The following is a 57,671-nucleotide window of genomic DNA, read 5'->3' on the forward strand; positions in this document are numbered from 1 at the left end:
CATTTTATCTATTTTTATTAGTATATATTGCGTGGTAATATCATTTTTCATTTTTATCAAAATAATAAATTTATAAGTAGTTGCTACAAATACGATAAAATGGTCTTTTACTAAATGATTTTAGCTATCAAATCTCACTATATAACCTAAAATAAATCTTTATGTTTCTTTTAAGTAAATTTTATGTAAAGTTTCATTATTAATTTTTTTATTAATATAGTTGTTTTAAAAAATATTAAGAAATGAACTGGCGGTGCGTTTTTTGACGCTAATAAACTTATTAAAATAGGAAGTTATCAATGAGTGAAAAATTTACCAGAAGAGAATTTCTACAAAGCGCCTGTATCAGCGTAGGTGCGCTAGCTACAACAGCTGGTGCGACCAATGTTTTTGCTGGCGAGTTGCCAAAAGGCAATGAAAATGGCTTGCCATCTGTTGATGTGTTAATAATCGGCTCTGGCGGTGCTGGACTTCGTGCAGCAACAGCCGTTCGCAAGCAATATCCAAACTCAACCGTCGTTGTCGCTACAAAGATGATGCCATCACGTAACGCGACCTGTATGGCAGAGGGTGGTATAAACGGCGTTACTGACTTTAGTAACGGCGACAGCTTCAAGCTTCACGCTTATGACACCGTAAAAGGTGCAGCATATCTTGCTGATCAAGATGCAGTTGTGAAATTTTGCGAGGCAGCAGGCGCAGTCATCCACGAGCTAGACTACAACGGCATGCTCTTTTCTCGTAAAGATAATGGCGACGTGGCATTTCGTTTCATGGGTGGCGCTAGCAAAAAACGCTGTAACTACGCAGCTGATAAAACCGGCCACGTTTTGATGCACGCCTGTCTTGACGACGCTATCACAGCTGGCGTTAAATTTCTAATGGATCACGAGCTACTTGAGATCGGTCTTGAGGACGGCAAAGTTGAAGGCGTTGTTCTTCGTAACATCCAAGATGGTCAAATTTACCCAGTTCTTTGCAAATCTCTAGTCATAGCAACTGGCGGATACACTAGAATTTTCTATAACCGTACATCAGTTCCATTTATAGCAACAGGCGATGGCATCGCTGCTGCGCTTAAAGTAGGTCTTGGTTTTGAAGACCCTGAGATGCTTCAGTTTCACCCAACTGGCGTTCAAAATGGCGGCACGCTAATCACAGAAGCAGCTCGTGGCGAGGGTGGATACTTGCTAAACAACAAGGGCGAGCGCTTTATGAAAAACTATCACGAAAAGATGGAGCTAGCTCCTCGTGATGTCGTCGCTCGTGCTATCGAGACAGAAATTCGCGAGGGTAGAGGCTTTGGCGAGGGTATGAGCGCTTATGTGCTTTGCGATGTTCGTCACCTTGGCAAAGATACTATCATGAAAAAGCTTCCTAAAATTCGCCACACTGCTATGCTTTTCCAAGACATCGACCTTATCGAGCAACCAGTGCCTATCCGCCCAACAGCTCACTACTCAATGGGTGGTATAGAGGTAGCTAAATTTGATGATATGAGCACAAAAATCCCTGGAATTTATGTAGGTGGCGAGGCTTCATGTGTATCTATCCACGGTGCAAACCGCCTTGGTGGTAACAGCCTAACTGACGCAGTTGTAACTGGTGATCTAGCTGGCAAAGGTGCTGGTGCTTACGCTCAAAATGCAAAATTTGCAAGCGGTAAGAAAACTTCTGAGCTAGCAAAAATGTGGCAAGATAAATTTAAAGCCATAGCAACAGGCGAGGGTGGCGTAAATGATATGTACGCACTTCGCGAAGAGCTTGGTAAAAACAACTGGGATCTAATGGGTATCTTTAGAACTGGTGCAAAACTAGATCAGCTCTCTAAAAATTTAGAAGCTATCCAAGCAAAATATGACACCCTTAAAGTGCCAAATCAAAATCCAGTCATGAACACAGCATTTACTGACTATGTCGAGCTTGGCAACCTTATACTTCTTTCTCGTGCAGCATGTCTTGCAGCGCAAAATCGTCTTGAGAGCCGTGGTGCTCACACAAGAGAGGACTATCCAAAAAGAGATGATGCAAATTTCTTAAAACACAGCATAGTCACACTAAAAGACGGCAAGCTTGAACTTAGCTACAAAGACGTTGTGACAGGCATATTTTCACTTGACGGCAAGAAGCCAGAGTAAGGAGCTAGGATGAAAATTATTATCGACCGTTTTGACGGAACTAAAAAATATGAATCAACTTATGAGCTAACAAATGAAGAGGTCAAAGGCAAAACTCTTTTAACAGTGCTTTTTGATATCAAACAAAAAAAAGATGCGACGCTAAATTTCACGGCATCTTGCCGCTCAGCGATATGCGGTGCGTGCGCTGTTAGAGTAAATGGTCACTCATATCTAGCTTGCGATACAAAGATGAACGAGCTTTTGGCTGAGTATGGCAACCCAGATACTATTAGAATTTCACCACTTGGAAATTTTAAGGTTATCTCAGACCTTATGGTGGATTGGGAGCCAAGTATAGAAAATTTACGCAAGATTAGGCCTAGCATCACTGCTAAGCCAGAATTTAGCGCTGCAAAAGGCTGTAAGCAAAGCCAAAAAGAGTATGACAAAGTAGCGCTTGAGTGGGACTGCATACTTTGTGGTGCGTGTGCTAGCGAGTGTAATAAGCTTGAAGCAGATGCGAGTGACTATATGCAACCGTTTGTATTTGTTCATGCTTATAGAGCCGCTTTTGACTCACGTAGCAAAGATCCTATGCCACACCTAAAACCAGCTATCGATAACGGCCTTTGGATGTGTGTAAAGTGCCAAGAGTGTGCTGACCGCTGTCCAAAAGGCATAAGTGCATGCAGCGACATAACTGATCTTCGTATCATGGCTATACAAAAAGGCTTTAATGAGGGCATGGGGCCAGATCACGCTGAGGCGTTTTTAACTGATCTAGTTGATGGCTCAGGCAGACTAAATGAGGTTAGACTTGCACTTCGTTCAGAAGGCGTTATCAAAAATATTGGCAAAATGGATATCGCAGCAAATTTAATGCTCGCAGGCAAGATGAATCCGCTTCATATTTTTGGTGAAGAGGATATTGAAGGACATGATGATCTAGTAAAAATGATAAATGCGGCTCGCAAAGCTGCTAGTAAGGAGTAACTATGCAAAATGAATTCGCTTTTTTCCCAGGATGCGTACTCTCTCAGGCAGCTAAAGAGGCTAAGATGTCGCTTGAAGCTATCGCTCCAGTACTTGGCTGGAAGCTTCACGAGATAAAGGGCTGGAGCTGCTGTGGTGCTCAACAAGCACAAGACGTAGATCCTATGGCAGCACTTGTGGCAAATGCTAGAAATATAGCGCTTGCAGAGCAGATGAATATGCCGATGCTTACGACATGCTCAACTTGTATGCTAACTCTAACAAGAGCTAAAAGCACACTTGATAAGGGCGCAAAAGATCGTATCAATACATTTTTAGCTGAAGGCAATATGAAATATAATGGTACATCAGAGGTAACAAGCCTTCTATGGGAGCTTTACCAAAATGTCGATACGCTAAGAGCAAAGGTTGTTAAGCCACTTAGCGGTCTAAAAGTAGCGCTATTTTACGGCTGCCACAGCCTAAGACCTGAAAAAGATCTACACAACAGAGAAAGTTCAGTAAATCCAAAGAGCTTTGAAACCGTTGTAAGCGCACTTGGTGCTACTATCGTGCCATTTGAGAAAAGACTTGACTGCTGCGGCTTCCACGCTAGCTATCCAGCTGGAAAATCAGTAAGAAAAATGTCAAGCCAGATCGTAAATAACGCTGATCAAAATGGTGCAGACGTAGTTGTCACTCCATGCCCACTTTGCCAAATGCAACTTGATATCTATCAAGAGAGATATCAAGATGAGAACCACTCAGATGTTAGAAAACCTATCATCCACCTCTCTCAGCTTGTAGGTCTTGCACTTGGTCTATCTGTCGAAGATCTAGGTCTTGATCTAAACATCATCGACGCTAGCAAGATAGCGTAAATTTTATCCCACGTCTTTTTGGCGTGGGAAATTTCAAACATAAATTTTTCAAAATAAATAAAATTTGATAACAAAATAGTTTTAAAATTTACTTTGTGACATAAAAATTTTCTTACTGCTAAAATTTATTTAAATTTGCTCTTTTATATCATTGCAAAAATAGCGCACTATCAGGTAATCACACTAAATTTTAGATATAAAAAAGAGCGACAAAATGACAATTTTTTATATAAAATCACTTTATTTATTTTGTAATACTTTTGGCTATAATCGCGTGAAAATTTAAATGGATGTTTTAGTTTTAAATTTAAAGGATGAAAGATGCAAAGCGTTGGTGTCGTCGCAAAGATAAGTGGAAAAGTTTTTGTAAAACGAAACGGAAAGTTGATCTTGCTAAAGCAGGGCGACGAGATATTTTTGGGCGATGAGATCATCACGCAAAGCAGCAACGACACTATCGTTATAAATTTCGACCACGCTGCGCCTATCACACTACTTGAACCACAAAATATCATCATCACAAAAGAGCTATCAAATGCAAAATTTGACGCCCAAGGCAATGAAGCGCAAGTAGAAGAAGACAAGAGAAGGATTTTTGGCGAGAGCGAAGAGTCTAGTAGCAAAAGCAGCGACGAAAGCGCTCAAGACTCTAGCCACCACTCTCATGGCTCAAGTCATGGTAGCGACGCAGCAAGCATAAATGGATCAAATTTTGACACGCAAGGACACATCTCAAACGTAGTTTGGTTTGATGGTGGTACATTAGAGCTACCAGCTATCATCTCAAGCGAGCCAGCAATGCCAGCTAGTTCTATTAGCGGAGCAGCGCCAGTGGTGGCTGAACAAAAAGAGAGCGCTCCAGCTATACCAGCGCCTAGCATTGCACTTTTAAAAGACCTTGATGGTGACGGCTATATCAATATCGCAGAAGCAGGCGGTGATCCTAATCACACAAGCATGGCTGTTACTTTTAATAATGACTTCAAGCCAGGCGACAAAGTGACGCTAGAAGTTGTAAATAACGGCACAAAGACCACACTTTCTTACAAAGTAGATCCTGCAGGCACAAGCGTGATAAATGAAAACAATCCAAGCGAAATTTTGCCTATCACGCCAAATGCAACAAATCCAGATCAAAAAGAATTTATCATCCCAAGCGTTGCTATAACGCCAAATGCTCCGTTTAATGTAAGCTCTAGCATCACGCTAGCAAGTGGCGCTAGCTCGGCTCCAGCAAAGGCGGCCGCGAGCGTTGATACCGTTACGCCAGCTCTTAGCTTTACAAAGGTGGTTTTAGGCAAAGACCTAAATGGCGATGGCGTGATAGACGCTAGCGAAAATGGCTTTAATCCAGCCAGCAGTACGCCAAGCGATGATGCGAAGATCGTTTTATCACCAAATATGAAAATAGGCGACAAGATAAAGCTCGCTACCACTGATCCTGACGGCACTTTGCATGAAAAGACGCTTGTTAAAACATCTAGTGGCACGCTTGTAGATAAAGATAGTGGCGAGAGCTATCCACTCACAAGTGAGAGCGGCGGAAATGTCGGCTTTAACGTGGCAAGCGCTGTTAAAATTTCATCATCAACGCCAACAAATGTAAATATCCAAATGATAAGCAAATCAGGCAACCCAGGTGCGACAGATACGATAACCATCGCAAATAATAACGATCCGATCGCTGTTTTTACCCTTGATGAGAACAAAGACGGCATTATAAATGCAGCCGAACTAGCTAAAAGTGGCGGCACGGCGTCGCTTATCGATATCTATGTGCCAAACAACGCCGCAGTTGGCGACAAGATCCGCATAAAGGTCGATGATCCAGCTAGCACACCAACAAGCGTCACAAAGACCTATACTATCGCACCTGACGGACTTACTGCCACGCTTGATGGAGGTAGTGAGACTATCTCTATCCAAAATGGCAAGATCACAGTTACTGACCCTACAAGCTCAACTGATCCAAGCAGAAAAAAGCTAAGCACGACGATCATTGATGGCACGACTGGAGCTTTAAAAGCTTTAAGTGTGAGTGAAATTTCAAGCGATACGGTCGCACCTGTTAGGTCTCCGCATGTGCAGTTTGCAAAAGATAGCAATAAAGACGGCGTGCTAACTAGTAAAGAGAGCGGTTTTAGTCCTGATGGTGTGAAAACCTCTATAAAGATGAAAATTCCAAACGACGCAAGAGATGGCGATAAATTTGAGATAGATATCGCAGGAAGCGACGGCAAAACAGATAAGATAACCATTAAAATTTCTCAAAACGCATCTGGCGCATATAGTGCCACAAGAGATGATGGCATAGCTATTAGTGTAAATAATGGCACCATAGAGACCACGACAAAACTTTATGGCGTTACGACAAATTTCACGACCACATTTACCGACAAAGCTGGCAACAAAGCAGACCCGGTCACAGACGAGATCACTGTAGATAACAGCATAAAGGTGCAGTTTGCAAGGGATAATGACGGAGACGGGCTAATAGATAGCATCACCACGCCTTCTGGCTCACCATCAACCCAAAGCGACCTTGATATCTACGTGCCTAGCAACGCAAAACCAGGAAGCAATGTAAGCGTCACTATCTCAACTCCGACCATACCAGCTGTAACTACAACTGTCAAATACACAATAAGCGACGATGGACTAACTGCCTTGCCAAATGACGGCTCAGCGCCACTTCCTATCGTGGATGGCAAATTTAGCATACCAAATGTCCCTATCTCGGTCGATCACTCTACGCCTGTTAGAGCCACTATCACGACACCAAACGAGGTCACTACAACAGATGGCGTTCGCGGTAGGCTATTTGACTTTGGAATTTTAAGCTACATAGATGACGTCAAGCTTGCCACGCAGATAGATGGCGGAGCTATAAATATCGCTAAATACCTTAGGGTAGAGGACTACGAGAAGGTTATCCAGAAAAATAACTTCGATGATGAGACCAAAACCATAAAAGAGTACAACATCTCACTTACTAATGACGAACAACCAAATATTGTATTTGGCGTGGACCGCGACCCTGGCACCAAGCTTCGTTTGGCGCTTGAGGATGATCATGGTAATGCCAAAATTTTACCAAGCGGACAAACATATATAGATCTAACAGTCGGTGCAGATAAGCGTGTAAATATGGACTTTGAGGCCCTTGGTATAAAGCTAGATGAGAGATACTCAAACATAAGAGCGACCGTTTTAAAGAGTGATGACACAAAGGATGATGATCTAATAGTTCACGTAGATCTAGACGCCACCCCTGATGCGATCGGCACTCCAACGGCAACTTCACATGTAACTAGTGTAGATATCTCAGGTAGTGTTGGCACCGATGCTAGTGGCAATAACACGCTAAATAAAAACACCATAAACAAAGTAGATCTTTATGATCTGCTAAATTCCGTCCATAAAAGCTCAGCTCTTGATGATACGCACAGCTACTCTGAAAATTTTGCCCTGCCAGCAAACAGCACTGGAGCAAATTTCATGATAAAAAATGCCGACACCGCAGGAAATGTCTCTGTTAGCACAGTAACTTTTATCGGCAATAGCGGCCTTGATGCTGATATGTGGTTTTATAACTACGTAGATCCATCGTGGAGGGCTAGAGTTGGTGGCGATTCTGGTGTTTACTCGCAGCGAGGGGGCAAATCCATCTATAAAGACTATATCAAAATTTACTCTCCAAGCGCCTCTACTACATATGACGTTGTGCAGTTTGCCTCTGGGACGCACTATAAGACACTGTCTGATCAGGGCAATATGCATGCAGAAGATCTAGCAAGAGTGGGTAGATATGGCAGTGATGCCTTGTATAACGCATCTAATCCATACGCACCAAAGAAATTTATAAACGGCGTAGATACGACTGCTGGCACGGGAGAAAATATAAGCTTTGCAAATGGCACATTAAAAGGCAAGCCTGGCAACTACACGCTTGGAGAGTCAAACCCTGTTGGCTCTGACCTTGTTATGAAAATGGATGGTTGGATATATGTAAATGCTCCTGGGACATACTCAGTAAGAGCAGCCGACCTACACAACTATGTAGAGCTTACTATAAATGGCAATACACAAAAATTTGGAAGTGCAACAACATTTATAAATCCATCCACAGAAGTATCATATGGCAAAAATGGTCAATGGTGGAGCAGGGATTTTACATTTAATAAGGCTGGCTTTTATAAATTTGATATGGAGTATATGGACGGAACTGGTGAGATGAATTTATCTTTGTATATAATGCAAAAAAATAGTGCACCAGCTAGTGGACCATATCCATCAGATACTTTGGTGGGGTCAGAACATAGTGGTACTCGCCTCTTTAGCAACAACTACGTTGAAGCGCTCATTCAAAATGATTTTATAAAAAAGATAGGAGCTACAAATTCTTACGAGATAAACACAAGCAAATATAGCGAGGCAAATTTTGGAGACCCAATCTATCTAAAACAAGAAGGCGACGTAAAGGGAGGCAACCTAGATGATGCTTTTGTTTATAGTAAGGGCAGGGCGATAGACGGCAAAGGCGGCGTAGATACGCTTATAGTGGTTGATGATGTTGATTTTTCAAATTTAGACAATGTTAAAAAGATAAATAACTTTGAAAAAGTGCAACTTGGCAGCGCAGATCAGGCTGTATCTATAAAATTTAGCCCAAATGGCATCTTTGACATCATAGATAGTAGAAACACAAGAGATGCGAGCAATAGCGCAGCCAGCGAGAGCGTAAATACCGTGCTAAAGGTTATAGGCGATAGCAAAGACCTGGTGCAGCTTACACATGATTTTGTAAAAGCAACAAAAGCAGATATCACCACGCTAAATAATAAACATAGCGTCGTTGGCGATACGTACAACAAAGTAGATGTCACAAGCGATGGTGACGCGGTAAATCAAGTCTATAAAGCAACATTTAATCGCCAAGAAGTTATCAATGGTAACACAATAAATTCAAAGCATACCGTTTTTGTAGAGATCCAAGACGGCGTGCAAGTTGATCTGTTGTAAAACTTATTTTGATTTATGAGAGGACTAAGAATAGTCTATAAATTTAAAATTTATGTATTTTTATATATAAAATAATATGTAAAATTTTATGCAAATAAAGCTAAATTTGCTCGTTTTTGCTCTCTACTATCTTTTTTATAAGCTCCATATCGCCGTTCATTGATAAACTCATGAAGCAAATGCCGTTTGCGCCAGCTTTTATGGCCTCTTTGTAGTTCCCGCTGTCTAGTCCGCCAAGTGCGTAAATTTCTTTGTCTAAGCTTTTTAGCTCACTTATAAAATTTAGCCCTTTTGGCTCTAAGCCCGCCTTGCAAGAGGTGGCAAATATATGTGAAGCAACGAGCACGTCAGCGATAGAGGCTGAAATTTTAGCCTGTTCTAGGTCGTGAGCTGGGGCGTAAATTTTAGCTGTTTTTCTAAATTCTTCTAAAAAAATGCTGTGATTTTTAAAAAAATCAAGCTGTGCCGAAGTGAGCCAAAAATCGCTCTTTAGCTTGCAAGCTACGTCAAAAAATTGATTAATGATAAATTTCTTGCGGTAGTTTTCGCAAATTTGAGCCACAACCCTAGCAAGATCGTAAAAATTAGCCTCATTTAGCCCCTTTGCTCGAAGCAAAATTTCATCCACGCCAGCCTTGCAAAGTAGCTCTATCCTCTTTAAAAAATCATCGCCCTCATAGCTTTCAAAGTCGGCCACGCAGAGAATTTTAAACATAGACATACTCGCTCATCAAGGGCTCTAGGCCGTTTGCTTTTATCATTGCTTTTATCTCATCTACGCTTCTGCTATCACTTATCTCAAACTGCTCGTCGCCCTTTTTCTCTTCGCCGTGAGCGCCGATGCTTACTTTTACGCCAGCGCTTATCTTATTTGCAGCTATCTTTACGGCGTTGTCGCGAAATTTCGCCTTTTCTCTGGTTGAGATCGTTATGCTAGCTGTTGGCATAAAAATTCTATAAGCGCAGATCACTTGTAAAAGCTCGCGCTCGCCCACGTCGCGTGGATTGATGCGGTCGTTGTTTATGATGGGGCGAAGCCTTGGGCATGAAAATGCGATCTCGGCGTGCGGATACTTTTTTTGAACTAAACTTGCGTGAAGTGCGGTCGCAAAGGCGTCAAGCCTAAAGTCATCTATGCCAAGAAGTGCGGCAAAGCCAACCCCTCTCATGCCTCCAAGAAGCGCTCGCTCTTGCGCATTTAAACGGTATGGGAAAATTCTTTTATTGCCGCCAAGGTGGATTTTCTCGTATTTTGTGGGATTGTAGGTCTCTTGAAAGACGGTCACGTAGTCTGCGCCGCTTTTATGAAGCAGGGCGTAGCCGTCTGAGTTTAGCGGGTAAATTTCAACCCCAACGACTTTAAAAAATTTCTTTGCCAAAGCGCAGGCGTTTGCGATATAAGCGACACTTGAGTTAGTCTCACTCTCGCCAGTTAGGATCAAAATTTCTTCTAAGCCACTCTTTGAAATTTCTCTTAACTCCCTTGTGATCTCCTCGTCGCTTAGCTTTGCCCTTTTTATATTATTTTTAGCGTTAAAACCGCAATAAACGCAGAGATTATCGCAGTAGTTTGCTATGTAAAGTGGGGTAAAAAGAGTGATATTTGAGCCAAAATTTGCCCTTGTCTTAGCCTGAGCTAGCTGGGCAATCTGCTCTAAAAATGGCGCTGCAGCAGGCGAGAGTAGGGCTTTTAAATTTTCAAGCGAGCAGTGTTTTGCGTTTAGAGCTGCTTTTACGTCTGCTTCGCTGTAAATTTCTGGCTTGTAGCTAGCGCGCTCTTTTAAAATCTCATCCATAATATCGTTGCCAACATCCTGCATGTGAGGTAGCAGCTGCATGTGGTCGGTTCTTGTAAATTTCATCAGTCTAAAAATCCAGTGAGCGGAGATGAGGCGTTTGCGCTTTTGCTCTTTGTGCCAAGGCCTGCTAGATAGGCGTTGCGACCAGCGATGATGGCCTCTTTGAAGGCTCTTGCCATGAGCGGGATATTTTTAGATGAGGCGATGGCTGTGTTTGCCATGATAGCAGCCGCTCCCATCTCCATCGCTTCGCACGCTTGTGATGGCCTACCGATGCCAGCATCAACGATGATTTGCGTATCAAGCTCGTTTATCAAAATTTCAATAATATCTTTAAAAACTAGCCCTTGGTTTGAACCAATGGGCGCAGCTAGAGGCATTATGCAGCTTGCTCCTGCACTTAGCATCGCTCTTGCGGCGTTTAGGTCTGGAAACATATAGGGCATTGGCACAAAGCCGTCATTTGCCAAGGCTTCGCACGCTTTTATCGTCTCGGCGTTGTCTGGAAAGAGAAATTTAGAGTCAGTGATGATCTCTATCTTAACAAGCTCGCCACATCCAAGCTCACGTGCAAGCTGAGCGATACGAACGGCCTCTTTGGCGTTTCTAGCGCCACTTGTGTTTGGCAAAAGCGTCACCCCTTTTGGGATAAAGTCAAGTATATTTCGCTCTTTGCTCTCGTTTATGCGCCTAAGAGCAAGGGTTAAAATTTGCGCTCCAGCCTCGTTTATGGCTGAGTCGATGAGCTCGTGTGAGTACTTGCCAGAGCCAAGGATAAAGCGGCTTTGAAACTCCTTGCCGCCAAGGATCAAACTATCACTTTGCACTTACGCCTCCAAGCCCATAAGTAGTCTAATGGCTAAATTTGCCTCGTGATTTGCGCAGATCGCAACGCGTGGCGCCATGAGTCCTTGACCGATCTTCGCCTCATTTGTGAGGTCGCCACAAAGATAGACATTTTTGGCAAATTTTATGGTTTTTATGAGATTTGAGCTAAAGTGGCCTGCCATGCCAGAGGCGCCGATGATCTTTTTATCTTTTAAGCTGGCACCAGCTTCGTTTAGTATCATCGCCTTGCCAGCGACGTTGTCAAAGGCTTCGCATAAAATTTCGCACTCGCCAAAGACGCTAGCCACGTTTTTTTCGTCCAAAAATATATCGTGTGTTTCGACCTCGACAAAGGGATTGACGTCATTTATCAGCTCTTTGAGCGCCTGCGTCTTTTTTAAGCCGATGTGGCGGACGAAATACTGCTGGCGGTTTAGGTTGCTTGGCTCAACGACGTCAAAGTCGGCAAGCACTAGCTTTTTTACGCCAACCCTTGCAAGGCTTAGCGCGATATTTGAGCCAAGGCCGCCAAGTCCAGCCACGCCGATCACGGCTTTACTTAGGGCTAAATTTAGCTCAGGGCTGTTTCGTGAAGCGATCATAGCGCGTAAAACTTCACGCTCAGGCATCACACCACGCCTTATAAATACGACGTTTGAGCCATCTTTTAGCTCGCTATCTTCTTTTATAGCAAAGCCATCAACGATAAAAATGTCTGGCTCTGTCGCGTTAAATTTCTCTAAAAATTTATAAATTTCACTCTCTTTATCGCCAAGCGCAAGCTCTTTTAGCTCTCTAAGGCTTTTTACTGGCACCCTAAATTTTGCGCCATTTAGTATTATCTCTATCATTTTTTCCTCATCCACCGCCAACTAAAGTGACGATCTCATAAGCTTTGCCCTCGCTCATGAAGCGCTCACGCCAAAGCTTTTTTGGCAAAATTTCTCCGTCTCGCTCAAGGGCTATAAATTTAAGCTCATAGCCATTTTGAGCTAAAAAATCATAAACATTTATATCGTTTTCAAGCTCGAAAATTTTGCCATTTACTCTAAATTTGATCATTAAATTTTGTAGCTTTTTACAAAATTTGCGATCCTCTCGATCGCTTTTTTTATGCTCTCGATGTCTGTCGCAAAAGAAATTCTAAAATATCCCTCCATGCCAAAACCCACGCCTGGCACGGTCGCTACATTTGCCTCTTCAAGCATCTTTTTGCAAAATCTAAGTGAGTCGCTATCTACCTCTTTGCATTTTACAAATAGATAAAACGCGCCATCAGGCTTAACTACGCTTAGCCCAGCGATAGCATTTATCATTTCAACTGCCACGTCGCGTCTTCTTTCATACTCTTTTCTCATATTTTCGATGTCTTCATCAGTTTCTCCAAGAAGTGACGGGATAGCACCTATTTGCACGATCGAGCTGATGTTGCTTGTGCTTTGGCTTTGAAGCTTTTTGATGCCAGCAATTAACCAGTCCATCGAGCTTGCTATGTAGCCAAATCTCCAGCCAGGCATCGCGCCACATTTGCTTAGTCCGTTTATCGTGACCGTTCTTTTAAAAAGATCCTCGCTCACTGAGGCTACTGCGTGAAATTCTTTGCCATAGATCACTTTTTCATAAATTTCATCGCTTGTGATGATGATATCAGTGTCCTTTAAAACCTCGCCAAAAGCCACGATCTCTTCTTTTGTATATACAGCTCCAGTTGGGTTTGTCGGGTGATTTAGCGAAAAGACCTTTGTTTTTGGCGTGATCGCTTTTTTTAGCTGTTCGGCTGTGATCTTGAAATTTGTGCTCTCGTCTGCTTCGATAAAGACAGGCACGCCGCCACAAAATTTAACGATCTCAGGGTAGCTCACCCAGTATGGAGATGGGATGATGACCTCGTCGCCTGGGTTGATAAGCGCTTGAAATACATTAAAAAGTGAGTGTTTTGCGCCGATGTTTGTGACGATTTGATTTGCTTTGTAGTCAAGTCCGTTATCTCTTTTTAGCTTTGCTCTAATGGCGTCTATAACCTCAGGCAAACCTGGCACTGGCGTATATTTGCCGCTTTTGCTATCGTTATCAAGTGCGTTTTTTACAGTTTCTCTTATCTTTTTTGGAGTCATAAAGTCAGGCTCACCAGCTGAAAGCGATATCACGTCGATACCAGCAGCCTTCATCTCTTTGGCCTTTGTGCTGATCGCGATTGTGATTGATTCGCTTAATGTTTGCATTCTGTTTGCTAGTTGCATTTTCGTCCTTTTTAGTTGATTGTCTTTAAGTAGCTATTATCATTTAAAAATAGATAAAGTTCGCCCAAAATTTGCTTCTTTTGTGTTTCGTTTATCAGAGTTGATTTTTCTAAGCGCTCATTTAGAGTGTCTTGGATCTCGTAGATATCGTAGTCCATGTCCTCCATGATATCAAGGATCGACTGGCTCTCTAGTAAATTTGTGACCTTGTAGCCATCGCTTGTTATCTCCACGGTAGCTTCTGTTGGATGAGTAAAGAGATTATGCTTCATGCCGATCACCTCTTGATATGCGCCAACTAGGAAAAATCCCAAGAAATAATCCTCCTTCTCCACATCCACGTCGTGCAAAAGCAGTGGGTTTTTCTCGTCATCATAGCTGATCTCGCCGTCGCTATCGCATGTGATATCCCAGATCGAAGCTGGCAGAGTAGGGCGCTCATCGAGCCTGTCAAGTGGCATGATAGGGAAATTTTGCTTTAGCCCCCAAAAGTCTGGCAAGCTTTGAAAGATTGAGAAATTTAGCAGGTATCTCTCTTGAACCTCTTTTTGAATTTTAGTTAGATCGCTTGAGTTGCTCTTGTTGCCAAGCATCACGACAGCCTTTTTGCTAATGAGCCTTAAAAGCACCTCTGCGTTTGACCTATCTTGCAGATCGACATAGCCTAGATCAAAGAGTGTGAGGATGCTCTCAGTGTGGTGGATGGCGTCGTGCAGGTACTCTAGGGCGTTTGAAGGCTTGATTGACTTGTAAAGATCAACTAGCTCGGTTATCAAATTTGGATTGTTTTTCTTTAAATTTAGCTTCTCTTCGGTGTATTCTTGAGAAAATAGCTCAAGCACAGGAGCGACCAAAAGTGCGTGAGAAGCGGCGATGTAGCGACCTGACTCTATGAAAATATCTGGCTCGATCTCTTTTTTTTGCTCGCTTATGGTTTTAAGCATATAAACAACGTCGTTTGCGTATTCGTTTAGTGTGTAGTTTCTGCTGCTTTCTTCTTTAAACTGCGAGTACTCGATCGCTAGACCACCACCTAAATTTATTGCTTTTAAATTTGAGGCGCCCATTTTTCTAAGCTCAGCGTAGATGTTGCCAGCCTCGATGAGTGCTTTTTTGAGCGGATGGATCTCGCTTATTTGAGAGCCGATGTGAAAGTGTATCATCGTGAAGTTTTCAAGTAAATTTGCCTTTTTTAGCATCTTTACAGCTTCTATTAGCTCGGTTGATGTTAGGCCAAATTTAGAGTGTATGCCTCCACTTTTTGCCCAGAGTCCTGAGCCTGTCGAGTGCAGTCTTACCCTAAGTCCGATCTTTGGTTTTGGTTTAAAGCGCTCTTTTGCGATGGCGATTATCGCTTCAAGCTCGTTTAAGCCCTCGATCGTTAGCGTGATGTTATGCCCCATCTCAGCGGCGATAAAGCCTATGTTTATCATCTCTTTATCTTTAAAGCCATTTACCGTTATAGGCGCTTTGTCGTTGTTATAAGCCATCGTTAAGAGTAGCTCAGCCTTACTACCAGCCTCAAGGCCGTAGTTATAGGGCTTGCCAAGGCGAACTAGGTTTTTTACAAAGCCTGGATATTGATTGACCTTAAGTGGGAAAACAGCGTTAAAGCTGCCTTTGTAGGCAAACTCTTTCTTTGCCTTTGCAAAGCTCGCGTGGATCTGCTCGATCTGCTTTTGGATAAGGTGCGGAAAGCGAAGCAGTAGCGGTCCTCTGTAGCCATCATCTCTTATCTCTTTTACGATGTCGATGATCGCTGGCTTGCTAGCTTCGTTTATGCAGACTTTGCCATCTTCTATCACAAAATTTGAATTGCCCCAAATGCTAAGTCCAAAATCATTCATCCCAGCTCCTTTTCAAGCTCATCTAAATTTATCGTTTTTTCATCTTTGGTTTCTAAATTTTTATACCAAATTTTATTCTCTTTCATCTCGTTTTCGCCTACGCAAAGGAAAATTTTTGCATTTTTGTTGTCGGCATTTTGCAGATGTTTTTGAAGTTTTTTAGCTTCATAAGAAATTTCAACCTGATATTTTTTGCGAAGTTTTGAGCCAAGATTATAGATAAAATCAACATTCGTCGCATCAAGCGCGCAAAGATAAACTCCGTTTCGCTCATCATCAGCTTCACCTAAAATTTCCATTATCCTCTCAACGCCCATCGCAAAGCCAACACCGTAACTTGCTCTACCGCCAAGATATTCAACGAGCCTGTCGTATCTGCCTCCGCCTGCGACTGCGCTTTGTGAGCCGATCTCATTGCTGATAAATTCAAACGCCGTCTTGCAGTAGTAGTCTAGCCCACGAACGAGCTTGGTGTCTATCTCAAATTTAACGCCATTTGCCGTTAAAATTTCTTGCAGTTTTGCAAAATCAGCCTGCGTCTCGCAGCTTAAGCTATCAGTGATAACTGGAGCATTTTTATAAATTTCTTGGCAGCTCTCAACCTTGCAGTCAAGCACGCGGATAGGGTTTAAAAGCTTGCGTCTTTTGCAGTCTTCGCAAATTTTATCGTCATTTTCATCTAGAAATTTAACAAGCTTTTCTTTGTAAGACTTCATCGAGCTCTCGTCGCCAAGCGAGTTTATTTTTAGGGTTGTTTTTATATTTAGTCTATTAAAAATTTCACTCACCATCAAGATAATGCTCGCATCCTCATAGACGCTGCCCTCGCCAAAGCACTCACAGCCAAACTGGTGAAATTCTCTCAAACGACCTTTTTGTGGGCGCTCGTAGCGAAACATCGAGCCATGATAAAAGCAGCGTTTTGTCACATTTGCCCTGTCAAGTTTTGCCTCGATAAAGGCTCTAACTACGCCAGCTGTGCCCTCAGGACGCAAGCAAACGTCGTTACCACCCTTGTCTTCAAACTGATACATCTCTTTGCCAACGATGTCACTGCTCTCGCCGACACTTCTTTTAAAAAGCGCCGTCTCCTCGAGGTGTGGGGTCAAAATTTGCTCATATCCGTAGTTTTTTGCGACTTCCTCGCAGGTTTTGATTATCTGTGCGTAAAGTTTTGCGCGAGCTGGAAGCATATCTTTCATGCCACGAAGTGCCGTTATCATCGCATTATCCTTTTTATTTTTTTGTGATTTTACTTAAAATTTATAAAATTTTCTATCTCTTTTGAAATTAGCTCTATGCTTTTAGATGCGTCTATAAAAAGCGTTTCAAAGCCATTTTTGATAAGAATTTGCTTCATCAAACTTTGTACTTTTAAAAGATACTCTAGCCCACGAGCCTCGATCTTATCGCTTGTACCTCTTGTTTTTAATCGCGAGCTTATAAGCTCACGGCTTGCTTCAAAAAAGATGATCTTATCTGCAAATTTATCATTTAGCGCAAATTTATTAAGCTCTAAAAGCACGTTTTCATCTAAGTTTTCATCGTTTGCCAAAGCGTAGGCGATGCCTGAGATAAAGCCTCTATCGCTTAAAATGAGCCTACTTAAATTTGGAGCGATCAGCTTTTCAAAATGTTCAGCCCTGTCAGCTAAAAAGAGTAAAATTTCAGCTCTTTTGCCTATTTTTATACTTGAGCTTAGTAAAATTTCTCGTAAATTTTCACCAAGCTGCGTGCCGCCTGGCTCTTTTGTGACGATGGCATCACTAAATTTAGAAGCTAAAATTTCTATCTGCGTGCTCTTGCCAACGCCGTCAATGCCTTCAAACAAAACATACATTTTACGCCTTTAAATTTTTAAGAATTTTTGCTGGCACTAGGTTGCTCACGTCGCCGTCGTGGCGCAAGACTGAGCGGACGATAGAGCTTGAGATGAAGGCGTTATTTAAGCTTGGCATAAGATAAACCGTCTCAAATTCGTCCCAAAGTGCAGCGTTTGCGTAGCCTATTTGTAGCTCATACTCGAAGTCACTAACCGCGCGAAGTCCCCTGATGACGGTGTTTATGCCGTGCGATTTAGCAAAATCAACAAGCAAGTTATCAAAGCCAAGCACGCTTACATTTTTTAGCTCGCAAACTGCCTCTTTTGCCATCTCTATGCGCTTTTCATGTGCGAACATCGGCTGTTTGCTGTCACTTTTTGCGACTGCGACGATTACTTTGTCAAAAATTTTTGTAGCCCTTATGATAACGTCTAAATGGCCGTTTGTTATGGGGTCAAAGGTCCCTGGATAGATGCAAGATTTTTTCAAATTTGCCACCTTTTGTAAAGATTATTTTCGATTTTTAAGGCATCAAGCCACTTGCCGATGATGAAATTCTCCATATCAAGAAGGCTCTTTATGCCTGCGTAGTAGCCTAAAACTGGCGAAGCGATGGTAGCTCCAAGAGATGCAAGCAGCTGCATCTGAGAGAGCGTGATCGTAGAAAAAGGCATCTCTCTAACGCCTAAAACTAGGGTTTGCCTCTCTTTTAGCGCGACACTTGCAGCTCTTGTGATGAGCGTGTCACTTATGCCGTTTGCGACCTTTGCCAAAGTATTAGTAGAGCAGGGCGCTATGATCATTGCTTCAACGCCAAACGAGCCAGATGCTGGACCAGCACTAAGATCTTGATCATCATAAATTTTTACGCCAAGATCATTTAAATTTAGCCTCAAATTTTCTTCAGCCTCTAAAACCTTCATAGCATTTTTACTAACTATGACATGCGCCTCACAGCTATCTTTGGCAGCATTTACTAGCTTTAGAAAAAGTCCAGCCCCGCTTGCTCCAGTGGCTGCAAAAACTACCTTTTTCATCTGATAACTGCCTCGTCTTTGCCTGAAACTGTGGCCTGTAAAATTTTATTTTCTTTTGTTCTTATCTTTATCATATCGCCTAAATTTCCATCCTCAAGCGCCTTTACCTCGGCGATTATCTTAACGCCACCTTCGCTCAAAACTGCGTTTAGCATTTGACCTTTTTTGACTAAACTAATAGCGTTAAACTGACGTTTTGTTAAAATTTCTCCGCTTCTTATCTGCACTTTTGTGACAAGAGTTGAGGCGCTAAGTCCAAAGAGTGCGTCACGCGGCCATTTGCTAAACTCGATCATCGTTGGTTGGTAGTCAAGCAAGCTTAAAATGTGGTTTGTATTCATTGAATTTATAGCGATAAAAACTGGCATTTTGGCGTTAAAGCTAAATTTAAAATAAAGACTCTTTAAGCTTAGATCAACGTCCTCAAATGAGGCTCTAAAAACGCCTTTTTGGCTATTTTGATCGTTTAAAAATATATTTTTAAAAACTAAGTCTTTGAAATTTGCAGGGAGTTTGTTTTGCGGACTGATACTAAGATCGCTCACGCTGATGCCTGGGTACTCGTTGCTGATCTCTCTTAGAAATTGCATCTGAATTTCATCCATGATAGAGCAGTTTTTCACAAAAGCTACGCTACCGCCGCTTTTGTCATTATATGTTTTAAAATTTGCTGTTAGAATTTCATAGAGTTTTTTACTATCTATCTTGGCAGCTCTTTTGCCCTCTAGGTTTAAAATTTCATTGTCTTCGCCTTCAAAGCCAAAAGTGCTAAGTGAAATTTGATCATTTACGACGCAATACATCGGATAGATGCTGACTTCATTTGCTAAAAGTTTTGTGGAAAATAAAAAAATTAGTATAAAAAAGATGGAGCGGGAAACGAGATTCGAACTCGCGACCCCAACCTTGGCAAGGTTGTGCTCTACCCCTGAGCTATTCCCGCAATCAAAATGAAGTCCGCATTTTATCAGATTGTTTTTCATTTGTCAAGGATTATGGAAGTTTTATAAGTGAAATTTCACTATTTTGTAAAATTTCACCTTGATCAGGACTAGTTATCAACACAAAATCACTCTTTAATATATGATTTATCATGCCTGAGCCATATTTTCCGCCGTCAGTTGCTATAAATTTGCCATCAGTTATATTGCCAAAAACCGCATTTGCTCTACCTGATTTTACCTTTAAATTTTCGCTATTTATAGCTTTTTGCGTCACAAAACACTCACTTTTTAGAAGTGGCAAAACAAGCATCATCGTGCAAAGATAAGCAGCCATAGGGTTGCCAGGCAAGATAAAAACAAGCCTGCCATCTTTTTCATAAGCCTTGCAAGGTCTGCCAGGTCTTATGTCAAGGTGCGAGAAAATTTCGTTGTATCCAAGCTCGCTTAGGGCTATCTTCATAAAGTCAGCCTCGCCAGCGCTTGCTCCACCAGAGCAGATAACGATGTCGTAGTTTGCAGCGTTTAAAAACGCCTGTTTTACAGCATTTAGCTCATCTTTTATAATGCCAAGATATGAGCTTTTTTGACCGATTGAGCTAAGAAGTGCAGCGATGCCAAGTGCGTTTGCATTGTAAATTTCATCCTCGCTCGCTCTTTGCCAAGGCTCGATGATTTCGTTTCCGCTTGAGTAAATTCCAACACTAGGCTGCTTTTTAACTTCTATAAAGCTTATGCCCTGAGCCGCTAGCATCATCACGCTTCTTGTGTTTAAAATTTCGCCACTCTTTAGTAAAATCTCACCAACCTTTGTCTCTTCGCCTTTAAAGCGGTAAGCCTCGCCTTTTTTAAGCTTGGCTGGCGCTTTTACAAACTCTCCCTCAACGACGCAATCTTCAAATCTCATGACCGTGTCAGAGCCTTTTGGCATCTTTGCGCCTGTCATTATCTTCACGCACTCGTTTTTGCCGATAGCTAGCTGCTCTTTATCGCCTGCAAAGGCACTTGCGATTATCTTATAAGGCTCATCTTTTTCATCAAATTTAACAGCAAAACCATCAAGTGCTGAGTTATCAAAGCAGGGCAGGTCTTTGACCGCTATCACGTCATTTGCTAAGGTCTTACCGAGAGCCTCGCTAATGGGTAAAATTTCGCTCTCATTTTTTGGTTTAAATTTAGCTTTTAAAGCCTCAAGTGCGTCATTTACTAGCATTTTTACTCCTCAAGCCTAACAATTTTTGCCCCAAGGCTTTTAAATTTCTCCTCCAGCCTCTCATAACCTCTATCAAGGTGGTAAATTCTATGCACCAAGCTCTCGCCATTTGCGATAAGAGCGGCTAGTATCAGCGCTGAGCTTGCTCTAAGGTCAGTCGCCATGACATCAGCTGCATTTAAATTTGCAGGGGCATAAACACTTGCGATGTGACCATTTAGGCGGATATCAGCGCCCATTCTAGCTAGCTCACTAACGTGCATAAATCGGTTTTCAAAAAGCCTCTCGTCTATCGTACTAACGCCATTTGCTGCTAGACAAAGCGCCATAAACTGAGCCTGCATATCGGTTGGAAAGCCTGGATACTCAGTCGTTCTTATTTCGACTGGTTTGATGGCTTTAGCTGGTAATATCGTGATCTTATCGCCATCGATCTCGATGCCAAAGCCCATCTCTTCAAATTTATTTAAAATGGCTGTCATATGCGCAGCATTTGCCTTTGTGACCGAAATTTTGCTATTTGTGATAGCTCCAGCGCAAAGGTACGTGCCAGCCTCGATCCTATCAGGAATAACCTCGATATCACAAATTTCAAGCAGTTTTTGACCGCTACCAGTGATCTTTAGCTCGCTCGTGCCGATGCCTTCGATCTTAACGCCACTTCTTGCTAAAATTTCACAAATTTGCACCACTTCAGGCTCAAGTGCGACGTTAAAAAGCTCTGTCGTGCCATGCGCAAGAGCTGCTGCCATGATGATATTTTCGCTGCCAGTTACAGTGATCTTGTCAAAAACGATCTTTGCGCCTTTTAGACCATTTGGCGCGGTTGCGACGACGTAGCCTTGCTTTATCTCGATATTTGCGCCCATTTTCTCAAGTGCACTTAGGTGCAGATCTATTGGTCTTTGTCCGATCGCACAGCCTCCAGGGAGGCTCACCTCGCAGTGTCCAAAGCGCGCTAGAAGCGGACCAAGCGTCAAGATAGAAGCGCGCATCTTTCTAACGATGTCGTAGTTTGCCGTGGTCGAATTTACGCTGCTCGTGTCGATACTTAGTGAGTTTTCATCTTTAAATTCGCACTTTGCTCCAAGATTAACTAGCAACTGACAAAGTGTCTTTATGTCAGCGACATTTGGGATATTTGTTAAATTTATCTTATTTTTAGCAAGTAGGGTTAGGGCGATGATAGGTAGGGCGGCATTTTTGGCTCCACTGATCTTTACTTCGCCGCTTAATTTGGCATTGCCTTCTATTTTTAGATAGTGCATCATTATTTTTTGCCTTAAGAAAATATATTTTTTGCCGATTATATTGTTTTTAAACTTAGAGTAAAGAAAACAGGGCGCTATTTTCGCTTTATTTACATTTAAGAGTTAAAATTACGAAAATTAATTATTTTGGATAAAAATATGTTAAGTTTAATAAACAAAAGAATATTTTTTGCACTTTGTATTGCGCTTTTTACAGGTTGTTCTTTCACCTCAAATGAGCCTAAAATCCCACAAAATGACTACAATCAAACCGCCTCTACAAATGGTGACTTTAGCAGACAAACTTCAAGTGAGCTTTTAGACGAAGATGACGGCAGAGCAGATAAAGAATTTGGTTCATTTTTTAAAAAATACTTAAACACTAGAGCAGGGGGCGACTGCTCAGGCTTTGTATCTATCGTAAATGCAAAATATAAAAATATGTATTTTGATGAAAAAACCATCAATAACTACTACAGCAAGGGTGGCAGAAAGTCAAAAGCGATCTACAACTTCTATGAAAGCCAAAATTTGATCACTCATAAAAATCCAAAAAAAGGCGATCTTATCTTCTTTTCAAACACCCTTGGCAAAGGCATACAAAAAAATAAAGACAAGAAAAACGTCACTCACGTTGGCATCGTAACGGCCATACTTCCAGATGAGACGGTCAAATTTATCCACAACTCTGGCGGCAGGATAATCCACAGCTATATGAATTTAAAACAAAAAAACACACACCTAAAGGGCGACAAAGAGATAAATAGCTACGTTGTAAGATGTTCAAACGCTAGCTGCCTAGCGGCAAACAGATTTGCTGGATATGGCAAAGCTAAGTAGCCCAGCTACATTTGCGCTTATCCTTTTAAATTTAGCTGCATTTTTTGGTGTTACCTTTCTGCACTCGCGTGAGCTATGGCTCGCGCTTGGCTTAAACATCTATTTTTTAGAAAAGCTCTATATATTTCAGCCCCTCACATCTATCTTTATACACGCGGGCGCAGGTCACTTGCTCATAAATATGCTCTTTTTATATCAAGTTGGCACGATGAGCGAGCTATATCTTGGCACGAAAAAATTTATCATTTTTTATATCGTTGGCGGCGTTTTGACGCAAATTTTAAGCTTTATTTATATATATTTTGCATTTGAAAATGAGAAATTTATAAATTTAGTAGGTGCAAGCGGCGCTTTGTGTATGCTCTTTGGCATGCTGGCGACCTCGATGCTTTACTCTGATAAAAAGGCGTGGTTTGGCTACTTTGCCATCGTTGTTGCCATGAGCTTTTTGCCGCTATTTATGGGTATAAATGTCGCATGGTACGCGCACTTTATAGGCTGGGCTATCGGCTGTTTGTATGCTAAATTTTACTTAAAGAGAGCAGATGAGATTTTTTGATGAGATCTGGGACATTTTAAACGAGGGCGACGTGGGGCTTAAATTTTTAAAATTTGAGCTGTTTTATGAGAAATTTAGATCAAATTTGGGTATTTATTTTGATGAAATTTCTGCGCCAAATGAGCTAACTACCCCGTGTTACGCTAAATTTTGTGACGTCGTTAGTATGAAAGAGCTAAACAAAAAGGTAAAACCAAAAGATAAAAACCTAAATTTCATACACTCAGTCGCTCACATCGAGTTTAGCGCCATTGACATCGCGCTTGATGCTTGTTATAGATTTAGAGAGCTGCCAAGGGAGTTTTACGAGGACTGGCTGGAGGTGGCTGAGGATGAGATCAGGCACTTTTGTATGATAGAAAATTTGCTCACAAAGCAGGGCGGCAGATACGGCGAGCTAAGTGTGCATGATGGCCTATTTATCGCACTTCAAAAGACCTCAGATAGGCTTACTAGCCGCATGGCGCTACTGCCAAGATATATGGAGGCAAACGGCCTTGATGCAAACGCTCACATCATCAAAAGGCTAGAAGCTGAGGGCGGGCAAGATGAGCTCATTGAGTGCCTAAAAGTCATCTTAAAAGAGGAAGTTTCTCACGTTTATAAGGGTGATAAGTGGTTTAAATTTGCTTGCAAAAAAGAGGGCGTCGATGAGAAAAGCTACTTTGACATCATCTTAAATTTATATCCAAATTCCTTTAAAAGCATTAGAGAGATCAACGAAAAAGACCGCTTAAAGGCTGGATTTAGCGAGGAAGAGCTTAGTTGGATAAAGAATTTCTCAAAGGAGAGATCATGAGCAAAATTTACTTCATAAGGCACGCAAAAGCAGTTGATGAGAACAAAGATGGCGCAAAAGACGCTTCAAGAGAGCTTAGTCCAAAAGGCAAAGAGGACGCTAAATTTATGGCTAGCAGGCTAAAAATGTATGATGTGATGCCTGGAGCTATCTTTTCAAGTAGTGCCAAAAGATGCGAGCAAACAGCAAAAATCATCGCTAAAACTTTAAAATTTAAAGAAAAATCCATAGAGTTAAAAGACGAGCTTTATGATATAAGCTTTGAAGATCTGTTGGAGTTTGTAAGAAATTTAGACAAAAATTTAGATGAAATTTTCATCATCACGCACAATCCAAGTGTGACTGAAATTTGCGAATACCTAAGCGACTCATCGATTGACAATATCCCAACTTCAGGCATTTTTTGCATAGAATTTGAGTGTAAATTTAAAGAGCTAAAAGAGGGCAGTGCAAAAGCTTTGTTCTTTGACCACCCAAAGAAACATCAAAGGTAAGTTTTATTAAAAATCCGCAAATTTATTCATTGCAATTTGACAGACACAAAGGACATCTGTTTATTTTATTTTTCAAATGCAAGTTTTGCTTTTGAACCAAAAAATATTTTCTACTTTTAAAAATTTATCACTCTAGTTTTTTAAAATTTAACCATTTCAAGTTCAAATCACCAATTTTTAAAATTTAACCATTTCAAGTTTAAATTACCAAGCATAAAAGCAAATTTAAAATCAACCATAATTGCAATCCAAAATATGACAAAAGGTAAAATGCAAGGTATTTTATATATTTTGTATTGAAAACTATAATTTTCAAATTGATATTTTAAAATCTTTATTCTGCACTTTTACAAGTTTTAAATGGCTAGATTTGGCTATGTTTTGCATTTTATCTTTTGTGTGATCTAAATTTATCCATTAAATTTGGTGTAAAAATATTTGTAAGAAAATTAGTTAAATTTTACACTTTTCAAAAATTGTGAAATTTGCATTTATCTTATACGTAACTTAAAATTTGATCTACCCTATTTTGAAAAAGTGAGCAAGAGCTATCTTTGGAGTTTGTGGTTCTTGCTTTTAAACGCAGAGCACCGACCTTGCAAAAGCCGCGATAAATGTAAATAAAGTGGCTTACTTGAGCTGGCACTTTGGAGACAAATTTAATCCAAAGCTATTTTTTCTAAAAAGCTAATAAGGCGATCTTATGCATATAAAATTTAAGAGCAGCATAAAATAGAATAAATGCGTGGATATCTCTGTTTTTGTGCACCAAATATTGATCTTACGTGTTAAATTTTGAAGCAATGGGCTAAATTTAGCAATCAAAAGCAACTATAAAATCAAAATTTACGTAAAATTTTAAAGTTGAGCGATCTTGCGTGTTAAATTTAAGAGCAAGGAGTTAAATTTACTATGAAAACACGCCTGAAAACTATTTTTAAAGATAAAGTGCGTAATTAAATTTTATCGTCAAAAAGCGTGCGGATATCTAGTGTGTAGTTTTTGGGCATAAATATCGGTGAGTCTAAAATTTCAAGCAAGCCATCATTAAATGAGAGAAATTCCACTACTCTTTTTGGCTTTCCGGCGGTTTTTATGCTCATATCAGCTAGCCGCACTACCTTTATGATCTGCATTTTATCTGCCGTCCATTCAGAAAAAGCTAGAAATTTAGAGTCGTCTGAAAATAAAAAACAAGCCGTTGCTCTCTCGCTAAGTAAAATTTGAAACACATCGTCATCTTTAACTAAATTTTGATCCAAATTTAATAGTCTTTTTTCGTGGTTTGAAAGCTCATTTTTTAAATTTAGATAGTGCTTGCTATTTATAAAAAGTCGTAGCTCGCCAAGGGTTGGAGCGCCCATAGCGACCTCGCAGCCTTCAAATTTGGCGCTAAATTTGCCATCACTGCTGCATGCGTTTGCCTCGTAGTCCCAAGCCGAGCTCATAAATTTACCTATTAAATTTGCCTGCCATGGCTTTGTAGATATTTAGCTCATCTTGTAAAAGCGTGTATTTTGCCTTTAGTAGCCCTATTTTAGCCTCTAGCTCGCTATTTTTAGCCTCTAAAAACTCTTTTAGCTCGACCTTGCCGTAGGAGTATTTTAGCTCGTAAATTTTTGAAATTTCCTCGTAGTTTTTTATCTGCTCTTGGTAGTTTGTAAGTAGTGCTTCATCATTTAAGTAGCCTTTGTAAAATGCGTCTATCTCGTTTAATGCGCTATTTAAAGTGCTTATGTAGTTTAGCTTTGCAAGCTCGAAATTTGTCTCGCTAACCTTTAAATTTGACTTTAGCTTGTGGTAGTTTAAAAATGGTAAATTTAGAGCGACATTGCCATTTAGAAATTTAAGGCTAAAGGCTTCCTCTTTTTTGTCGGTGCTGCTTTTGAGGCTGGCTCCTAGCGTGATGCTTGGATAAAACTCTTTTTGGCTCGCTTTGTAGTTTAAGATGCCCTCTTCTATGCGGAAAATGGCCGCTCTTAGATCAGGGCGGTTTGCTATGGCGCTTGTTGGCACATCTAGATCAACGCCCACGCTTTTTACAGGGCTTAGCGTGAGGCCTTCAAATTTAAGCTCAAATTCTGGCCTCTCATTTAGCAAAATCCTAAGCGTTTTTTTAGCACTCACAAGCTCTTTTTTGGCACTTTCTATCTTATTTTGAGCGCTTAAAAGCTGTGAGTTTATCTGCTTTAAGCTTAACGCCTCCTCTTTGCCAAGCTTAAATTTAAGCCCAACTATCTCATTTAGCTTGTTATAAATTTCTAAAATTTGCTCATAAGTTTTGATGCTCTCATTTAGATATAAAATTTGAAAGTAAGCGTCTGCCACGGAGTTTATCACGCTTAGTTTGCCAGCCTCTAGATCAAATTTAGTAGCCCTTGCCTCAAACATCGCTGCGTCTTTGCTATTTGCTAGCTTTTGCCAAAGATCAAGCTCGTAGCTAAGCCCTATGCTTGAGCCAAAACTTCTAGTGACCGCGCCGCCCTCTTTTATATTTTTGCTACTTCCAGCCTCAAAACCAGCGTTAAAGCTTGGGATTAAATTTGCCTGCAAAACGCCAGCTTGAGCGAGCGCTTTATTTACATTTATTGCCGCTTTTGCAAGATCAGTATTGTTTTTAAGCGCAAGTTCTACAAGCTCATCAAGGTAGCTTTGCTCATACTGCTTCCACCAAAAGGTGTCTAAATTTAGCTCACCACTGGCGTTATCTTCAAGTAAAATTTGCTTGTAGTTTTCATCTATATTTTTAACAGCGCAGCCGCTTAAAACGAGCACTAAAGCTAGGCTTAGAAATTTCATATTACTCCCTTGAAAGCGCATCTATTGGATTTAGTTTTGAGGCGTTTTTGGCAGGCATGTAGCCAAAGATTATGCCAATGGCCATCGACGTGACAAGTGCAAGCACGATCGAGCCGTTTGAAAAGATCATGCTAAAGCCGTTTAAGAAGTTGTTAAAGATGTAGCCGATCGCGTAGGATAGGACGATGCCGATGGCTCCGCCGATAAGGCAAAGCAGCACCGCCTCTATCAAAAACTGCTGCAAAATGTTGCTCTGTCTAGCTCCGATCGCCATTTTTATGCCTATCTCTTTGGTGCGCTCGGTGACTGAGACTAACATGATGTTCATGACACCTATGCCCCCAACTACGAGCGAGACGACGGCGATGCTTGAGATGAGAAGGCGCATGGTCGAGATGGTCTCTTCGATCGTTTGCTTGATGCTGTCTGAGTTTCTTGTAAAAAAGTCCTTTTTGCCGTGCTTGATCTCTAAAAGCTCGGTTAGTGTTTTTTCGGCGATTTGCGCATTGACGCCCTCATTTACTTTGGCGGTGACTGAGCTTATAAATTTATCTCCAGTGACCTTGTTTAGCACGGTCGTGTATGGAGCGTAAATTTTAAGCGTGCTTGAATCGCCCATCTTAAAATCATCCTTTTGCAAAACGCCGATAATGCGAAGTGGCTTTTTATTAAAAAGTATGATCTTGCCGATAGGATCATCATTTTTAAAGATGCTATTTTTAGTGTTTTGATCGATTAGTGCGACTGAAGCGGAGTTTAAAACCTCGTCTTCATCGTAAATTCTGCCCTCTTCTAGCTTTAGCCCATTTACATCAAAGCTCCCTACCCCACCGCCTTTTAGGCTCGCACTTAGCGAGATATTTTCATAGGTTAGCACGCCTGAAGTGCTTGTATTTGGCGTGACTGAGTCTAAAAAGGACTGCTTAGCAAGCATGTTTGCATCGCTTATGGAGAGCGTTTTTACCTTGCCTGAGAGCATATCGCCAAAGCCTTTACCTGGCATGATGTCGATCGTGTTTGTGCCGATCTTTCTGATGCCAGCTAAAATTTGCTCCTGCGAGCCTTTACCAAGGGCAACGACACTAATAACCGCGGTGATACCTATAATAATGCCAAGCATCGTTAAAAGCGATCTTAGTTTGTGCGCTAGCATCGCATTTACCGACATTTTAAAGCTCTCAATTAGCTGGTCTTTATAGTAGGTAAATTTGCTCTTTTCTGGCTGAGTTTGCTTGCTAGCTTCATAAATTTTGCTATTTTTGACATTGTCGCTTACGATGTTGCCATCTTTTATCTCGATCACCCTACTCGCATACTCTGCGATCTTTGGGTCGTGCGTGACGATGATGATGGTGTGGCCTTTTTTGTAAAGATCAACTAAAATTTCCATCACCCTTAGCCCACTTTTGCTATCAAGCGCGCCAGTTGGCTCATCAGCCAAGATGATCTCGCCGCCATTCATCAGCGCCCTTGCTATGGATACCCTTTGCTGCTGTCCGCCTGAAAGTTTGTTTGGTAAATTTTTCGCTTTTTCGCTAAGTCCAAGTGAGCCAAGAAGCTCATTAGCTCTTTTTTCTCGCTCGCTCTTGTTTGCACCTGCGTAGATGCTTGGTAGCGCTACGTTTTCAAGGGCGTTCATCGTGCTAAGCAGGTTATATCTTTGAAATATAAAGCCAAATTTATCTCGTCTAAGCTTGGCAAGTGCGTCGCTATCAAATTTTGATATTTCTTTGCCATCAAGCAGATACTGCCCACCACTTGGGCTGTCTAAGCAACCAAGGATGTTCATCAGGGTAGATTTACCAGAGCCAGACTGACCGATGATCGCTATAAACTCGCCCTTTTTTATCTCTAAATTTATGCCATGCAAGATCTCTATCTCATTGTCACCTAGCTTAAAGCTTTTAGTGATGTTTTTTAGGCTTATCACTTAAAACTTCTTATGTTCTTTTGCGATCATCTTAGCGATCTCGCTTGATGAGCCTTGAGATGTGATGATCTCGTCGCCCTCGTTTATGCCGCTGATGATCTGCGTATCGAGGTTGTCTTTTATGCCGGTTTTGACCGCTGTTTTTACTGGCTTGCCATCTTTTAGCACATAGACAAAAGTGCCGTTTTCATCTTTTTTGATGCCGATGCTTGGCACGATGATGGCGTCCTCGACATTTGCTATTAAAAGTTCGTTTTGTGTGGTCATGCCTATTCTTAAAATTCCATCTTTATTATCAACGATGCTTTGTGCGTAGTAATAAACCGCCGAGCTGCTGCTTGAGCTACTTAATGAAGACTTACTGCTGCTACTTGAGCCGTAGCTGCCGTCACTTAGCGTAGTAAGCCCTGGGTCGATCGAGCTAACAGTCGTTTGAAATTTCTTCGTTGGCTCAGAGAGGATCGAGTATTCAACTGGTGTGCCGACTTTGATCTTGGTGATGTCGCCCTCGGCTATTTGCATCTTCATCTTAACTCGGCTAAGATCAGCGATATTTACGATAGTTGGCGTAGTTTGGTTGGCATTTACAGTCTGACCCTCCTCAACCTGCACGCTTACAACCGTGCCATCTCTTGGAGCGGTGATCTTTGTGTAGCCTAAATTTATCTTAGCGGTGCTTAGCTCGATATTTGTCTGCTTGATCTGCGCTTCAAGCTCTTTTATCTTGGCACTATTTGTACTATATGTGTTTTTTGCGCTTTCAAATTCTTGCTTTGAGGTGGCGTTTTTAGAAAAGAGCGCGTTTTCTCTATCAAACTGCGTTTTAGCGATATTTAGAGCCACTTTTGCACTTTCAAGCTGAGCCTTGTAGATGGCCAGTTGAGCCTCTTTATTGTCTATGCTATTTTGCTGGGTCGAGCTATCGATGCTTGCGATCATATCGCCCTTTTTTACCTGATCTCCAAGCTTAACATATAGCTTTTTTATCTGACCGCTCACCTGAGCTCCCACGTCGATTAGCTCGGTAGCGAAAATTTCTCCAGTTGCATCGACCTTTTTGCTAAATGAGCCCTTCTTTGCCTTTTTGGTGATAAACTCCACCTTTTCATCTTTTATATTGAAAAATTTATCATAGACGAAGTATCCGCCAACGCCTAAAATAAGCAGGATTATTAAAATTTTAGATTTTTTCATCGCTTCTCTTTGTAAAAAATTGGTAAATTCTACTTCACAAGAGTAAATACTCTTTAAGCTTCCTCTTTTGCCATGCCAGCCTCTATCAAAAACCTACTTGGCTGATAATTCACCTTCTTTATCTTGTCGTATTTTGCATAGCTAAGATATAGCTCATCTTTAGCCCTTGTTACTGCCACATAAAAGAGCCGCCTCTCTTCTTCTAGGCTGCCACCCATGCTCATTAGCTTTAAATTTGGAAAGCGATTTTGCGCAAGATCTACGATAAAGACTTGGTCAAATTCAAGCCCCTTGCTCGCATGCACGCTAAGCAAGCTAACGCCCTGCCCTTCGCTCATCTCGTTGCTGCCAAGAGCTAAGAAGTTATAAAATTTACTGATATCTTGATACTTTTTAGCTAGCTCGCTTAGCACCACGCTCTTTGCCATTATGCGCTCTTTGACCTCTTCTTTTAGAGCTAGATCGACGTTGCCATTTTTTAGAGTTGCCCTTTTTGTGCTGAGATTTTCAACGATTAACGAGTAAATTTTACTAGTTTTTATCTCATTTATCATCGTGGCTGGCTTTGAGATATTTCTCATGCCTCTTAAAAAGTTGTAAATTTCATATAAAAACTGCGCCCCACTCTCGCTTAGCTTTTGTAGTTTTAGCACAGGGTGTCCTAGGAATTTATCGCTAAAGCCAAGCTTAGAAAACCTCGAAACTTCGGCAAATTCGTCAAGGTCGTCAAAAAGGCCTAGCTGGTAGTTTCGCCTTTTATTTGATGAGATATTTACGCTCTCATCTGGCTCAACTATCCCTTTTATCAAATTTCCATGTCCAAGCTTCAGTAACGCGTCAAAAATTTCTTTGCTAACTGCGCTGCCAACGCCCTTTGCGTATTCGCAGATGTGAATAAATGCCATTATATCTTTTGGATTGACATAAATTCCCATGATGTCGATGAGTGCCTTGATCTCGCGGCTCTCAAAGAAGCTCACCCCGCCCTTTCGCTTTGAGCCGATGCCTCGCTCTTTTAGCGCGACTTCTATGCCGTCAGCTGATGAGTTATTTCTAAAAATTATGGCGATATTTTCTCTATTAAATGGCGAAAGTGAGATGATATCAGCGATATTTTGATACTGATCAAAAAGCTCGTTATAGACAAGCAGCCTTGGAGGTTTGAAATTTCCCTCGCGACTAACCGTGAGGTGCTTTTCATAAAGCCTTGGATTGTTATTTATCACCTTGTTTGCAAGGGCAAGTATGCTCGAGCTTGAGCGGTAATTTACATTTAAAGCGTAGATATTTGCGTTTGGGAAGCGATCTTTAAACGAGCCTATGATCTCGATATTTGCGCCGTTAAATGCGTAGATGCTCTGGTCAAAATCGCCCACGCAAAAGAGGCTCTTTGTCTTAAATGCGTCTATTAGGCTACCTTGAAGCGTGTTTGTATCTTGATACTCGTCGATCAAAATTTCATCATAAGATAAATTTGCTCCCTTTTTTAGCTCGTCGCGCATCTTTATGAGAAGGTCGTTAAAATCAGCGTAGGCAAATTTAGCCTTTTCAGCCTCAAACTCCTCTAAGACATCTTCATAAATTTCAGCATAAACGCCCTGCTCTTCGCTCTTATCGCTTATCCATTTGCCAAATGTTGTGCCTTGTTCGCTGTTTTGAAAGAGCGAGTAAAGGTCGTATAGATAGGCTCCGCCATAAGGCTTGACGTCGCTTAAATGGTAAAATTTACGCCTCTCAACAAGACTTTTTAAAAGCGTCTTTAGCTCGCTTGGCTGCTTTAGCGTGACGCCTTTATCAAGGCTTTTTAAAAGCGAAAATGAGACCGAGTGGAAAGTGCCTGCGGTGATTTTGGAGGTGATTTGTTTGTCAAAATACCTATTTAAACGCTCTATCATCTCGCTGGCTGCTTTGTTGGTGAAAGTTAGAAGCAAAATTTTCTCTGGCTTTACGCCTAAATTTAAAAGATGAGCGATGCGCGCGACAATCGTGCTAGTCTTGCCAGTGCCAGCTGAAGCGATGATGAGATTGTGTCCAAATGGCGCAGTTGCGGCGGTGTATTGTTCTTTGTTTAACCTAGATAAGGGCATTGTTTCCTCTTTTTTAAAAAGGCCTAATTATAGCTACTTAAACTTTAACAGCTATAATCACGCCGATGAAAAAGTTTAAATTTTTAAAATTCCCTGCCCTATTTTTGGCTTTAGTGGTCGCTACTTTTTTGATACTTGATCAAATTTATCCACTAAATTTAGATGCGCTTAAAAAAGACGAAGCCAAAATTTTGCTTGATAAAAATGGCGAGATCATAAATATGAAGCTTAGTAGCGACGGAATTTGGAGATTTCACGAGCAAAGCTTTCCAAACTCGCTAAAACAATGCGTCGTTCTCTTTGAAGATAGGTACTTTTACTACCATTTTGGCGTAAATTTTGCCTCCATTTTTAGGGCATTTTTCCACAACCTAAGAAGCGACAACCGCATAGGCGCTAGCACTATCACTATGCAAGTGGCAAGAATGCTTGAGCCAAGTGATAGGAGCTATAAAAATAAGATAAGAGAAATTTTTAGAGCATTTCAGCTAGAGCTTCACTTTAGCAAGGATGAAATTTTAAATTTATACCTAAATTTAGCCCCGTATGGTGGCAATATCGAGGGTGCAAAGGCAGCAAGCTTCTTTTACTTTGGCAAGGAGCTAAACGAGCTTAGCTACGCTCAGGCCGCACTTTTAAGCACGATCCCTAAAAATCCAAATAAGAATAGGCTTGACCGCGTTTCAAACATAAATGCCCTAAAAAACAGGGTCATAAAGATGCTTTATAAGGCAAATTTAATCGATCTTAGCGCCTTTAAAAGAGCGCAGGCTGAGCCATTTAAAAATGTAAGGATAAGAGCCGTCGTAAATGCTAGCGACTACGCAAATGTCGCTTTTAAAAACCAAATTTCAAAGGCGAGCTTGGATCTAAATTTACAAAAAGATATGCTTAAAATTTTAAAAGATGCGATGTTTTCGCTAAAGGCTAAAAACGCAAATAACGCAGCAGCCGTGGTCATTGACAATAAAAAAATGAGCGTTGTTGCATTTATCGGCTCACACGATGAGCGCGCACGTGATGGCAAAAACTCAGCCCTAAATATGAAGCGAAACACCGGCAGCACGCTAAAGCCTTTTATCTACTCGCTAGCCCTTGATAGTGGTCTCATCACGCCAAGCTCGCAGTTAATTGACACGCAAATTTATCTAAATGAATATGTACCAAAAAACTTTAGTAACGACTTTTTGGGGCTTGTAAGCGCAAAGGACGCTCTAAATTTTAGCCTCAATATCCCAGTTATAAATTTAGACTTAAAGCTAAAAGATAACTCGCTTTATGAGCTACTTGAAAAGGTAAATTTAGTTGATGAAAACAAGGAATTTTACGGCTCTTCGATAGTTTTAGGCAGTGCTGAGATGAGCCTGATTGATCTTGCACATCTTTATACGATATACGCAAATGGCGGGGTTTATAGACCACTTGAGTTTGCGGGCAAAAACTACAAAAATGAGGACAAAAACATAACCCTCATCTCGTCTCAAAGCGCATATCTAACCGCCAAAATGATGAGCGAGGCCTCAAGGTCATATCTAAAAAATGCTTGGCAATATGCGCAAAACACGCCAAAAATCGCCTTTAAAACAGGCACAAGTGCAAACTCACGCGATCTTTACGCTATTGGAGTTGATGAGGACTATACAATAGCCGTCTGGGTGGGCAACTTTAACGCCGAAAAAACTGACAAACTAACTGGGCTAAATGACGTCTCAAAGATCGTTTTTGATATGTTTAAGCTCATCGCTCAAAAAAGAAATTTAAGCTTTATGAGCGAGCCAGAGGGCATTGAAAAAGTGCCAACCTGCCTTGATGCTTTTAGTTATGAAACATGCAAAAAAACGGCGCTTGATGATAGGATAGTTGGGGTTAAACTGCAAGATAAGTGCGAGAGTTTAAGAGGCGAGGAGCTTGAGTTTTTGATAAAAAATGGCTTTTTAGACAAGAACGAGGTCAAAAATAGCCCTTGTGCTGAAGTTTTTAAAGACAAAAAGCCAGTTTTTGCCTACCCATATAACGGCGAAGAGATCGTGACAGATGAAAATGTAACACAAATTATGCTAAAATGCTACGCGTTTTTAGGTGATGAAATTTACTTAAAAGTGGATGATTTGAACTTTTCTAAGATAGAAAATGCAAGCGAAAAAAGGCTAGATCTAACTCTTGGCGAGCACACTTTAAAATGTCTTGATCAAAACTCAAATCAAAGTGAAATAACAATAAAACTAAGGAGATAAAATGCAGCAAAAAGCGCTAGTTCTAGCACTTTTAGGAGCAGTAAATTTATATGCTTTAAGTCTAAATGGCAATGTCGAGGTAAAGTCGCCTTTAAGCGTGGAATTTGGACTAGAAGATGATGTTAGCAAAAATCTCATAGACACTCTAAGCGAGAAAAAACTCATCTCATGTGAGCCAGCGCTAAGTGGCACGGTGAAATTTAACGCTCAAAGCCTTACGCTTTTTACAAAAGATATGCATGCTGGCACCGAGTATAACTGCAAATTAGAAAATGGCAGTAGCGCTAGCTTTGAGACGAAAGAATTTGCGCTTGAGAAGATAGAAAAGCTCTCTGATAGCAAATTTATCCTTAAATTTAATGACGAAGTTAGTGATGAGCTTGTGAAAAAAGTAGCCGTAAAAGGCGCTAGCTTTAATGCCTTGCAGCTCTCTCAAAACAGTTTTGAGCTTGATCTTGATAAAAATATAAGCGAGCCTACTTTTGATCTTGGAGAAAATTTTGAGAGTAAATTTGGCGCTAAGCTTGCAGGCGATAGCATGGTGAAATTTAGTGAGCAAGCAAGCGACGAGAGCGTAAATTTAAACGCTGAAGCTAAAAGCTTTGAGATAGCTAAAATTTATCCGACAAGCCTTGATAACGGCATCTTGGCATTTAGAATTTATCTAAAAGAGTGGCTAAGCGATGATAATAATCTAAAGAAATTTATAAAGATAAAAGGCGTAAAAAGCTTTAGCATAAGCGACGTGGCATATAAAAATGACGATGAGGCTGGCGCGCCAAATTCTGAGCTTGAGGGGTATGATTATTACATCGATATCACAAGCGATGAGTTTAAGCCACAAAATAGCTACGAGATCACGATAAAACCGGGCTTTGGAGATGACAGAAATGTCGTAAGAGAGGCCAAAACCTGCGAGGTGGTCGCTAGCAACTTCACTCCATTTGCAAATTTTACAAACGAAGAGCCTTACATCTCAAGTGTGGGCGAGATCGGCATTAGAAGTGCAAATTTGCCTGAGCTAAATGTGAGCGTTGAAAAGTTAAGCGATCAAAATTTTAGATACTTTTTAAATTTCAACGACAATAGCGAAGATCTAAGCAATTTTAGCTCAAAAGTAGCAAGCAAAAGCTACAAGCTAGAGGGTGCGTTAAACGAAATTTCACTAAACAAGATCAAGCTTGACTTTGCAGGAGCAGGAGATGGCGTTTATAAGATAAGCTTAAACTACGGCAAAGACAAGAGCGTCTCAAAGGTCGTCTATCTAAGCGACATCGCCATAAATGCAAAGCTTGGCAAGGATGAAATTTTCGTCTTTGCAAACCGCCTTGGCGAAAACACAATGTTACCAAACGCAAATGTAAAAATTTATGGCAAAAGAAATGAAGAGATCGCAGTTGGCGCGACAAATGACGTCGGCGTCTTTAAATTTAACAAAAAAGATATCTACAAAGAGATCTCATCGATCGTCGTCTCACTTGGCAAGGAGCAAAATTTCCTCATCATAAAAGATGGCGAAGCGCTAAATGAGGCAAAGCTCATCAGCCAAAATCCAAGCGAGAGCATCGACGCTTACACGCATTTTGCCTCAAATATCATAAGACCAAACGAGAGCTTAAAAGGAGCTATCTATCTAAGAGATAGGGACTTTAACCCGCTTAAAAATATGCCAGTTAAGATCAAATTTATCGATCCACAAGGCAAAAGCAGCGCCCAGATCACGCAAAATACAAATGATGTTGGCATGATAAATTTTGAAAAAGAAATTTTAAGCGATCTAAGCGGTAGATTTAACATGCAGATAATCTACGCTAGCAAGGTAATAGCAAGCGTGCCATTTTACGTCGAGAGCTTCGTGCCAAACAAGATAAAAAATGACATAACCATAGACGCGGATAAATTCTTTTCAAATGAGCTAGTAAAGGTAAATTTAACAAGTAGCTATCTCTTTGGCGGAGCAGCTAGCGACCTAGCTGGCAGTATGCAGGTTAGCTTCTTTGATGATGAGTATAAAAATAGCGAATTCAAAGAGTATAAATTTAAGAATGACACCCTAAAAGCAGCTGCTTATCCAAGCATAGAAAATGATCTAACTCTTTCAAAAGATGGCAAATCAAGCCAGATGATAGATCTTAGCTTTAACACCAAAAACGCACCTTCAATAATAAAAGGTGTCATAAATTTCAACGTAAATGACGATGGCAAAAACGTAAGTGACGCAAAAAGCTTTACACTCTATCCTTATAAAGATATGGTTGGCATCGCTGCTAGCACGGCATTTGCTGATCCAAACGAAGATGTAAAGATAAGAACAGTCGTTGTTGATATGCCAAGCCAAAAGGCAGTGAAGTCAAATTTGAAATTTGATGTAAAACGTGTCACATGGCAGTATCAAAGGGACGCAAACGGCTATATAAAATGGATCCAAACGCTTGAAGATGTGGATAGTTTTTATAAAAATAGTGGCGAGTTTAGCTATAAATTTACGCAAAGTGGCTCATACGTCATCACTGCTACAAATTTAGTAAGTGGCGCAAGCACGAGCCTAGACATCGACGTAAGCGGCTACAACTACTCAACTCTAGCGCCTACAAAAGAGCTTAGCAAGTCTCAGATCAAGCTAAACAAAAGCGTCTATAAAAAAGGCGACGAGCTAAGCGCGGACATAAGCTCAGCCATAAAAGAAGGCATCGCGCTTGTCACGCTTGAAGACGCAGGGGTTAAAGCCTACAAGGTCGTCAAGATCAAAAACAACTCAGCAAACGTTAAATTTAAACTTGACTTTGACTTTAATGGCCTTTACGTGAGCGCAAATATCTACCGCATGACTGACGCTGGGCTAACTCCGTTTAGAACATACGGCAAGGTCTATGCAAATGGCGATAAATCTTCAAGAAAGATAGAGCTTAGCTTAGAAGCGCCAAAAAGCGCAAAGAGCGATGAAAATATCAAAATTTCACTAAAAACAAAGCCAAAAGCTTATCTGAATTTATTTATCACAGATGTTGGCGTGCTTGATATCACATCGCAAAAACCAGCCGATCCGCTTAAGTTTTTTGACAAAATTTTACCTGATGGCGTCTTTGACTACGACATCTATAATATGCTCACAAACTACAAGGTCGAGGGCAAAACGTTAAGTTTTGGCGGTGATGCTGCGGCGATGGCTGTGGCTGCAAAAATGGCAAAACACGCAAGCCCAGTTGATAGCAAAAATGTAAAAACTTATGCAAATTTAGTGAGCCTTCAAGCAGACGACAAAGGCGAAATTTCATACGAGTTTAAAACGCCAAATGGCTTTAACGGTGCCATTAGAGTAGATGCTGTGGCAAATGACGCAACTGCAATGAACGCCGTAAATAGCGAGATAAAAGTAAAAGATGATGTGATCATTAAGCCAAGTGCTTTGATCTATCTTTTAAAAGGCGATGAATTAAGCGCAAATTTAAGGCTTATAAATACGACAAATGCCGACAAAAACCTTACTATAAATGTAGCATCGAGCAAAAATTTAAACATCAAAACGCAAGAAAATGCTAACCTAAAGCCATTTGAAAACAAGGCATTTGTGCTTAAAATTTCAGCCCTTGAAACAGGTGCTGGCGAATACAATGTCACAATAAGCGACAAAAATAGCTCAAAAACGCTTCAAAATTTACTAGACGTCGTTAGCCCTTATACGATCAGCACCTACGCAAAAAGCAGCGTCTTTGACAAAGAGAGCAAGATCTCACTACCAAAAGGCTATCACGATGTAAGCGTTGATGCGTCAAGCTCGGTCTCAAGTGTGCTGTTAGCAGCTTCAAAGAATTTAGTAGAGTATCCTTACGGATGCGCGGAGCAAAGGAGCTCAAGACTGCTTGCGCTTTTAAATTTAAAACCAAAAGATGAGCTTGAAAAAAGCGATCAAAAGAGATTTATCGTTAGCGGCATAGATGAGCTAGTTAAGATGCAAAAGCCAGACGGCAGCTTTGGCTACTGGAGCGATCTAGGCGAGACAAACGCATTTGCAAGCATCTTTGCAACAGACGTGCTTCTTGACCTTGAAGAGGCTGGATATGAGGTAAGTAAAGGCATCAAACAAAATGCTCTAAATTCGCTCTTAAAATACGCAAATAACGACCTTGAGGCACTTTACGCTCTTTATGTAAGCTCACGTGCAAATATGGCCGATAGATCAATCTTAAATAAAATTTATGACGACAAAGCCTACAATAAAACAGCACTAAGTAAATACCTAATGGCAGCAGCTTTAAAGCTAAACGGCCTAAATGACGAGGCAAAAGTCGCGCTAAAAGATATCAAAAATGCCAAAACAAGCGAAGAAAATCCATCTGATTTTAGCTCAAAAATAAGAGATAACGCATTTATCTTATATCTGCACGCAAAATACTTTGAGAAAAACGACTACTCAGACGATCTTGCAAATTTCTTGATAGTAAATTTAAATGAGCTAAGCTCAACGCAAGAGCGTGCATTTACGCTTAGAGCGCTAAACGCATACTTTGGCAAAGATAGCGGCGAGAAAAATAATAAATTTAAGCTTAGCTACAACGGCGAAAGTAAAGAATTTGACGGTCTTTTAAGCACCTCTTTTACTACAAAAAATGGCGAATTTAGCATCACTCCACTAGGCTCAAATAAGCTTTATGCAACTATCTTAAGCTACGCTTACTTGCCACTTGAGATCAAACATAAAATCGAGCCAAAAGAGCTTGACATCTACCGCGTTTTTGTCGATGAAAAAGGCAAAGAGCTAGGTCTTGACAGCCTAAAAGTAAATGACGTCATCTACTCAAAAGTAGTGATAAACTCAAAAACAATGGTTAAAAATGGCGTTATAAACGAGATCGTAAGTAGCTGCTTTGAGCCGATAAATGAAAATTTAAGCAACTTTAGCAAGAGCTTAAAAAACAGCTTGCAAGTTGAGTATAAAAGCGTAAAAGATGACCGCGTGCTAAGCTTTTACACGCTAAGTAGCGACGAAAAAGATGCCGTGCTTTACACGCCTTATCGCGTAAGACTTGGTGGCAAATGCTCTCTTGGCGCAGTCACAACTGAAAATATGTATAACGAAAGACAAAACGATTACGACCTAGCTCAGCGAAGCTTTAACGTCAAATAGCTATTTAAACTTCGGGGCGTTTAACCGCCCCAAGCCCATATTTCCCCACTTTTGCAAAGATTTTTTTAAACAAATTTTAGATAACATTAAGCATTTTTTAAACGAAAGAGGATACAAAAGTGGCAGAATTTTACAATGCAAAAGAGATAGAAGATAAATTTTATAAAATTTGGGAAGAACGCGGATATTTCGAGATAGACGCAAACAAAGATATCCAAAAAGATGGACGTAAATTTTGCATTATGATGCCACCTCCAAACGTGACTGGCTCGCTTCACATCGGACACGCCCTAACCTTCACACTTCAAGATATCATGACTCGCTACAAGAGAATGGACGGCTACAAGACACTTTGGCAGCCAGGCCTTGACCACGCTGGTATCGCTACTCAAAACGTCGTTGAAAAGCAGCTTTTGGCTCAAGGGATCAAGAAAGAAGAGCTTGGACGTGAGAAATTTGTAGAAAAAGTGTGGGAGTGGAAAGAAAAAAGCGGCGGCATGATCGTCCATCAGATGCGAAAGCTTGGCATCACTCCGGCTTGGTCACGCCAGAGATTTACTATGGATGAGGGCTTAAGAAGAGCTGTGAAAAAAGCCTTTGTAAATTTATACGACAAAGGGCTAATAGTCCAGAAAAACTACATGATAAACTGGTGTACGCATGATGGCGCACTCTCTGACATCGAGGTCGAGCACAAGGAGAACAAAGGTAAGCTTTATCATTTGAGATATTACTTTGCAGATGGACAAAATTTAGAAAACTATCAAGCAGAAGTATCGCATGATGAATTTGCTGGTTGCGATGCGAGTTCGAATGAAGCGCACTCTTCGTGCGTTGCAGTGAAGAACGAGCAGCAGTCTCCAGCAAAGGCGCATGCGAGACAAGGCGCTTATATAGTGGTTGCGACTACTCGTCCTGAAACATATTTCGGTGATACGGCGGTAATGGTAAATCCAAACGACGAGCGCTATAAAAATTTAATCGGCAAAAAAGTGGTGCTACCTATCATAAATAGAGAGATCGAGATCATCGCAGACGAGCACGTTGATATGGAGTTTGGAACAGGCCTTGTTAAGGTCACACCTGCGCACGATCAAAACGACTACGAAGTTGGTAAAAAACACAACCTTGAGTTTATCACCGTCTTTGACGAAAAGGGCATCTTAAACGATAAGTGCGATAAATTTGCAGGTCTTGAGAGGCTTGAGGCTAGAGATATCGTAGTAGCCGAGCTTGAAAAACTTGGCAATGTTGAAAAGATAGAAGACTACGAAAATCAAGTAGGCTACTGCTACCGCTGCAAAAACGTCGTCGAGCCATACATCTCAAAGCAGTGGTTTGTCAAAAAAGAGATCGCGGACGAAGCGATACAAAAAGTCTCTGAAGGCCTTGCTAAATTTTACCCGCCACACTGGATAAACAGCTTTAACGCGTGGATGAGAGAGCTAAGAGATTGGTGTATCTCACGCCAGCTTTGGTGGGGACATCAAATTCCAGTATTTTACTGCGATGATTGCGGTCATATGTGGGCTGACGAGGACGAGCCATGCGAGTGCAAAAAGTGTAAAAGTAAAAATTTCCACCAAGACCCAGACGTGCTAGATACGTGGTTTAGCTCTGGTCTTTGGCCATTTAGCACGCTTGGCTGGGGCAATGAAAATGAGCTAAAAAATGAAAAATGGTTTGAAGGCGACTTGGCTGAGTTTTATCCAAACAACCTTCTCATAACTGGCTTTGATATATTATTTTTCTGGGTTGCTAGGATGATGTTTCAGGGTGAAAACGCCCTTGGTAAGCTGCCATTTGACGACATTTATCTGCATGCGCTTGTAAAAGATGAGTTTGGCAGAAAGATGAGTAAAAGCCTTGGCAATGTCATCGACCCACTTGATAGCATAAATGAGTATAGCGCCGATATATTGCGCTTTACACTAACGCTTCTAGCCGTTCAAGGACGCGATATCAAGCTAAGTGACGCTAAGATGAAGCAGGTAAGAAATTTCACCAACAAGCTTTATAACGCGAGCAAATATCTCATGCTAAATGAGAGCAAATTTGCAAATTTAGAGGATATCAAGCTTCAAACAAAGCTTGGAATTTATATGAATAGCCGCTTTAACGAGTGCGTGAGAGAGGTGCGCGAAAACATCGACGCCTACCGCTTCAATGACGCTGCAAACACGCTTTATAAATTCCTTTGGGATGAGTTTTGCGACTGGGGCATTGAGCTAAGCAAGGCTGACAAAGCGAGCGTAAAAGAGCTTGGAAGTATATTTAAAGAGGCGATGAAACTACTAAATCCTTTCATGCCGTTTCTTTCAGAGTATCTATTTCAAGAGCTTAGCGGCACACAGCTTGAAAATGCAAAATCAATAATGGTGATGAGCTATCCAGAGATAAAAGAGCGAAATTTAGAGGTTGAGAAGAAATTTGAGCTAGTTATCGAAGCGATCGTGGCTATTCGCCGTGCAAAAGCGACCATAGATCTTGGCAACTCAAAGATCACAAAAGCCTTTGTTAAATTTAACGAAAAAATAGATCTTGACGAGGTTAAAGAGTATATCAAACTGCTTGCAAAATGCGAAGAGATCGGCTTTGTAGATGAGAAAATCGAAAATTCAATAAGAGATGTAAGCGAAAATTTAGAGGCATTTGTCCCGCTTGAGGGGCTTGATATGAGCGGCATCATCACAAGGCTAAGGTCTCAAAAGACAAAGCTTGAAAAAGAGATAGCCAAACTCTCAGGCATGCTAAAAAACCAAAATTTCGTTGCAAACGCACCAAAAGAGGTCATAGAGACAAACAAAGAGGCGCTAGAGAGCGCCGAGGCTAAATTTAAAAAAGTATGCGAAGAGCTAGAAGCTCTTGGCGAGTAGGTTTTGCGGCAAAAGTTGAAGGGTAGCGTTTTATCTTTGGCAGCTTGTAGTTGCCACGCTACCCTTGGCGCTAATATATTGTCTTATTAAAGTGAAATTTATCGCCCTGCACTATCTTGCATGTAAATTTAAAATTTAAAGGATAAAAAAATGAGTGAAAAAATAAAAATAGCAGTTTTAGGATATGGAAATTTAGGTCGCGGCGTCGAGCTTGCGGTGCGAAATAGCAAGGATTTAGAGCTAACAGCAGTCTTTAGCCGCAGAGATCCAAGCGAGGTAAAAACGTGTGGCGCGCCAGTATTTAGCGTGGATGAAATTTTATCACACAAGGGCAAATTTGACGTTTTAGTACTTTGCGGTGGCAGCGCAACTGACCTTCCAACGCAGACGCCAGAGTTTGCAAAAGAGTTTAATGTCGTCGATAGTTTTGACACGCACGCTAAAATCCCAGAGCACTTTGCCGCAGTGGATGCTGCTGCTAAAAAAGGTGGCAATGTAGGCGTCATCGCTGTTGGCTGGGACCCGGGGCTATTTTCATTAAATAGACTATTTGGCGAGAGCGTGCTTGAAAATGGCAGCAGCTACACATTTTGGGGCAAAGGCGTGAGCCAAGGCCACTCAGACGCTATCCGCAGGATAAAAGGCGTCGTGGACGCTCGTCAATACACAGTGCCCATAGATAGCGCACTAGAGCGAGTACGCGATGGGGAAAATCCAAATTTAACCACAAGAGAAAAACACTTGCGTGATTGCTACGTCGTGGCAGAGGACGGCGCTGATAAGGCACGCATCGAGCATGAGATAAAAACGATGCCAAACTACTTTGCCGACTACGACACAAGCGTGCATTTTATAGATATTGAGACGCTTAAAAAAGAGCACGGCGGTATCCCACATGGGGGATTTGTACTGCGAAGTGGAGTGAGCGGAGAGCATGGCGAAAATAAACACTTGATCGAGTTTTCGCTAAAACTTGACTCAAATCCAGAATTTACCGCAAGTGTACTCGTAGCTTATGCCCGTGCAGCATATCGCTTGGCACAAAGAGGCGAGAGTGGCGCATTTAGTGTATTTGACATAGCTCCAGCACTTCTTTCGCCAAAGAGTGCAGATGAGCTAAGGCGCGAAATTTTATAAGATGACGCACTTTTAAAAATAAGGAAAATTTAGTGATAAAAATAGAGAAATTAAGCAAATTTTACGGTGATACCCAGATCCTTTTTGATATAAATTTGGAGGTTAAAAAGGGTGAAATTTTTGCTATCGTGGGGCACAGCGGTGCTGGTAAATCAACGCTTTTAAGGTGCATAAACGGACTTGAAAGCTATCAAGGTGGCAGCTTAAAAGTCTTTGATCAAGAGATAAAAAATTTAGATGAGACGCAGCAGAGACATTTAAGGCGAGATGTTGGGATGATATTTCAGCATTTTGCCTTGATGGCTAGAAAAAACGTCTTTGAAAACGTCGCCACTCCGCTTAAATTTTGGGGTTACAAAAGCGATGAAACTGAAAAAAGAGTGAAAGAGCTTTTAAATTTAGTCGGTCTTGAAAACAAGGCAAAAAGCTATCCAAGTGAGCTAAGTGGCGGTCAAAAACAGCGTGTGGCGATCGCCAGAGCGCTTGCTTTAAATCCTAAAATTTTACTAAGCGACGAGGCGACTTCGGCTCTTGATCCAAACACGACAAACCAAATTTTAGAGCTGCTTGAAAAGATAAACAAAGAGCTAGAGATCAGCGTCGTCATCGTCACGCACGAGATGGAGGTTGTAAAATCGATCGCAAAACGAGCGATTTTGTTAGAAGGCGGCAAGATCATAGGCTCTGGAAGCATCGAAGAGCTATTTTTAAAACCAGATGAGAAGATGAAAGAGTTTTTGGGTGAAGTTGAAATTTTGCCAAGCACTGGCACAAATATCAGGCTATTTTTCCCAAAAGAAGTGGCTCAAAACAGCGTGATCACGCATATGGCAAGAAGCCTAAATATCGACTTTAACATAGTCTGGGGCAAGCTTGAAAAGCTAAACGACAACGTCCTTGGCTCGCTTGTCATAAACATAGATGAAAAAGATAAAGAAAACGTGCTTAACTATATCAAGCAAAGTGGCGTTTTGTGGGAGGTTGCTTGATGTTTGGTATTGATTTTTCTAAATTTCCAGATGTTTTTTCTAGGATACTTTTGCCAGCTATCGGCGAGACGCTATATATGAGCATAGTCTCTACCATGCTCGCCTTTGCCATAGGCCTCATACCTGCGGTTTTGCTAATACTTTCAGACAAAGACGGGCTAAAGCCAAACAAGCAGCTTTATTTTGTGCTAGATATCGTTATAAACGTGCTTAGAAGCTTTCCGTTTATCATTTTGATCATCGTGCTCTTTCCGGTCACAAAAATGATCGTAGGCACAAGCATCGGCACCACAGCTGCGATCGTTCCGCTAACTATTGGAGCGGCTCCGTTTGTGGCAAGGCTCATTGAAAATGCCCTAAAAGAGGTTGATAAAGGCATCATCGAAGCTGCTCAAAGCTTTGGTAGCTCGAAATTTCAGATCATCTTTCGCGTGATGTTTGTAGAGGCTCTTCCTGGCATCATCTCGGCATTTACGCTAACGCTTATCGTAAATATCGGCTTTTCAGCGATGGCTGGTGCAGTTGGCGGTGGCGGACTAGGATCTGTCGCTATAAACTACGGATATCAGAGATTTCGCCCAGATATCATGCTCTACACCGTGGTTATTCTTATCATTATGGTTCAAATTTTTCAAGTTTTAGGCAACTATCTCTATAAAATTTCAAAAAAATAAGGCCACATTTTTTATCTGATTTTAAGCTTTTTTCCTTAAAATTGCAAAATTAATTTTAGCTGAAAGGACAAAAGATGAAATCAGATATGTGCCAGATGTGCCGCCTACTAAAAAATGCGTCGTCGAAAGACTAATCTCTAAGCACAGAATTTCTTTTTAAGTGCTTAGAAATAGCTTAAGCGCTTAAAAAGAAATTTAACCTTCTAGCTTAAATTTATCCTTTTTTGGTGCTTGGCAAATTTTAAAAAAGGATAACAAATGAAAAAACTACTTCTTACCTCTTTAGTTGCCCTAGGCCTTAGCGTTAGCGCAAATGCTGCTGACAAGTCAAAAACAATAATCGTCGGTGCTACGCCTATCCCACATGCTGAAATTTTAGAGGTTGTAAAGCCTATTTTGGCAAAAGATGGCTACACACTTGAGATCAAAGAATTTAACGACTACACCACGCCAAACCTTGCGACAGAGGACGGCGACCTTGACGCAAACTTCTTTCAGCACATCCCATATCTTGAAGAATTTAACAAAAACAAAGGCACTCACCTTGTAAAAACAGTTGGCGTGCACCTCGAGCCAATGGGAGTTTATTCTAAAAAGATCAAAGATATCAAAGAGCTAAAAGATGGCGCAGTTGTCTCTATCCCAAATGACCCAACAAACGAGAGCCGCGCACTTGACATCATAGCAAGTACCGGACTTATCAAGCTAAACAACAACCCACTAAAAACTCCGCTTGATATAGTTGATAACCCTAAGAAGCTTAAATTTGAAGAGATCGAGACTGCTCAAGTGCCAAGAACGCTTGATGACGTTACTATCGCAGTTATCAACACAAACTACGCGCTAAATGCAAATCTCAATCCAACAAAAGACGCGCTTGTGATCGAGAGCAAAGATAGCCCATACGTAAACTACGTAGTTGTTAAAGCTGGCAACGAGAACAGCCCTAAAACTAAAGCGCTTGATAAAGCGATCAACTCACCAGAAGTTAAGAAATTTATCGAGACAAAATATAACGGCGCTATCATCCCAGCGTTTTAATCAAATTTTCAAAAAAGCGACGTAAAAGCTTTTACCTTTTTAGCGTCGCTTTACCAAAACAAAAAAAAGGAAAAACAATGAAATTTATCAAACTTTTAACCGCATCTTTAGTTGCTCTAAGCCTTCACGCAGCCGACAAGGATCATACTATCATTGTTGGTGTCTCACCAGTGCCACACGCTGAAATTTTAGAATTTGTAAAACCAAAGCTAAAAGATAAAGGCTATGATCTTGTTATCTCTGAAATTTCAGACTATTCGATACCAAATGTCGCCACAGAAGATGGCAGCTTAGACGCAAATTTCTTTCAGCATTTGCCATATCTTGAGGAGCAAAACAAGGCTAGAGGCTTGCATCTTGTAAGCGTTGCAAATGTCCATGTCGAGCCACTTGGCTTTTACTCTAAAAAGATAAAAAGCATAAAAGATCTAAAAGATGGCTCAAAAGTTGCGATCGCTTACGATCCGTCAAACGGCAACAGAGCGCTTAGAATTTTAGAAAAAGCCGGTCTTATAGAGATCGATAAAAACGTAAAAGTTGCAACTGTAAATGACATAACTAAAAATCCTAAGAATTTACAATTTGTCGAGCTAGAAGGCGCTCAGATCCCAAGAACGCTTGATGATGTCGATATCGCTGCTATTAGCACAAATTTCATCCTTGATCTTGGCATGAGCGTGGCAAAAGACGCACTTTTGCTTGAAGACGCCAACAGCCCTTATGCAAACATCATCGTCACAAGAGCTGGCAACGAGAACAATCCTAAGATCAAAGCATTAGTCGATGCGGTACTTAGCCCTGATACTAAAAATTTCATCATCACTCGCTACAAAGGCGAGGTCATACCTGCATTTTAAAAACGGGGCGAGCTTTCGCCCTACTTTTGCCTTTAAATTTAAACCTTATAGCTTTTCGTTTTAACTATCTTTTTTAAAATTTATCGCTTTTGTTAGTTACTATTAGTAAATAAAGCTTTGCTACAATGCCTCGTTTTAAGATAAATCTCGGAGTAAAAATGCTACATGACATTATTGATTTTATAGTCTCAAGCGTGAGCAGCTGGGGCTATGCTGGCATATTTGTGATGATGTTTTTGGAGAGCTCATTTTTTCCATTTCCAAGCGAAGTGGCGATGATACCAGCTGGATATCTAGCTCACAAAGGCGAGATGAGCTTAGCGCTTGCTTTTATCTCAGGCACGCTTGGCAGCTTGCTTGGAGCCATTTTCAACTACTATCTTTGCTACTTTTTTGGACGCGAGATCGTCTTAAAATACGGCAAATTTGTGGGCATCACTCACGAAAAGATGGATAAATTTGAAGCATTTTTCAATAAACATGGCGAAATTTCAACCTTTAATTCACGCCTCATCCCTGGAATTCGTCAATACATCAGCCTGCCAGCCGGGCTTGCTAAGATGAACATTTTTAGATTTTGCCTATTTACCACACTTGGTGCTGGGATTTGGTGCGCGGTTTTGCTTGGAGTTGGCTACTTTCTAGGCTCAAATCCTGACAAACAGACACTTCTAACGATCACGATCGCTCTTTTAGCAGTGGTTGCGATAATAAGTGTTATCTATATAGTAAAGCAAAGAAAGAAATAATACACATAAAAATACATAAAATTTAATGTATTTTACTAAATTTGGCTCAAATTTTTAGCTAAATTTAACCTAACAGATAGCTCTCATTTTTTCTAATCTAGCTAAATTTCTTGAAATTTTCTCTAGCTCGTTTTGCTCGCAAACCTCGTCACCTGAGTAGAAAAATTTCACATTTGGAGTTAAATTTACACTTGAAACCGCAAGTCCAAGCTCGCTTATAAGGCGCTTTATAGTCCCTTCGTTGCCGTCTATTATGCTTACATTTGAGGGCAAAATTTCTCTTAAGCTATCTTTAAAATAGTTAAAATGCGTGCAGCCAAGCACCAAAAAGTCAAATTTACTTAGATCAAATTTACCTAGCTCATCTTTTAGATACGACTTAACGTTTTCGCTCTCAAACTCAGCCTTTTCAGCGAAATTTACAAGGCGAGGCAGAGCAAGCAGTTCGGTTTTATCTTTTGCGTTTAAATTTGTAATTAGCTCTTTTAGTTTTGCGCCATTTACGGTGACTGGAGTGGCGATGACAAGCGTTTTTAGGGCATCATCATGGCTTAGATCGTGAGCCTTTTTTACAGCTGGCTCCATGCCGATGATCGGCACGCTTAAATTTGCTCTAAGCTCTTTTATCGCCACGCTTGTTGCAGTGTTGCACGCTACCACGACGGCTTCTGCGCCATTTTTAACAAGAAATTTCACCGCATCAAAGCTAAATTTTAAGATCTCATCCCTGCTCTTTTGTCCGTATGGGACATTTTTTACGTCTGCGTAATATAAAAATTCATGCTCACTAAGCTTGTTTAAAGCTTCATTTAAGACGCTAAGCCCGCCAAGCCCCGAGTCAAATATACCTATCTTCATGCCCATCCTTAAAGCCTGCAATTATAGCAAATAATATCTTTGTAAGCCGTTTTTTATTATACTTTGGCTCATTTTAAAGTTGGAGCTAAATTTGGCAGTTGATAAGGTTATTTTCTATCTTTGCGCGACTTTGATCGCCATAAGTATCATTTTTTCACTATCCTTGCCAGTTTTTACAGTTTTATTTTTTAACTACGACGAATTTCACTTTTTTATCCGCCAGTTTGCAGTCGGCTGCATAGGAATTTTTCTCATGTGGTGGCTCTCAAGGCTAAATCCCGACAAAGCGCTTGTTTGGATAGGCTTTGGACTGCTTATCTCGTGCGGTATCGCTATGGGACTCATGCACGCCTTGCCAGCTTCGATGGTGACTGACTCTGGAGGTGCTAGACGCTGGATCAGGCTGCCTGGCTTCTCACTTGCGCCTGTTGAGTTTTTCAAAGTCGGTTTTGTCTATTTTCTGGCGTGGAGTTTTACTAGAAAATTTAGCGACGGCAAGAGGACTTTGATGGCTGAGCTAAAGATACTTTTGCCTTATATCATTCTTTTTGGTATCGCTATCTTTCTTATTGCCGTTATGCAAAACGACCTTGGTCAGGTTGTAGTTTTGGCACTTACCTTTGTGACGATGGCGCTTTTTGCAGGGGCTAGTGTTAGGCTCTTTGGTATCGGTATCTTGGGCGCTGCCTTTGTCATGACGGTGGCGATAGTTAGCTCTGAGCACAGAATTTTGCGTATAAAGTCATGGTGGGGCACGATACAAAATATGGTTCTCTCTTTCTTGCCAGATAGCGTGGCAAACGTGCTTAGAGTGGCAGACGCACCAGAGCCATATCAAATTTCTCACTCACTAAATGCAATTAAACACGGCGAGTTTTTTGGCGAGGGGCTTGGAGCTGGGATATTTAAGCTTGGCTTTTTAAGCGAGGTGCATACAGACTTCGTGCTAGCTGGCATAGCTGAAGAGGTCGGCGTTTTTGGCATTTTATGCATCACAGCGATCTTTATCACGCTACTTTATAGGATATTTAGAATTTCAGCTAGGAGCGAAAACAAGGTCTATCACCTATTCTCACTTGGTATCGGCCTTATCTTGTCGTTTTCGTTTTTGATGAATAGCTACGGTATCACGTCGATCACGCCGATAAAAGGTATCGCTGTGCCATTTTTAAGCTATGGCGGTAGCTCCGTGCTTGCTATATGCATAGGCATCGGCATGGTCTTGATGGTTAGTAAAAAGGCAAAACTATGATAGTTATTTGTGGTGGCGGCACTGGCGGGCATTTGGCGATCGCTAGAAGCTTTTGCGAAGAGCTAAATGAGAGAGGCATAAAGCCAATTTTTATCGGCTCAACTAGCGGTCAGGATAAATTTTGGTTTGAAAATGATGATAAATTTGCAAAGAAATTTTTTCTACCAAGCAGTGGCGTCGTAAATAAAAGAGGCCTTGCCAAGCTAAAATCAATAACAAATATCATAAGCCTAGCTCTAAAATGCAGGCAAATTTTTAAAGAAAATGGCGTTAAAGCAGTCATCAGCGTGGGAGGCTACTCAGCAGCGCCAGCAGCCATAGCGGCCATCATCTCAAAAACGCCACTTTTCATCCATGAGCAAAATGCCGTAACTGGCAAGCTAAATAAAATTTTAAAGCCGTATGCAAAGGGCTTTTTTAGCTCTTATGATGAGCTCTCGCCCTGCCCTTACCCTGTGGCAAATAAATTTTTTGAAAGCCAAAGAACAAGAGACGAGCTAAAAACGATACTATTTTTAGGTGGCTCACAAGGTGCAAAAGCGATAAACGAGCTGGCTATAAATTTAGCCCCATATCTTAAAGAAAAAGGTATAAAGATCATTCATCAATGCGGCAAAAACAGCCTTGATGAGCTTAAAAAAAGATATGATGAGCTTGGATTTAGCGAGGCAAATTTAGAAATTTTTGACTTTAGCAAAGAGATAGAAAAAAAGATGAGTGAGGCTGATCTTGCCATATCAAGAGCTGGAGCTAGCTCGCTTTGGGAGCTTTGCGCAAACGCCCTGCCCTCTATCTTTGTGCCATTTCCTTATGCCGCTGGCAATCACCAGTTTTACAACGCTAAATTTCTAAAAGATAAAGGTATAGCTGAAATTTGCCTGCAAAATGGCGAAAATTTAGACAAAGATGAAGTCATAAAAATGATCGAGAGCTTTGATCTAAACAAAAGCAGCAAAGCTCTAAAAGATATCCTTTTGCCAAATGGGGCAAAAGAGATAGTGGATAAAATTTTAAGCTAAATCTTCGCCTATGGCGTAGGCTTTTAGCTCTCGTAGCTCGTAAATGAGGTAGTGATAGATAAGCTCATTTGTCTTTAGGCTTTTGCCTGAAAGCACAGGTCTTATCATCTCGATGATCCTATCTGTGATACCTGCGATCTCAACCAAAAGTAGCTCGTCGCCCCTTTGTTTGGCCACTCTTATGCAGTTGTAAAAAAATGTGTAGATAGTTTTAAAATTTTCCAAAACTACGTTTGAGACGATCTGAGAGTCGAGATGTAAAATTTTATTCATCCTATTTTGTAGCTCCATAAGCTCTGCAAGCAGCCCTCTTATCATCGCTGTGTCGCCACTTCTTGAAAAGATACTCTTTTTCTTTTTTTTATTTTGTATCTGATACTCGGCGACTAAAATTTGCATGATATTTGAGATGTTTGTCAGGCTCTCTTGCAAATTTTGATTAGTCTTTAGGCTCACGCCAGCCTTTTCTATCTTGTAGTATAGGCTTTTATTTGTCTGCTCGAGGTATGAGCTAATGTTTTCGTAGTAATCTTCAGTATTAAAGACATTTTTAAAAAAACTGCCCTCATCTGTTGTGCTATAAAGTCTTTTTTTGATCTCTTCGACATTTTTATTAAAAGTGAGCGCATCGATCTTTGTTTCAGGCTCGACAACGCCGTTGTTTTCGATAACTTCCAAGTTTTTCTTAAGCGTGCTTATCAGCTTTTCAATCTCATTAAAATCCATTTTGCCTCTTTGAAATTTTTGGCTATTTTACTATAAAAAGCTGAAGTTTTCGCTTGCAACCCTTAAAGAGATAAATTTATGCTTCTTTTAATAAAATATCTCAAAAAAGGAGCAAAAATGAATGGTGAAGTTTTTAACACTTGCATTATCGTAGCCTCAATAAAGCAAGCTCTAAGGTCAAATTTAGAGTTAGACTACAAAGGCGAAAAATATATAAAAAGCCTAGTTTTTGACTATATTTTGGAGGATGAGCAAGAAAAAAGAGAGCAAGCTAGCATAAATGAGTGGTTTAAGCACGCCAAAAAGCTTGGGCTAAGCGACGTGAGATTTGCTACAAATTTGGCCATCTCATCAAAGGAGCGCTCGCTACAAGGCTTTTCAAATGTAAGCCACAAGTCAATCCTTTGCATTTATAAAGATAAGATGAGCTACTTCGTACCGCACTGGAGCTTTGAAGAAGATAAAAAGGGCTGGGACATAGTCTATAAAGAATTTATCCTAAATGACACGCCAGAAATTCAAAAATTTAGTGACAACACTTTGGAATTTAAAGATATCCTAACTAGGACCTCTAAATTTGCAGATGAGATAGAGTGTGAGAACTTTGGCGACTGCTTTAGAAAAGGGCTAAAAGCGCTAAATGAGCCAGAAAAGATAGAGCAAAATATCCTAAACGCGCCACTTATGCCAAAGCTAAATTTAGCCCTTTTTACTGCGGCAAGTGCGGCAGATGTCTTTGGTGGTATGGGCTCTTGGAACGACGACGCAGCAGGCTTGGCACAGCATAAAAGACGCGGAAAAGAGTACGATGAGCTTAGCAGCGAGCTTTTTACGCAGATGCGAAAAGCCACGCTTTTTGCCATAAATGAGTGGTAGCTAGCCGTTTATCTGATAGATCTTTTTTCGCTGGCTTGAGCTGCCGATGTTTAGGATTTTACGGTATTTGGTGATAGTTCGGCGAACGATTTGGATGTTAAATTTAGCTTGGATTAGCTCTTGGATTTTTAGATCAGAAAGTGGCTTTTTGTGATCTTCGTTTTTTATAAGCTCTAGCAAAAATTCCTTTATCGCGGCATTTGAAGTCTCCTCGTCAAAGCCGGTGGCAAAGAAATTTTTAAGTGCGACCGTGCCTCTTGGGGAGCTTAGATATTTGTTCGCGATCGCTCTTGAGATGGTTGAAGGGTTGCGCCCAAGCTCGTCAGCTAGGTCTTTTAGCTTCATAGGCTTTATGTCGCCGCCCAAAAAGTAGTCATACTGATACTCAACTATCATGAGCCCTATCTTATAAAGTGTCGCCTTTCTCATCTCAAGGGCGTCTATGAGCTCGCTAGCCTCTTTTATGCGTGAGCTTACAAAGGCCTCTTTCTCGTCTAGTCCCTCGGTGTCGATAGAAATTTCAGGATAATAATCGTCATTTATCTGCACGCTTATGCCACTACTTGTGCTTAGCACGAAGATGTCAGGCACCGCCTCTTTTTCATCTTCAAGATACTCAATAGCTGGGGGATTTTTAAATTTCTTTATGATCTTTAGCGCGTCGTCATAGAATTTAAGCTTTCTAAGCTTTTCAATATTTTCAAAATTTAAGATGATCTTTTTTGCGCACTCTATGATCTCATCACTCGCCTCTGCCTCGCTTAACTGAAACAAAAAGCTCTCTTTAACATCCTTTGCGCCCACGCCACATGGCTCAAGGTAGGCAAATCTCGCTCTAACCCGCTCCACCTCATTCTCATTAAAACCAGCAAAAATTTCATCATCATAATAAAAATAGCCCTCATCATCTAAGCACTCGATGATTTTATATGCGATATCTTGGGACTTTTGCGTGGGGAAAAGTGGTGGATTTATCTGGCTAACGAGCTTTTCATAGAGGCTTTCTTTATAGATGCTTAAAGCCTCGATGCTCTCGCTAACCGAGTTTTTGCTAACCTGCTCGAAAAAATTTCGCTTTTTTTCGCTTTTTTCTAAATTTTTGTGTTCTATCGTAGCAAATGGATTCTCTTTTATAAAAGGCTCAAGCGTCTCTTTTAGCTCGTCAAGCCCGCTTTGAAGGATAGGAAGCCAGCTTCTTAGCGTTTGGTTTAGTTTGATCTTTGGCGCTAAAGTTTGCTTTTGCCTTAGCATCATCTACTCAAGTAGCTTAAATTCTTCGCCAAGATAGTGCGTTCTAACGAGCTTGTTGTTTGCCACTTCGCTCGCACTGCCGCTTGCTAGCAGTGAGCCATCTTTGATGACGTAGGCTCTGTCGCAAATGGCTAGTGTCTCACGGACGTTGTGGTCAGTTATCAAAACTCCGATACCTAACTTTTTAAGGTCTCTAACGATGCTTTGGATGTCGCTAACTGCGATAGGATCGACGCCTGCAAATGGCTCATCAAGTAGCAAAAATTTTGGCTTTATAATGAGGCTTCTAGCGATCTCACAGCGTCTGCGCTCGCCGCCACTTAGGCTAACGCCCTTTCTTAGGCGGATAGGCTCGATATTTAGCATATTTAGCATCTCATTTACTCTTTTAGAGATCTCTTCTTTGCTTTGATTTAAAATTTCAGCCCCAAGGAGCAAATTTTCTTCAACGCTTAGCTCTTTAAATATACTTGACTCTTGCGGCAAATAGCCAATACCAAGGTGCGCTCTTTTGTGAAGCGGGACGTTTGTGATCTTTTCGTCGTTTAAAAAGACATCTCCGCTAGTTGGCGAGATGAGCCCACAGATCATATAAAAAGTGGTCGTCTTTCCAGCGCCATTTGGCCCAAGAAGCCCTACCACTTCGCCGCTATTTACCTCTAAAGATATACCTTTTATGATCTCACTTTTCTTAATCGTCTTTTTTAGATCTTTTACTTCTAGTTTATGCACTTATAACCTCGTATTTTCTGCCATTTTTGCTAGGAGAAATTTTTACTAACGTATAGCTCTCGCCGTTTTTCTTTAGAGCTTTTTCTAAATTTTCATCGCCCCACTCTACTAGATGAAGCCCATCTTCAAATAAATTTTCAAAAAGGCCATTTTTTGCCATCCCGTCAAATCCGATCTGATAAATGTCGTAGTGATAGATATCTTTACCATAAATTTGCATCAAAGAAAATGTCGGCGACGTCACGCTCTCATCTATGCCATGAGCCTTGATGATCGCCTTTACAAGCGTCGTTTTGCCACTTGCTAGATCGCCACTTAGCAGCACCACGCCACTTTTTGGCAGCACCTGCACAAGCCGATCAAGCTCATTTTCTAAAAGCTCAAAAACCATCAAAGCTCTTTTACATATTCGCTTTGAGCGCTTTTTGGTATGCTCTTTGTAGTTGGGATCGCTAGCACCTCGTATCTCGCCTCGCGAGCTAGAAATTTGATAGTGATAACGTCGCCTATCTTTACATCTTTTGCTGCTTTTGCCTGCACGCCGTTAATGCTCACAACGCCACTTTTGCACATATCTTCGCTAACGGCACGCCTTTTGGTGATATTTACTACGTTTAAAAATTTATCTACTCTCATGCGGCGGATTTTAACAAAAATAGCCTTAAATTTTTAATCCTTCAGATATTTTAAAAGCTCTTTTAAATTTAGAGGTATGACGCTGCCGTGGGTTTCATTTTTAAAAAGCTCAAAGTGAGAATTTACGCCACTTTGCTTTAAAATTTGGGCTAAATCGCTCGCCTTTAAAATGCCAGCTTTATCTGTCTTGCCCTTTCTCTTTTCAAGCTCGCCAACGCTAAGAAAGACGAATTTAGCCTTTAGTTTCTCTTTAAATTTACCCTCACTCACATTTTGCTTTAAAATTTCAGACTCACCCCACCAAAGAGATGGCGAAGCGATAAAGAAATTTGAAAATACGCCATCATTTTTAAGCAAAGCATAGAGCGTAAAAAGCCCGCCAAAAGAGTGTCCATAAAGGCTCTTTTGGCTGCTTTGCACGTTAAATTTCTCATCAATTAGCGGCACTAAATTTTTAGTTAAAAAGTGGTAAAACGCATCTGCGCCACCACCCTTGCTAAACTCCTCGCCCTCTGCTTTTGGCGTGAGATCTCTTGTGCGTTTTTCTACCTCGTAGCTTTTGTTTGTGTCATATCCTATGCCTATTATTAGTGGGGCAGCCTTGCCATCAAATTCATTTAAGAGCATGTTAAACTGGGCGTTTGCATCAAGCAAGAAAAGCACATTTTTAAACTTATCTTGCCCCTTTAGCTTGGCTGTGAAAATTTTATAAATTTCATCATTTGCACTCATTTTAAAGGTTGAAATTTCAAATTTACTAGCAGCTTTTTGGCTAAGTGGCTCAGGCGTTTGTTGCGGAGCTGCTTGTAAAATTTGCGTCACGCCAAGCGTAAAAAGCAAAAATTTAAACACTCCTACCATTTTGCAGCGACCTTAAACCAAAATCTCCTGCCCTCTTGCGGATACCAGTAGTAGTCTTTGTCATTTATTTGCGCTTCTTCGTATCTTACCTTATCAAAGATGTTGTAGGCGTTTAGACTAAGCGTTAGGTGCTTGTTTGCGTCCCAGCTGACGCCTGTATCAAATGTAAGTAAATTTTTCTCATTTTCTCTTACTCTGTTACCAGGGCCAAATTGTACGCTTGTTAGCTTGCTCTCGTAGTTTGCACCAAAAAATGTTTTAACGCTTTTTACAGGCTTATATGTAAGCGTGGCGTGAAGTGCGTGCTCTGGCGTTGCGGTAAGGCTCTTTGCGTCAAGTCTGGCAAGATTTGTCTCGCTAAATTTCATAGGGCCTCTTGGCGTGTTTATCGTTGGGTTGCCAGTTTTTATCTTTGATTTGTTATAGGTGTAGTTTGAGCTTAAATTTAGATTTGAAAGGATGTCATAGTCTCCGCTTAGCTCCACTCCCCAAACGGTCGCACCTTCTATGTTAAAGTAAGTTCCCCAGCCAGGACAACCCTCACTTTGGATCCGCACACCTGCTGGGCAAGCGCCAAAGGCTGGAATTTTATTGACATTACTGCCGTCTGTGTCTAGGATTTTATCCTTAAATTCATTTCTAAAAAGCGTTACAGAACCTCTAAAATCAGCCTGATTGTCATAATATGCTCCAACTTCATAAGTCGTGCTCTTTTCTGGTTTTAGGTCTTTATTGCCAAAATTGACTATCGTCCAGCCACGTTGGATAGTGCCTACTTCAGGCGAAATTTGATTGACATTAGGTGTTTTATAGCCAGTTGCTACGCCGCCTTTTAGGCTTAGCGTATCTGTGGCGTTATAGACTAGATAGGCTCTTGGCGAGATGTGGTTGCCAAAAAATTCGTTGTGCGTGAGTCTTGATCCAAGCGTTAAAAAGAGCTTTTCATCTAAAATTTGCCACTCATCTTCGATAAAACCAGCATGCTCGCTCATCGAGTAGGTCTTTGGGTCTTTTAAGCCATTTTTTGAAGCGTTTGAGATGATGAAGGTCGTGCCGACATTTTGCTTGCTAAAATCATAGCCAAAAGTTAGAGTGTGTGCGCC

47 protein-coding genes and 1 tRNA gene (1 of these 48 running past the window's edge) are annotated in these 57,671 nt (G+C 41.0%); 20 read left to right on the forward strand and 28 right to left on the reverse strand.

What is annotated here, in order from left to right; genetic code table 11:
* Positions 1-299 precede the first annotated feature (299 nt).
* The 4 genes from sdhA (at position 300) to CVS81_RS05335 (ending at position 8,995) form a co-directional block, all read left to right on the forward strand.
* A complete protein-coding gene (sdhA, locus tag CVS81_RS05320) occupies positions 300-2,138 on the forward strand; it encodes an 8-methylmenaquinol:fumarate reductase flavoprotein subunit (protein ID WP_107965326.1) in 1,839 nt (612 codons plus the stop codon).
* 9 nt (positions 2,139-2,147) lie between these two features.
* Positions 2,148-3,113: an 8-methylmenaquinol:fumarate reductase iron-sulfur subunit gene (gene sdhB / locus CVS81_RS05325; RefSeq protein ID WP_107965327.1), complete on the forward strand. Its 966-nt coding sequence runs from the start codon at positions 2,148-2,150 to the stop codon at positions 3,111-3,113.
* A gap of 2 nt (positions 3,114-3,115) precedes the next feature.
* On the forward strand, positions 3,116-3,973 hold the full coding sequence (sdhE, locus tag CVS81_RS05330) for an 8-methylmenaquinol:fumarate reductase membrane anchor subunit (RefSeq protein WP_107965328.1): 858 nt from the start codon (positions 3,116-3,118) through the stop codon (positions 3,971-3,973).
* Between the two features lie 321 nt (positions 3,974-4,294).
* Complete coding sequence (locus CVS81_RS05335; protein ID WP_107965329.1) at positions 4,295-8,995, forward strand: hypothetical protein; 4,701 nt, start codon at positions 4,295-4,297, stop codon at positions 8,993-8,995.
* Positions 8,996-9,095: 100 nt separating this feature from the next.
* On the opposite strand, the gene CVS81_RS05340 is transcribed toward CVS81_RS05335, so the two are convergent.
* The 15 genes from CVS81_RS05340 to murA form a co-directional block, all read right to left on the reverse strand.
* Positions 9,096-9,710 carry a thiamine phosphate synthase gene (locus CVS81_RS05340; RefSeq protein WP_107965330.1) on the reverse strand — a complete coding sequence of 205 codons (615 nt, stop codon included), beginning with the start codon at positions 9,708-9,710 and terminating at the stop codon, positions 9,096-9,098.
* Positions 9,703-10,857, reverse strand: coding sequence for a 2-iminoacetate synthase ThiH (thiH, locus tag CVS81_RS05345; protein WP_107965331.1), 1,155 nt, complete (start codon positions 10,855-10,857; stop codon positions 9,703-9,705). The genes CVS81_RS05340 and thiH overlap by 8 nt, the downstream gene beginning before the upstream one ends.
* A complete protein-coding gene (locus CVS81_RS05350) occupies positions 10,857-11,621 on the reverse strand; it encodes a thiazole synthase (protein WP_107849553.1) in 765 nt (254 codons plus the stop codon). Before CVS81_RS05350 ends, thiH begins: the two co-directional genes overlap by 1 nt.
* Complete coding sequence (thiF, locus tag CVS81_RS05355; protein WP_107965332.1) at positions 11,622-12,473, reverse strand: sulfur carrier protein ThiS adenylyltransferase ThiF; 852 nt, start codon at positions 12,471-12,473, stop codon at positions 11,622-11,624.
* Positions 12,474-12,480: 7 nt separating this feature from the next.
* A complete protein-coding gene (gene thiS / locus CVS81_RS05360) occupies positions 12,481-12,684 on the reverse strand; it encodes a sulfur carrier protein ThiS (protein ID WP_021092363.1) in 204 nt (67 codons plus the stop codon).
* Entirely contained in the window at positions 12,684-13,862 is a 1,179-nt protein-coding gene (locus CVS81_RS05365; RefSeq protein WP_107965333.1) for a pyridoxal phosphate-dependent aminotransferase, read from the reverse strand. The genes thiS and CVS81_RS05365 overlap by 1 nt, the downstream gene beginning before the upstream one ends.
* An 11-nt stretch (positions 13,863-13,873) precedes the next feature.
* Positions 13,874-15,709: a biosynthetic arginine decarboxylase gene (gene speA, locus CVS81_RS05370; protein WP_002940876.1), complete on the reverse strand. Its 1,836-nt coding sequence runs from the start codon at positions 15,707-15,709 to the stop codon at positions 13,874-13,876.
* Entirely contained in the window at positions 15,706-16,932 is a 1,227-nt protein-coding gene (gene hisS / locus CVS81_RS05375) for a histidine--tRNA ligase (protein WP_107965334.1), read from the reverse strand. Before hisS ends, speA begins: the two co-directional genes overlap by 4 nt.
* 29 nt (positions 16,933-16,961) lie before the next feature.
* Positions 16,962-17,549: a dTMP kinase gene (gene tmk / locus CVS81_RS05380; protein ID WP_107965335.1), complete on the reverse strand. Its 588-nt coding sequence runs from the start codon at positions 17,547-17,549 to the stop codon at positions 16,962-16,964.
* Between the two features lies 1 nt (position 17,550).
* Positions 17,551-18,021, reverse strand: a complete 471-nt coding sequence (gene coaD / locus CVS81_RS05385) for a pantetheine-phosphate adenylyltransferase (protein ID WP_012001782.1) — start codon at positions 18,019-18,021, stop codon at positions 17,551-17,553.
* Positions 18,018-18,569 (reverse strand): UbiX family flavin prenyltransferase, encoded by a 552-nt coding sequence (locus CVS81_RS05390; RefSeq protein WP_107965336.1) that lies wholly within the window; start codon positions 18,567-18,569, stop codon positions 18,018-18,020. The genes coaD and CVS81_RS05390 overlap by 4 nt, the downstream gene beginning before the upstream one ends.
* Positions 18,566-19,372 carry a flagellar basal body P-ring formation chaperone FlgA gene (flgA, locus tag CVS81_RS05395; protein WP_103575505.1) on the reverse strand — a complete coding sequence of 269 codons (807 nt, stop codon included), beginning with the start codon at positions 19,370-19,372 and terminating at the stop codon, positions 18,566-18,568. Before flgA ends, CVS81_RS05390 begins: the two co-directional genes overlap by 4 nt.
* Positions 19,373-19,437: 65 nt before the next feature.
* Positions 19,438-19,512 (reverse strand) — tRNA-Gly (locus CVS81_RS05400).
* A gap of 50 nt (positions 19,513-19,562) precedes the next feature.
* Entirely contained in the window at positions 19,563-20,723 is a 1,161-nt protein-coding gene (locus CVS81_RS05405; RefSeq protein ID WP_103606534.1) for a molybdopterin molybdotransferase MoeA, read from the reverse strand.
* Between the two features lie 2 nt (positions 20,724-20,725).
* Positions 20,726-21,994 carry a UDP-N-acetylglucosamine 1-carboxyvinyltransferase gene (murA, locus tag CVS81_RS05410; RefSeq protein WP_103606535.1) on the reverse strand — a complete coding sequence of 423 codons (1,269 nt, stop codon included), beginning with the start codon at positions 21,992-21,994 and terminating at the stop codon, positions 20,726-20,728.
* A 138-nt stretch (positions 21,995-22,132) separates the two neighbouring features.
* On the opposite strand from murA, the gene CVS81_RS05415 reads away from it, so the two are divergent.
* Genes CVS81_RS05415 through CVS81_RS05430 form a run of 4 tightly spaced genes read left to right on the forward strand, consistent with a single transcriptional unit; the run spans position 22,133 to position 24,665 of the window.
* Entirely contained in the window at positions 22,133-22,813 is a 681-nt protein-coding gene (locus CVS81_RS05415; RefSeq protein ID WP_103610146.1) for an NlpC/P60 family protein, read from the forward strand.
* Positions 22,797-23,372 (forward strand): rhomboid family intramembrane serine protease, encoded by a 576-nt coding sequence (locus tag CVS81_RS05420; protein WP_107965337.1) that lies wholly within the window; start codon positions 22,797-22,799, stop codon positions 23,370-23,372. The genes CVS81_RS05415 and CVS81_RS05420 overlap by 17 nt, the downstream gene beginning before the upstream one ends.
* Positions 23,359-24,171, forward strand: a complete 813-nt coding sequence (locus CVS81_RS05425) for a ferritin-like domain-containing protein (RefSeq protein WP_107965338.1) — start codon at positions 23,359-23,361, stop codon at positions 24,169-24,171. The genes CVS81_RS05420 and CVS81_RS05425 overlap by 14 nt, the downstream gene beginning before the upstream one ends.
* The gene (locus tag CVS81_RS05430) at positions 24,168-24,665 is read left to right on the forward strand and encodes a SixA phosphatase family protein (RefSeq protein WP_107965339.1); all 498 of its coding nucleotides are present in this window, start codon (positions 24,168-24,170) and stop codon (positions 24,663-24,665) included. The genes CVS81_RS05425 and CVS81_RS05430 overlap by 4 nt, the downstream gene beginning before the upstream one ends.
* Positions 24,666-25,621: 956 nt before the next feature.
* On the opposite strand, the gene CVS81_RS05435 is transcribed toward CVS81_RS05430, so the two are convergent.
* From CVS81_RS05435 to CVS81_RS05455, 5 genes are read right to left on the reverse strand one after another with little or no spacing between them, the layout of a single operon-like run.
* Positions 25,622-26,113 carry a flagellar protein gene (locus CVS81_RS05435; RefSeq protein WP_107965340.1) on the reverse strand — a complete coding sequence of 164 codons (492 nt, stop codon included), beginning with the start codon at positions 26,111-26,113 and terminating at the stop codon, positions 25,622-25,624.
* A gap of 4 nt (positions 26,114-26,117) precedes the next feature.
* Positions 26,118-27,464, reverse strand: a complete 1,347-nt coding sequence (locus tag CVS81_RS05440; protein ID WP_107965341.1) for a TolC family protein — start codon at positions 27,462-27,464, stop codon at positions 26,118-26,120.
* A 1-nt stretch (position 27,465) separates the two neighbouring features.
* Positions 27,466-29,394 (reverse strand): MacB family efflux pump subunit, encoded by a 1,929-nt coding sequence (locus CVS81_RS05445; RefSeq protein ID WP_107965342.1) that lies wholly within the window; start codon positions 29,392-29,394, stop codon positions 27,466-27,468.
* Positions 29,395-30,588 carry an efflux RND transporter periplasmic adaptor subunit gene (locus CVS81_RS05450; RefSeq protein ID WP_107965343.1) on the reverse strand — a complete coding sequence of 398 codons (1,194 nt, stop codon included), beginning with the start codon at positions 30,586-30,588 and terminating at the stop codon, positions 29,395-29,397.
* 53 nt (positions 30,589-30,641) lie between these two features.
* Entirely contained in the window at positions 30,642-32,675 is a 2,034-nt protein-coding gene (locus CVS81_RS05455; protein ID WP_107965344.1) for an ATP-dependent helicase, read from the reverse strand.
* Positions 32,676-32,740: 65 nt separating this feature from the next.
* Between CVS81_RS05455 and pbpC the strand changes: the two genes are divergently transcribed.
* The 9 genes from pbpC to CVS81_RS05500 all read left to right on the forward strand — a co-directional run bounded on the left by pbpC (position 32,741) and on the right by CVS81_RS05500 (position 48,357).
* On the forward strand, positions 32,741-34,909 hold the full coding sequence (gene pbpC / locus CVS81_RS05460; RefSeq protein WP_107965345.1) for a penicillin-binding protein 1C: 2,169 nt from the start codon (positions 32,741-32,743) through the stop codon (positions 34,907-34,909).
* A gap of 1 nt (position 34,910) precedes the next feature.
* Positions 34,911-40,034 (forward strand): alpha-2-macroglobulin family protein, encoded by a 5,124-nt coding sequence (locus CVS81_RS05465; protein ID WP_107965346.1) that lies wholly within the window; start codon positions 34,911-34,913, stop codon positions 40,032-40,034.
* A gap of 119 nt (positions 40,035-40,153) precedes the next feature.
* Complete coding sequence (locus tag CVS81_RS05470; protein ID WP_107965347.1) at positions 40,154-42,910, forward strand: valine--tRNA ligase; 2,757 nt, start codon at positions 40,154-40,156, stop codon at positions 42,908-42,910.
* A 150-nt stretch (positions 42,911-43,060) separates the two neighbouring features.
* Positions 43,061-44,047 (forward strand): diaminopimelate dehydrogenase, encoded by a 987-nt coding sequence (locus tag CVS81_RS05475; RefSeq protein WP_107965348.1) that lies wholly within the window; start codon positions 43,061-43,063, stop codon positions 44,045-44,047.
* 32 nt (positions 44,048-44,079) lie between these two features.
* The gene (locus tag CVS81_RS05480) at positions 44,080-45,036 is read left to right on the forward strand and encodes a methionine ABC transporter ATP-binding protein (RefSeq protein WP_107965349.1); all 957 of its coding nucleotides are present in this window, start codon (positions 44,080-44,082) and stop codon (positions 45,034-45,036) included.
* A complete protein-coding gene (locus CVS81_RS05485) occupies positions 45,036-45,710 on the forward strand; it encodes a methionine ABC transporter permease (protein ID WP_107965350.1) in 675 nt (224 codons plus the stop codon). The genes CVS81_RS05480 and CVS81_RS05485 overlap by 1 nt, the downstream gene beginning before the upstream one ends.
* Positions 45,711-45,968: 258 nt before the next feature.
* A complete protein-coding gene (locus CVS81_RS05490) occupies positions 45,969-46,751 on the forward strand; it encodes a MetQ/NlpA family ABC transporter substrate-binding protein (RefSeq protein ID WP_021084583.1) in 783 nt (260 codons plus the stop codon).
* Positions 46,752-46,828: 77 nt separating this feature from the next.
* Complete coding sequence (locus tag CVS81_RS05495; protein ID WP_107965351.1) at positions 46,829-47,608, forward strand: MetQ/NlpA family ABC transporter substrate-binding protein; 780 nt, start codon at positions 46,829-46,831, stop codon at positions 47,606-47,608.
* A gap of 158 nt (positions 47,609-47,766) precedes the next feature.
* A complete protein-coding gene (locus tag CVS81_RS05500; RefSeq protein WP_107965352.1) occupies positions 47,767-48,357 on the forward strand; it encodes a DedA family protein in 591 nt (196 codons plus the stop codon).
* Between the two features lie 69 nt (positions 48,358-48,426).
* Here the strand turns inward: CVS81_RS05500 and murI are convergent, their stop codons facing one another.
* On the reverse strand, positions 48,427-49,215 hold the full coding sequence (murI, locus tag CVS81_RS05505) for a glutamate racemase (protein ID WP_107965353.1): 789 nt from the start codon (positions 49,213-49,215) through the stop codon (positions 48,427-48,429).
* Positions 49,216-49,306: 91 nt separating this feature from the next.
* On the opposite strand from murI, the gene CVS81_RS05510 reads away from it, so the two are divergent.
* Both CVS81_RS05510 and murG read left to right on the forward strand, forming a co-directional pair.
* Positions 49,307-50,467, forward strand: a complete 1,161-nt coding sequence (locus CVS81_RS05510; RefSeq protein WP_009293817.1) for an FtsW/RodA/SpoVE family cell cycle protein — start codon at positions 49,307-49,309, stop codon at positions 50,465-50,467.
* A complete protein-coding gene (gene murG, locus CVS81_RS05515) occupies positions 50,464-51,486 on the forward strand; it encodes an undecaprenyldiphospho-muramoylpentapeptide beta-N-acetylglucosaminyltransferase (protein WP_107965354.1) in 1,023 nt (340 codons plus the stop codon). Before CVS81_RS05510 ends, murG begins: the two co-directional genes overlap by 4 nt.
* Here the strand turns inward: murG and CVS81_RS05520 are convergent.
* Positions 51,478-52,212, reverse strand: a complete 735-nt coding sequence (locus CVS81_RS05520; protein WP_009293819.1) for a hypothetical protein — start codon at positions 52,210-52,212, stop codon at positions 51,478-51,480. The two genes, murG and CVS81_RS05520, sit on opposite strands and share 9 nt — an antisense overlap.
* Before the next feature lie 117 nt (positions 52,213-52,329).
* Here CVS81_RS05520 and CVS81_RS05525 point away from each other — a divergent pair, with 117 nt between their 5' ends.
* Complete coding sequence (locus CVS81_RS05525; RefSeq protein WP_107965355.1) at positions 52,330-53,088, forward strand: hypothetical protein; 759 nt, start codon at positions 52,330-52,332, stop codon at positions 53,086-53,088.
* Here CVS81_RS05525 and CVS81_RS05530 read toward each other — a convergent pair whose 3' ends face one another.
* The 6 genes in view from CVS81_RS05530 to CVS81_RS05555 are tightly spaced (at most 33 nt apart) and all read right to left on the reverse strand, a layout consistent with a single transcriptional unit that may run on beyond the window.
* Complete coding sequence (locus tag CVS81_RS05530) at positions 53,089-54,339, reverse strand: RNA polymerase factor sigma-54 (RefSeq protein WP_234399532.1); 1,251 nt, start codon at positions 54,337-54,339, stop codon at positions 53,089-53,091.
* A gap of 3 nt (positions 54,340-54,342) precedes the next feature.
* Positions 54,343-55,071, reverse strand: a complete 729-nt coding sequence (lptB, locus tag CVS81_RS05535; RefSeq protein WP_009293825.1) for an LPS export ABC transporter ATP-binding protein — start codon at positions 55,069-55,071, stop codon at positions 54,343-54,345.
* Complete coding sequence (gene tsaE / locus CVS81_RS05540; protein ID WP_107965357.1) at positions 55,064-55,462, reverse strand: tRNA (adenosine(37)-N6)-threonylcarbamoyltransferase complex ATPase subunit type 1 TsaE; 399 nt, start codon at positions 55,460-55,462, stop codon at positions 55,064-55,066. The genes lptB and tsaE overlap by 8 nt, the downstream gene beginning before the upstream one ends.
* Positions 55,462-55,707, reverse strand: a complete 246-nt coding sequence (locus tag CVS81_RS05545; RefSeq protein ID WP_002940508.1) for an RNA-binding S4 domain-containing protein — start codon at positions 55,705-55,707, stop codon at positions 55,462-55,464. Before CVS81_RS05545 ends, tsaE begins: the two co-directional genes overlap by 1 nt.
* Before the next feature lie 33 nt (positions 55,708-55,740).
* Entirely contained in the window at positions 55,741-56,568 is an 828-nt protein-coding gene (locus CVS81_RS05550) for an alpha/beta hydrolase (RefSeq protein WP_107965358.1), read from the reverse strand.
* Positions 56,562-57,671 carry the 3' portion of a TonB-dependent receptor domain-containing protein gene (locus CVS81_RS05555; protein ID WP_107965359.1) on the reverse strand. The gene runs 999 nt beyond the window's last position, so 1,110 of the gene's 2,109 nt are visible here — the last part of the coding sequence; the start codon falls outside the window, past its right edge; it ends in the stop codon at positions 56,562-56,564. Before CVS81_RS05555 ends, CVS81_RS05550 begins: the two co-directional genes overlap by 7 nt.

The organism is Campylobacter concisus, from assembly GCF_003049065.1.
GTDB classification, from domain to species: Bacteria; Campylobacterota; Campylobacteria; order Campylobacterales; family Campylobacteraceae; genus Campylobacter_A; species Campylobacter_A concisus_BE.

Excerpts from the sequence above, each read along its gene's own strand:
- CVS81_RS05500 (WP_107965352.1), top strand. The coding sequence starts at position 47,767 with ATGCTACATGACATTATTGATTTTATAGTCTCAAGCGTGAGCAGCTGG.
- pbpC (WP_107965345.1), top strand. The coding sequence starts at position 32,741 with ATGAAAAAGTTTAAATTTTTAAAATTCCCTGCCCTATTTTTGGCTTTA.
- sdhB (WP_107965327.1), top strand. The coding sequence starts at position 2,148 with ATGAAAATTATTATCGACCGTTTTGACGGAACTAAAAAATATGAATCA.
- thiH (WP_107965331.1), bottom strand. The coding sequence starts at position 10,857 with ATGAAATTTACAAGAACCGACCACATGCAGCTGCTACCTCACATGCAG.
- murG (WP_107965354.1), top strand. The coding sequence starts at position 50,464 with ATGATAGTTATTTGTGGTGGCGGCACTGGCGGGCATTTGGCGATCGCT.
- thiS (WP_021092363.1), bottom strand. The coding sequence starts at position 12,684 with ATGATCAAATTTAGAGTAAATGGCAAAATTTTCGAGCTTGAAAACGAT.
- CVS81_RS05465 (WP_107965346.1), top strand. The coding sequence starts at position 34,911 with ATGCAGCAAAAAGCGCTAGTTCTAGCACTTTTAGGAGCAGTAAATTTA.
- murA (WP_103606535.1), bottom strand. The coding sequence starts at position 21,994 with ATGATGCACTATCTAAAAATAGAAGGCAATGCCAAATTAAGCGGCGAA.
- sdhA (WP_107965326.1), top strand. The coding sequence starts at position 300 with ATGAGTGAAAAATTTACCAGAAGAGAATTTCTACAAAGCGCCTGTATC.
- CVS81_RS05405 (WP_103606534.1), bottom strand. The coding sequence starts at position 20,723 with ATGCTAGTAAATGACGCACTTGAGGCTTTAAAAGCTAAATTTAAACCA.
- CVS81_RS05435 (WP_107965340.1), bottom strand. The coding sequence starts at position 26,113 with ATGAGCTCGGCTTGGGACTACGAGGCAAACGCATGCAGCAGTGATGGC.
- CVS81_RS05415 (WP_103610146.1), top strand. The coding sequence starts at position 22,133 with ATGTTAAGTTTAATAAACAAAAGAATATTTTTTGCACTTTGTATTGCG.
- CVS81_RS05365 (WP_107965333.1), bottom strand. The coding sequence starts at position 13,862 with ATGCAACTAGCAAACAGAATGCAAACATTAAGCGAATCAATCACAATC.
- CVS81_RS05485 (WP_107965350.1), top strand. The coding sequence starts at position 45,036 with ATGTTTGGTATTGATTTTTCTAAATTTCCAGATGTTTTTTCTAGGATA.
- CVS81_RS05390 (WP_107965336.1), bottom strand. The coding sequence starts at position 18,569 with ATGAAAAAGGTAGTTTTTGCAGCCACTGGAGCAAGCGGGGCTGGACTT.
- CVS81_RS05455 (WP_107965344.1), bottom strand. The coding sequence starts at position 32,675 with ATGCCCTTATCTAGGTTAAACAAAGAACAATACACCGCCGCAACTGCG.
- CVS81_RS05525 (WP_107965355.1), top strand. The coding sequence starts at position 52,330 with ATGAATGGTGAAGTTTTTAACACTTGCATTATCGTAGCCTCAATAAAG.
- speA (WP_002940876.1), bottom strand. The coding sequence starts at position 15,709 with ATGAATGATTTTGGACTTAGCATTTGGGGCAATTCAAATTTTGTGATA.
- CVS81_RS05340 (WP_107965330.1), bottom strand. The coding sequence starts at position 9,710 with ATGTTTAAAATTCTCTGCGTGGCCGACTTTGAAAGCTATGAGGGCGAT.
- CVS81_RS05430 (WP_107965339.1), top strand. The coding sequence starts at position 24,168 with ATGAGCAAAATTTACTTCATAAGGCACGCAAAAGCAGTTGATGAGAAC.
- CVS81_RS05520 (WP_009293819.1), bottom strand. The coding sequence starts at position 52,212 with ATGGATTTTAATGAGATTGAAAAGCTGATAAGCACGCTTAAGAAAAAC.
- thiF (WP_107965332.1), bottom strand. The coding sequence starts at position 12,473 with ATGATAGAGATAATACTAAATGGCGCAAAATTTAGGGTGCCAGTAAAA.
- murI (WP_107965353.1), bottom strand. The coding sequence starts at position 49,215 with ATGAAGATAGGTATATTTGACTCGGGGCTTGGCGGGCTTAGCGTCTTA.
- tmk (WP_107965335.1), bottom strand. The coding sequence starts at position 17,549 with ATGTATGTTTTGTTTGAAGGCATTGACGGCGTTGGCAAGAGCACGCAG.
- CVS81_RS05420 (WP_107965337.1), top strand. The coding sequence starts at position 22,797 with ATGGCAAAGCTAAGTAGCCCAGCTACATTTGCGCTTATCCTTTTAAAT.
- flgA (WP_103575505.1), bottom strand. The coding sequence starts at position 19,372 with ATGTATTGCGTCGTAAATGATCAAATTTCACTTAGCACTTTTGGCTTT.
- CVS81_RS05440 (WP_107965341.1), bottom strand. The coding sequence starts at position 27,464 with ATGAAATTTCTAAGCCTAGCTTTAGTGCTCGTTTTAAGCGGCTGCGCT.
- CVS81_RS05530 (WP_234399532.1), bottom strand. The coding sequence starts at position 54,339 with ATGCTAAGGCAAAAGCAAACTTTAGCGCCAAAGATCAAACTAAACCAA.
- hisS (WP_107965334.1), bottom strand. The coding sequence starts at position 16,932 with ATGATAACGGCACTTCGTGGCATGAAAGATATGCTTCCAGCTCGCGCA.
- CVS81_RS05545 (WP_002940508.1), bottom strand. The coding sequence starts at position 55,707 with ATGAGAGTAGATAAATTTTTAAACGTAGTAAATATCACCAAAAGGCGT.
- CVS81_RS05425 (WP_107965338.1), top strand. The coding sequence starts at position 23,359 with ATGAGATTTTTTGATGAGATCTGGGACATTTTAAACGAGGGCGACGTG.
- CVS81_RS05475 (WP_107965348.1), top strand. The coding sequence starts at position 43,061 with ATGAGTGAAAAAATAAAAATAGCAGTTTTAGGATATGGAAATTTAGGT.
- tsaE (WP_107965357.1), bottom strand. The coding sequence starts at position 55,462 with ATGGTTTTTGAGCTTTTAGAAAATGAGCTTGATCGGCTTGTGCAGGTG.
- sdhE (WP_107965328.1), top strand. The coding sequence starts at position 3,116 with ATGCAAAATGAATTCGCTTTTTTCCCAGGATGCGTACTCTCTCAGGCA.
- CVS81_RS05450 (WP_107965343.1), bottom strand. The coding sequence starts at position 30,588 with ATGAAAAAATCTAAAATTTTAATAATCCTGCTTATTTTAGGCGTTGGC.
- CVS81_RS05550 (WP_107965358.1), bottom strand. The coding sequence starts at position 56,568 with ATGGTAGGAGTGTTTAAATTTTTGCTTTTTACGCTTGGCGTGACGCAA.
- CVS81_RS05335 (WP_107965329.1), top strand. The coding sequence starts at position 4,295 with ATGCAAAGCGTTGGTGTCGTCGCAAAGATAAGTGGAAAAGTTTTTGTA.
- CVS81_RS05495 (WP_107965351.1), top strand. The coding sequence starts at position 46,829 with ATGAAATTTATCAAACTTTTAACCGCATCTTTAGTTGCTCTAAGCCTT.
- CVS81_RS05490 (WP_021084583.1), top strand. The coding sequence starts at position 45,969 with ATGAAAAAACTACTTCTTACCTCTTTAGTTGCCCTAGGCCTTAGCGTT.